The organism is Variovorax paradoxus, assembly GCF_000834655.1.
Taxonomy (GTDB): domain Bacteria; phylum Pseudomonadota; class Gammaproteobacteria; order Burkholderiales; family Burkholderiaceae_C; genus Variovorax; species Variovorax paradoxus_F.
In genome coordinates, this window is record NZ_JXQQ01000135.1 from 56,575 (window position 1) to 103,570 (window position 46,996).

The 46,996-nt window shown below is 66.9% G+C and carries 43 protein-coding genes (1 of these 43 cut by a window edge); 24 read left to right on the plus strand and 19 right to left on the minus strand.

The annotated features are described in order from the left end of the window. Nucleotides 1-257 carry the final stretch of a GspE/PulE family protein gene (locus RT97_RS31045; protein WP_042582712.1) on the plus strand. The gene continues 1,630 nt to the left of window position 1, outside the view, so only the last 257 of its 1,887 coding nucleotides appear in the window; its start codon lies off the left edge, out of view; the stop codon is at nucleotides 255-257. Between the two features lie 19 nt (nucleotides 258-276). Here RT97_RS31045 and RT97_RS31050 read toward each other — a convergent pair whose 3' ends face one another. Then, nucleotides 277-1,026 (minus strand): EAL domain-containing protein, encoded by a 750-nt coding sequence (locus tag RT97_RS31050; RefSeq protein ID WP_253278357.1) that lies wholly within the window; start codon nucleotides 1,024-1,026, stop codon nucleotides 277-279. Nucleotides 1,027-1,361: 335 nt separating this feature from the next. Between RT97_RS31050 and RT97_RS31055 the strand changes: the two genes are divergently transcribed. Continuing rightward, a complete protein-coding gene (locus RT97_RS31055) occupies nucleotides 1,362-3,734 on the plus strand; it encodes a phosphoketolase family protein (RefSeq protein ID WP_042582713.1) in 2,373 nt (790 codons plus the stop codon). A gap of 13 nt (nucleotides 3,735-3,747) precedes the next feature. On the opposite strand, the gene RT97_RS31060 is transcribed toward RT97_RS31055, so the two are convergent. Beyond that, on the minus strand, nucleotides 3,748-4,521 hold the full coding sequence (locus tag RT97_RS31060) for a YoaK family protein (RefSeq protein ID WP_042582714.1): 774 nt from the start codon (nucleotides 4,519-4,521) through the stop codon (nucleotides 3,748-3,750). A gap of 560 nt (nucleotides 4,522-5,081) precedes the next feature. On the opposite strand from RT97_RS31060, the gene RT97_RS31070 reads away from it, so the two are divergent. Together RT97_RS31070 and RT97_RS31075 are read left to right on the plus strand one after the other, a co-directional pair. Beyond that, complete coding sequence (locus tag RT97_RS31070) at nucleotides 5,082-5,822, plus strand: Crp/Fnr family transcriptional regulator (RefSeq protein WP_080898499.1); 741 nt, start codon at nucleotides 5,082-5,084, stop codon at nucleotides 5,820-5,822. 118 nt (nucleotides 5,823-5,940) lie between these two features. Further along, entirely contained in the window at nucleotides 5,941-6,648 is a 708-nt protein-coding gene (locus RT97_RS31075) for a Crp/Fnr family transcriptional regulator (protein ID WP_042582717.1), read from the plus strand. A 50-nt stretch (nucleotides 6,649-6,698) separates the two neighbouring features. On the opposite strand, the gene RT97_RS31080 is transcribed toward RT97_RS31075, so the two are convergent. The 10 genes from RT97_RS31080 to RT97_RS31125 form a co-directional block, all read right to left on the minus strand. Next, nucleotides 6,699-7,055, minus strand: coding sequence for a hypothetical protein (locus RT97_RS31080; protein ID WP_042582718.1), 357 nt, complete (start codon nucleotides 7,053-7,055; stop codon nucleotides 6,699-6,701). Next, a complete protein-coding gene (locus RT97_RS31085) occupies nucleotides 7,052-8,161 on the minus strand; it encodes an extracellular catalytic domain type 1 short-chain-length polyhydroxyalkanoate depolymerase (RefSeq protein WP_042582719.1) in 1,110 nt (369 codons plus the stop codon). The genes RT97_RS31080 and RT97_RS31085 overlap by 4 nt, the downstream gene beginning before the upstream one ends. A 29-nt stretch (nucleotides 8,162-8,190) precedes the next feature. After that, on the minus strand, nucleotides 8,191-8,619 hold the full coding sequence (locus tag RT97_RS31090) for a CopG family transcriptional regulator (protein WP_042582720.1): 429 nt from the start codon (nucleotides 8,617-8,619) through the stop codon (nucleotides 8,191-8,193). Nucleotides 8,620-8,735: 116 nt separating this feature from the next. After that, nucleotides 8,736-9,581 carry a tetratricopeptide repeat protein gene (locus tag RT97_RS31095; RefSeq protein WP_042582721.1) on the minus strand — a complete coding sequence of 282 codons (846 nt, stop codon included), beginning with the start codon at nucleotides 9,579-9,581 and terminating at the stop codon, nucleotides 8,736-8,738. 69 nt (nucleotides 9,582-9,650) lie between these two features. Next, a complete protein-coding gene (locus tag RT97_RS31100; protein WP_042582722.1) occupies nucleotides 9,651-10,571 on the minus strand; it encodes a Ku protein in 921 nt (306 codons plus the stop codon). 84 nt (nucleotides 10,572-10,655) lie between these two features. Beyond that, on the minus strand, nucleotides 10,656-11,030 hold the full coding sequence (locus RT97_RS32240; protein ID WP_052810799.1) for a hypothetical protein: 375 nt from the start codon (nucleotides 11,028-11,030) through the stop codon (nucleotides 10,656-10,658). Beyond that, nucleotides 11,027-11,290: a DUF3606 domain-containing protein gene (locus RT97_RS31110; protein WP_042582723.1), complete on the minus strand. Its 264-nt coding sequence runs from the start codon at nucleotides 11,288-11,290 to the stop codon at nucleotides 11,027-11,029. The genes RT97_RS32240 and RT97_RS31110 overlap by 4 nt, the downstream gene beginning before the upstream one ends. Beyond that, nucleotides 11,287-11,511: a hypothetical protein gene (locus RT97_RS31115; protein WP_042582724.1), complete on the minus strand. Its 225-nt coding sequence runs from the start codon at nucleotides 11,509-11,511 to the stop codon at nucleotides 11,287-11,289. The genes RT97_RS31110 and RT97_RS31115 overlap by 4 nt, the downstream gene beginning before the upstream one ends. A 140-nt stretch (nucleotides 11,512-11,651) precedes the next feature. Next, on the minus strand, nucleotides 11,652-12,059 hold the full coding sequence (locus RT97_RS32920; RefSeq protein WP_080898500.1) for a DUF2934 domain-containing protein: 408 nt from the start codon (nucleotides 12,057-12,059) through the stop codon (nucleotides 11,652-11,654). A gap of 151 nt (nucleotides 12,060-12,210) precedes the next feature. Further along, the gene (locus RT97_RS31125) at nucleotides 12,211-13,212 is read right to left on the minus strand and encodes a hypothetical protein (protein ID WP_042582725.1); all 1,002 of its coding nucleotides are present in this window, start codon (nucleotides 13,210-13,212) and stop codon (nucleotides 12,211-12,213) included. 251 nt (nucleotides 13,213-13,463) lie between these two features. Between RT97_RS31125 and RT97_RS32245 the strand changes: the two genes are divergently transcribed. Continuing rightward, nucleotides 13,464-13,904, plus strand: a complete 441-nt coding sequence (locus RT97_RS32245; RefSeq protein WP_052810800.1) for a hypothetical protein — start codon at nucleotides 13,464-13,466, stop codon at nucleotides 13,902-13,904. A gap of 64 nt (nucleotides 13,905-13,968) precedes the next feature. Here the strand turns inward: RT97_RS32245 and RT97_RS31135 are convergent, their stop codons facing one another. Further along, entirely contained in the window at nucleotides 13,969-14,487 is a 519-nt protein-coding gene (locus RT97_RS31135) for an Lrp/AsnC family transcriptional regulator (RefSeq protein WP_042582726.1), read from the minus strand. 92 nt (nucleotides 14,488-14,579) lie between these two features. Between RT97_RS31135 and RT97_RS31140 the strand changes: the two genes are divergently transcribed. Continuing rightward, on the plus strand, nucleotides 14,580-18,182 hold the full coding sequence (locus RT97_RS31140) for an indolepyruvate ferredoxin oxidoreductase family protein (RefSeq protein ID WP_042582727.1): 3,603 nt from the start codon (nucleotides 14,580-14,582) through the stop codon (nucleotides 18,180-18,182). 12 nt (nucleotides 18,183-18,194) lie between these two features. On the opposite strand, the gene RT97_RS31145 is transcribed toward RT97_RS31140, so the two are convergent. Beyond that, nucleotides 18,195-19,226, minus strand: coding sequence for a LacI family DNA-binding transcriptional regulator (locus tag RT97_RS31145; RefSeq protein ID WP_042582728.1), 1,032 nt, complete (start codon nucleotides 19,224-19,226; stop codon nucleotides 18,195-18,197). A 209-nt stretch (nucleotides 19,227-19,435) separates the two neighbouring features. Between RT97_RS31145 and RT97_RS31150 the strand changes: the two genes are divergently transcribed. From RT97_RS31150 to RT97_RS31215, 14 genes are all read left to right on the plus strand, one after another. Beyond that, nucleotides 19,436-20,788, plus strand: a complete 1,353-nt coding sequence (locus RT97_RS31150) for a GntP family permease (protein ID WP_042582755.1) — start codon at nucleotides 19,436-19,438, stop codon at nucleotides 20,786-20,788. A gap of 30 nt (nucleotides 20,789-20,818) precedes the next feature. Next, nucleotides 20,819-22,378 (plus strand): gluconokinase, encoded by a 1,560-nt coding sequence (gene gntK, locus RT97_RS31155; RefSeq protein WP_042582729.1) that lies wholly within the window; start codon nucleotides 20,819-20,821, stop codon nucleotides 22,376-22,378. 37 nt (nucleotides 22,379-22,415) lie between these two features. Next, nucleotides 22,416-23,270 (plus strand): AraC family transcriptional regulator, encoded by an 855-nt coding sequence (locus RT97_RS31160; protein WP_042582730.1) that lies wholly within the window; start codon nucleotides 22,416-22,418, stop codon nucleotides 23,268-23,270. A 191-nt stretch (nucleotides 23,271-23,461) separates the two neighbouring features. Next, nucleotides 23,462-23,665, plus strand: a complete 204-nt coding sequence (locus RT97_RS31165; RefSeq protein WP_042582731.1) for a hypothetical protein — start codon at nucleotides 23,462-23,464, stop codon at nucleotides 23,663-23,665. A gap of 907 nt (nucleotides 23,666-24,572) precedes the next feature. Then, on the plus strand, nucleotides 24,573-25,727 hold the full coding sequence (locus RT97_RS31170; RefSeq protein WP_042582732.1) for a polysaccharide biosynthesis/export family protein: 1,155 nt from the start codon (nucleotides 24,573-24,575) through the stop codon (nucleotides 25,725-25,727). Nucleotides 25,728-25,737: 10 nt separating this feature from the next. Then, the gene (locus RT97_RS31175; RefSeq protein WP_042582733.1) at nucleotides 25,738-26,193 is read left to right on the plus strand and encodes a low molecular weight protein-tyrosine-phosphatase; all 456 of its coding nucleotides are present in this window, start codon (nucleotides 25,738-25,740) and stop codon (nucleotides 26,191-26,193) included. Next, entirely contained in the window at nucleotides 26,190-28,451 is a 2,262-nt protein-coding gene (locus RT97_RS31180; protein ID WP_042582734.1) for a polysaccharide biosynthesis tyrosine autokinase, read from the plus strand. The genes RT97_RS31175 and RT97_RS31180 overlap by 4 nt, the downstream gene beginning before the upstream one ends. 236 nt (nucleotides 28,452-28,687) lie before the next feature. Then, complete coding sequence (locus RT97_RS31185) at nucleotides 28,688-29,509, plus strand: sugar transferase (protein ID WP_253278358.1); 822 nt, start codon at nucleotides 28,688-28,690, stop codon at nucleotides 29,507-29,509. A 142-nt stretch (nucleotides 29,510-29,651) separates the two neighbouring features. Further along, entirely contained in the window at nucleotides 29,652-30,743 is a 1,092-nt protein-coding gene (locus RT97_RS31190; RefSeq protein ID WP_253278359.1) for a hypothetical protein, read from the plus strand. Continuing rightward, nucleotides 30,740-31,888, plus strand: a complete 1,149-nt coding sequence (locus RT97_RS31195) for a polysaccharide pyruvyl transferase family protein (protein WP_042582735.1) — start codon at nucleotides 30,740-30,742, stop codon at nucleotides 31,886-31,888. The genes RT97_RS31190 and RT97_RS31195 overlap by 4 nt, the downstream gene beginning before the upstream one ends. 16 nt (nucleotides 31,889-31,904) lie before the next feature. Further along, the gene (locus RT97_RS31200; RefSeq protein WP_042582736.1) at nucleotides 31,905-32,975 is read left to right on the plus strand and encodes a glycosyltransferase; all 1,071 of its coding nucleotides are present in this window, start codon (nucleotides 31,905-31,907) and stop codon (nucleotides 32,973-32,975) included. Next, nucleotides 32,972-34,243, plus strand: coding sequence for a hypothetical protein (locus tag RT97_RS31205; RefSeq protein ID WP_042582737.1), 1,272 nt, complete (start codon nucleotides 32,972-32,974; stop codon nucleotides 34,241-34,243). Before RT97_RS31200 ends, RT97_RS31205 begins: the two co-directional genes overlap by 4 nt. A gap of 5 nt (nucleotides 34,244-34,248) precedes the next feature. Next, on the plus strand, nucleotides 34,249-35,493 hold the full coding sequence (locus RT97_RS31210; RefSeq protein WP_042582738.1) for a lipopolysaccharide biosynthesis protein: 1,245 nt from the start codon (nucleotides 34,249-34,251) through the stop codon (nucleotides 35,491-35,493). 14 nt (nucleotides 35,494-35,507) lie between these two features. After that, nucleotides 35,508-36,131 (plus strand): phytanoyl-CoA dioxygenase family protein, encoded by a 624-nt coding sequence (locus RT97_RS31215; RefSeq protein WP_042582758.1) that lies wholly within the window; start codon nucleotides 35,508-35,510, stop codon nucleotides 36,129-36,131. A gap of 1 nt (nucleotide 36,132) precedes the next feature. Here RT97_RS31215 and RT97_RS31220 read toward each other — a convergent pair whose 3' ends face one another. Next, nucleotides 36,133-36,537: an outer membrane protein assembly factor BamE gene (locus RT97_RS31220; RefSeq protein WP_042582739.1), complete on the minus strand. Its 405-nt coding sequence runs from the start codon at nucleotides 36,535-36,537 to the stop codon at nucleotides 36,133-36,135. A 50-nt stretch (nucleotides 36,538-36,587) separates the two neighbouring features. Then, the gene (locus RT97_RS32250) at nucleotides 36,588-37,967 is read right to left on the minus strand and encodes a YadA family autotransporter adhesin (RefSeq protein ID WP_155403950.1); all 1,380 of its coding nucleotides are present in this window, start codon (nucleotides 37,965-37,967) and stop codon (nucleotides 36,588-36,590) included. 205 nt (nucleotides 37,968-38,172) lie between these two features. On the opposite strand from RT97_RS32250, the gene RT97_RS31230 reads away from it, so the two are divergent. Continuing rightward, complete coding sequence (locus RT97_RS31230) at nucleotides 38,173-38,565, plus strand: carboxymuconolactone decarboxylase family protein (RefSeq protein ID WP_042582740.1); 393 nt, start codon at nucleotides 38,173-38,175, stop codon at nucleotides 38,563-38,565. A gap of 280 nt (nucleotides 38,566-38,845) precedes the next feature. On the opposite strand, the gene putA is transcribed toward RT97_RS31230, so the two are convergent. After that, nucleotides 38,846-42,607 carry a trifunctional transcriptional regulator/proline dehydrogenase/L-glutamate gamma-semialdehyde dehydrogenase gene (gene putA, locus RT97_RS31235; protein WP_042582741.1) on the minus strand — a complete coding sequence of 1,254 codons (3,762 nt, stop codon included), beginning with the start codon at nucleotides 42,605-42,607 and terminating at the stop codon, nucleotides 38,846-38,848. A gap of 130 nt (nucleotides 42,608-42,737) precedes the next feature. On the opposite strand from putA, the gene RT97_RS31240 reads away from it, so the two are divergent. From RT97_RS31240 to RT97_RS31250, 3 genes are all read left to right on the plus strand, one after another. Continuing rightward, nucleotides 42,738-43,337: a helix-turn-helix domain-containing protein gene (locus RT97_RS31240; RefSeq protein WP_042582742.1), complete on the plus strand. Its 600-nt coding sequence runs from the start codon at nucleotides 42,738-42,740 to the stop codon at nucleotides 43,335-43,337. After that, the gene (locus tag RT97_RS31245; RefSeq protein ID WP_042582743.1) at nucleotides 43,334-43,882 is read left to right on the plus strand and encodes a GNAT family N-acetyltransferase; all 549 of its coding nucleotides are present in this window, start codon (nucleotides 43,334-43,336) and stop codon (nucleotides 43,880-43,882) included. The genes RT97_RS31240 and RT97_RS31245 overlap by 4 nt, the downstream gene beginning before the upstream one ends. Before the next feature lie 162 nt (nucleotides 43,883-44,044). Beyond that, complete coding sequence (locus tag RT97_RS31250) at nucleotides 44,045-44,530, plus strand: DUF2147 domain-containing protein (protein WP_080898501.1); 486 nt, start codon at nucleotides 44,045-44,047, stop codon at nucleotides 44,528-44,530. 63 nt (nucleotides 44,531-44,593) lie between these two features. Here the strand turns inward: RT97_RS31250 and RT97_RS32255 are convergent, their stop codons facing one another. Both RT97_RS32255 and RT97_RS32925 read right to left on the minus strand, forming a co-directional pair. Next, complete coding sequence (locus RT97_RS32255; protein ID WP_080898502.1) at nucleotides 44,594-46,759, minus strand: T6SS phospholipase effector Tle1-like catalytic domain-containing protein; 2,166 nt, start codon at nucleotides 46,757-46,759, stop codon at nucleotides 44,594-44,596. 30 nt (nucleotides 46,760-46,789) lie between these two features. Continuing rightward, nucleotides 46,790-46,996 (minus strand): DUF3304 domain-containing protein (locus RT97_RS32925; RefSeq protein WP_155403951.1); only part of this gene is annotated, 207 nt, incomplete at its 5' end.

Here is a 46,996-nt window from a genome sequence, read left to right on the forward strand (position 1 = left end):
ACGGACACCTGCACACCTTCGCCAGCATCGGGTGCCCGCATTGCGGCGACACCGGCTTCAAGGGCCGCGTCGGCATCCATGAGCTGATGGTGGTGTCCAAGCCGCTTCGCCGCCTGGTGCAGGGCGGCGCGCGTGCCGAGGAGCTGCAGGCGACGGCGCTGCGCGAAGGCATGCGCACGCTGCGTCAGGACGGTATCGAGAAGGTGCTGGCCGGGCAGACGACCATCGAGGAAGTCCGCGCAACCAGCAACGTGTGAGCCTGGGCCGCCCGAGGCGTCAGGCGGTGCCCCACGCCACCGCCGGCAACGCGGCCACGGCGGGCTTGGCGAAGAGGTAGCCCTGGAACAGGTCGACCCCCAGCGACCGAAGCGCGCCGACTTCCTCGGGGACCTCGACGCCTTCGGCGACCAACCTGATCTTCAGGTCGCCGCACGTGGCGACGAAACCCTTCACGATGGCCAGGCGCACCGGGTCGGCGTGGATGTTGCGGACCAGGCTCATGTCGATCTTCACCACATCGGGCTGGAACGCCGCGAGCAGCTCGAAGCTCGCATAGGCGGCCCCGAAGTCGTCGATGGCCGAGGTGAAGCCATGGTGCCTGTAGGCCTGGAAGACCGCGGCCAGGCCGGGCATGTCGTCCACGCGCTCGCCCTCGGTCACTTCGAACATCAGGCGGTCGACCGGGAAATTGCAACGCTCCGCTGCGGCCATGGCGGTGCGAAAGCACTGGGGCTGCCCGGCAACGTCGTTGGGCAACACGTTGAGGCTGAGCCTGGACACCATGCCCAGCGCCGCAGCCATTTCGATCGCCTTCACCCGGCAGGCCTCGTGAAACGCAAAGCGGTCCGATGCGGCCACGCCGGCGAGCACCTCGGCAGCGCCTTGCCCCGAGAGGCCGCGCACCAGCGCCTCATGCGCAAAAACCTCGCGGCGCCCGGCATCCACGATCGGCTGGAACGCCATGGTGAACGACGAACCGAAGCCGGGAAAGCAGGCGTCGGCCATGGTCTCGGTTGTCACGAACATTGACCTCTCGTATTGGAGGGACGGGTTTTCGGGCGAAAGGGACGCGCGACAGATGCGAGCGCGTCGGGGCAGGGGGCAAATCTACACCGTGCCTTGCGCTTTACCTAGACACCGGGGCGCGTGCGGCAAAAAACAAGCTCCGCAACGGCTGCAGGCGGATGGTGAAGCGCAAACCCGTGCCCGGCGCATTCGGCCGTGGTCATCCCGTGTTCCTCGATCTGTACGACGTCGCACAGACCGGCGGGCACCGTGCGCGCACATTCGATCCAGGAGGACGCCTGCCTCCGCAAGCGCCCGCATGCCTCATTGCCTCATCGCTTCATCGGAACCCCCACATGACACCCACCGCCCACTCGCCCCCCGAAAGCTTCGTCCTGCTGGATGCCTGGTGGCGTGCCGCCAACTACCTGTCTGCGGGGCAGATCTACCTCATGGGCAACCCGCTGCTGCGCGAGCCGCTCGTGCTCGCGCACATCAAGCCGCGCCTGCTGGGCCATTGGGGCACCACGCCGGGCCTGAACTTCATCTATGCGCACATGAACCGCGCGATCAACGCGCGCGACCTCGACGCGATCTTCGTCGCCGGCCCGGGCCACGGCGGGCCGGGCGTGGTGGCCAGCACCTACCTGGAGGGCACCTACACCGAGGTCTATCCGCACATCTCGCGCGACACGCTGGGCCTGGAGCGGCTGTTCACGCAGTTCTCGTTCCCGGGCGGCATCCCGAGCCATGTGTCGCCCGAAACGCCGGGCTCGATCCACGAGGGCGGCGAGCTGGGTTACTCGCTGCTGCATGCGTTCGGCGCGGTGTTCGACAACCCGGACCTCCTGGCCTGCTGCGTCATCGGCGACGGCGAGGCGGAGACCGGCGCGCTCGCGGCGAGCTGGCACTCGAACAAGTTCCTGAACCCGGCGCGCGACGGCGCCGTGCTGCCCATCCTGCACCTGAACGGCTACAAGATCGCCGGCCCGACCGTGCTGGCGCGCATCGGCGACGAACAGCTCACGCAGCTCATGCGCGGCTGCGGCTACGAGCCGCACTTCGTCTCGGGCCACGAGCCGGAGGCCATGCACCGCCTCATGGCGACGGCCATGGACGCATCGCTCGACGCGATCCGGGCGATCCAGGTGCAGGCCCGCTCCGACGGCTTCGGCACGCGGCACCGCTGGCCCATGATCGTGCTGCGTTCACCCAAGGGCTGGACCGGCCCGAAGACGGTGGACGGCGTGGCGATCGAGGGCACGCAGCGCGCCCACCAGGTGCCGCTCACGGGCTTTGCCGACAAGCCGGCTCACATCGCGCTGCTGCAGGAATGGATGCAAAGCTACAGGCCCGAAGAGCTGTTCGATGCCGACGGCGCGTTGCGCGCGGACATCGCCGCGCTCGCACCCCGGGCCGAGCGCCGCATGAGCGCCAACCCGCACGCCAACGGCGGCCTGCTGCTCAAGAACCTCAAGCTGCCGGACTTCCGCGACTACGCGGTGGCCGTGCCCAGGCCCGGCGCCGTCGATGCCGAGGCCACGCGCGTCATGGGCGAATTCCTGCGCGACGTGATGCGGCTGAACGAAGGCGACCGCAACTTCCGGCTGATGGGCCCCGACGAGACCGCCTCGAACCGCCTGGGCGCCGTCTTCGAGGTGAGCAACCGCACGTCGACCGCCGACATCCTGCCGGGCGACGACCACGTGGCGCCCGACGGCCGCGTGATGGAAGTGCTCAGCGAGCATCTCTGCCAGGGCTGGCTCGAAGGCTACCTGCTCACCGGCCGGCACGGGTTCTTCTCGTGCTACGAGGCCTTCATCCACATCGTCGATTCGATGGTCAACCAGCATGCCAAGTGGCTGAAGGTGACGCGAGGCATCCCCTGGCGGCGGCCCATCGCGTCGCTGAACTACCTGCTCACCAGCCACGTCTGGCGGCAGGACCACAACGGCTTCAGCCACCAGGACCCGGGCTTCATCGACCACGTGGTCAACAAGAAGGCCGAGGTGGTGCGCGTGTACCTGCCGCCCGACGCCAACACGCTGCTGTCGGTGGCGGACCATTGCCTGCGCAGCCGCAACTACGTCAACGTGATCGTGGCCGGCAAGCAGCCCGAGGCGCAGTGGCTCGACATCGCGGCCGCCGAGCGGCACTGCAGCGTGGGCCTGGGCATCTGGGACTGGGCCAGCAACGACGCCGGCGTCTCGCCCGACGTGGTGATGGCCTGCGCCGGCGACGTGCCGACGCTGGAGACGATGGCGGCGGTGGAACTGCTGCGCACGCTGCTGCCGGACCTGAAGGTGCGCGTGGTGAACGTGGTCGACCTGATGGCGCTGGAATCGCCTTCGGGCCATCCCCACGGACTGCCGGACGCGGTCTTCGATTCGATCTTCAGCACCGAGGCGCCCGTCATCTTCGCGTTCCACGGGTATCCGGCGTTGATCCACCGGCTCACCTACAAGCGGCGCAACCATGCCAACTTCCATGTCCACGGCTACCTGGAAGAAGGCACCACCACCACGCCCTTCGACATGACGGTGCTCAACCGGCTCGACCGCTTTCACCTGGCGGCCGATGCCATCGACCGCGTGCCGCGCCTGCGCGACACCGCGGGCCATGTGCAGCAGCACCTGCGCGACCGGTTGCTGGACCACCGGGCCTACATCACCCGGCACGGGGAAGACATGCCCGAGATCCGCAACTGGCGATGGGCCGGCCCGGCCTGACGATCCCGTTCGACTATCCGCGCCCCTGGCCCTTCGCAAAGCGCAGCAGGGCCCTGCTGCGCGGCAGGTCGCGCATGAAGGGCGGAATCGACAGCGCCAGCAGCAGCGCGGCCAGCGGCACCACGCACACGAAGCCGACGTACTTGAAGCCCAGCGCACCCACGACGCCGCCGAGCACGAACATGCCGATCAGTCCGGCAGCCCTGTGCATGCGGCCGCGGTCGTGGTGGACCGCGGCCGCGTGCTCGGTCTTTCCGTTCCAGTAGAGCAGCTTGCCGATCTCCATTCCGAGGTCGGTGATGTTGCCCGTCATGTGCGTGGTCCGGATGCTGCCTCCGGAGGTCTTCGAGGCGACCGCATTCTGCAATCCCATGATGAAGGACAGCAGCAGCACGGTGAGCGGCACCGCGAACGGCGTGGCCCAGGTGAGCGTCACGGCGCCCATGAGGCCGAAGGGAAACATCAGCGCGGCTTCGAGCAGGAGCGGCAGCGCGTACACGCTGTGCATGCGATGCTGCCGGCCCCAGTTCACCAGCACCGCGCACACCGCCGCGCCCGAAAGAAACGCCAGCACGGCCCCCATCGCATTGAGCAATAGCCGCGTGTTGCCCCGCACGAGGCCGTCGGCCAGTTGCGACGCGAACCCGGTCATGTGCGAGGTGTACATGTGCAACACCAGGAACCCACCCGCGTTCACCGCGCCGGCATTGAAGGCCAGCAGGAGGCCCAGCGCCCTGTTCGTCGAGGGGGCGCGGTGTCGGCTGGTCAGGAATCGCAGTCTGCGCATGGGTGGGCGGCTCCTTGGGGTGGCGCCCATTCTTGCGCGCACCGGGCTGCGGCCGCAATCCTATTGGCGCTGCCTGGCAGCGGACAGTCCCTTGGCCGTGACGCGCATGACCGTCGCCTGTCCCGAATAAACGGGTCGTCCTCGCTCGTGCCGCACGGGCGGAAGGTCTGCCTCGATCAGCTGCGCGGTGCGGAGCACGTCGCACTTTTCTATGTCGCTCGGGTCGTCGATCGTCAAGGGGAGCTGCGCGCAGCAAAGACGACTGAGCAATGTCATCGGCATCTGGATTCCCTTCGATCGTTCGCGAATCGTCCCTCCCGCCTCACCTCCTGTCGCATCGCCGCACCAGGTCGGGGTGATGGGCTGAACCTGCTCTTCAGGGCTGCCATGGCGTTCTCCAATCGAGGGAGGCGTGCGGCCCACACTACCTCCACAGCACCGGTTGCACTGTTCGCCAGCGCACACTGGCATGCGGAAAGACCTCGCGCCTGTGTGCGGCACCGCACAGACGGCAAGGCATCGGCCCCAAAATGATGTGCACTTTGGAATCCGCTCCTGCCATGGCATCGTCCCCGCCCTCGTCTTCAACGCATCCAGCCGCGGCGCGCAACGGTCTCCTGCAGGTCATGCCCGCGGACGTGCTCCAGGGCCTGACGCCGCTTCTCGAACTGGTGTCGCTGAAGCTGGGCGAGGTGCTCTACGAGTCGGGCGTCGTGCAGCAGTACGTCTATTTCCCGACCGACTGCATCGTCTCGCTGCTGTACGTGCTGGAGAACGGGCAATCGGCCGAGATCGCCGTGGTCGGGTTCGAAGGGATGGTGGGCGTTTCGCTGTTGATGGGCGGGGGCAGCACGCCCAACCGCGCGGTGGTGCAGAGCGCAGGCCATGCCTATCGCCTGAGTGCCGGCCACGTCAAGCAGCTGACCGACAACGGCGGCCCCCTGCTGCACCTGCTGCTGCGCTACACGCAGTCTCTCATCACGCAGATGTCCCAGACGGCGGTCTGCAACCGGCATCACTCGCTGGAGCAGCAGCTGTGCCGCTGGCTGCTGCTGAGCCTGGACCGGCTGCACGGCAACGAACTGGTGATGACGCAGGAGCTGATCGCCAACATGCTCGGTGTGCGGCGCGAAGGCGTGACGGAGGCGGCCGGAAAGCTGCAGCGCATGAACCTCATCAAGTATTCGCGAGGCCACATCACCGTGCTGGACCGCCTCGGCCTGGAAAAGCAGGTGTGCGAATGCTATGAAGTCGTGAAGCGCGAAACGGATAGGCTGCTGCCCCGCGAGCCGGCAACCTGATCCGGCGGCGGCCGCAGCCATTCGGTTGGTACGCCTGCGCACAGACGCGGGTAGGGGCGGCAGCAACAATGCGCCGCTTGCGCATTTCCGCGCTGCCGTTCTCCAACAGGCGGTTTCCGTGACATCAGCCCCGATCCGCCCCGTCCTCAATCGATTGCTCGAAGCGCTTCCGCTCGCCGACAGGGCCCACCTGCTCGAGAGATGCGACAGCGTGCACCTGGCCACCGCCCAGATCCTCTACGAGCCGGGCGATGTCATTCATCACATCCACTTTCCCACCAGCGCCTTTGTCTCGCTGGTGTCCACTGCGGACGGCCACGACGGCCTGCAGACCGGGATGGTGGGCAACGAGGGCGCCCTGGGCTACGAGCTGTCGCTGGATGTGCAGAGCGCGCCGCTGCGGGCGCTGGTGCAGGGGGCCGGCAAGGCGTGGCGCCTGACGGCGCAGTCGTTCGCCCAGGAACTGGAGCAGAACACGATGCTCAAGCGCATCCTCAACCGCTACGTGTGCGTGCTCCTGATGGAGTTCGGCCGTTCGGGCCTGTGCAACCGCTTCCACCAGATCGAGGAGCGCCTGGCGCGATGGCTGCTGACGACGCAGGATTGCGCGCATTCCACGCACCTTGCGCTGACCCATGAAGTGCTGGGCCGCATGCTGGGCGTGCGCCGGGTCGGCATCACCAATGCCGCGACGGCGCTGCATACGCGCCGGCTCATCGATTACCGCCGAGGGGTGATCACCATCACGGACCGCCAAGGGCTGGAGAACGCGGCGTGCGACTGCTACCGGGCCAACCGGCGCAGCTACGCGCACCTGATCACTTAGTTGGAGCCGGCTTCCACGGGCGGCCAGCGAGGGCGTAACGCGGGGCCTTGTTATCCCAGGCGGGATTTTTCGCGCGCTTCGGCCATGTGCTGCAGTGCCGCTTCGAGCATGGGCCAGTTGGCGAAGGCGTACACCCGCTCCGTCGGGTCCCACTTTCCGCCGAACTCCTCGAGGATGCTCGCGGATGCCGAGACACTCCCCAGCAGGGCGGGCTTGTTGCGGCTCCCGGATTCCTCCAGCTCGCCGACAGCACAGCCGAGCCTGGCTGCAAGGCTCTGGGCCCGATCGGTGCCATGAGGTGGAGGAAGAAACATGGCGCCGATTTTCGCCGAGATCGTCGCGAGCGCCGTAAGGCAAGCGCTGAAATGGCCCGCAAGGATGACGCGATCCCGCGGACCCCGGGTCACTCCTTGGCAGCGTCGTCCAGTCGATGGGCCAGGAAGAACCGCAGCATCTCGCGGCTGGCATCGACGCCATCGGGCTGCGTGTAGCTGCCTTCCGCGCTGCCACCCGACCACGCATGGCCCGCGGCATGAAGACGCCAGTGCTCGGAATCGCCGCGGCCGGCGAATGCGGGGTAGAGCGTTCGCGTGAACCGCCGGCCCGAGGGTGACCGGCCTTCGGTCGCCGGCCCGGGCGGCGAGCCGGCCAGCACGGCCATTCCGTTGTTCGCATGGACCGTCGTGTCGGCATCCCCGTGGAAAACGATGGTCGGGCGTGCGGTGGCGGCTTCATCGCGCCGAACGGCCGGCGCGCCGGTCCGCATCGCGTTCAGCGCCGACATCATGTCGTGCGCGGCGCCATGCGGCAGCCCCGAATGCACCCCGACCGCCGCGTACACATCGGGGTAGCAATGGCCCAGCACGTCCGCCATCGCGCCGCCGGCCGACAGGCCCGCCACGTAGACCCGGTGGCGGTCTGCATGCTCCTGCTGCGTGACGTGCTGGGTGAGCGCAGCCAGCAAGGCCGGCTCGCCCCGGCCGCGCTGCTGGTGCTGCGACTTGAACCAGTTCCAGCATTTCTGGCCGTTGGCCCGCTGCGCCTGTTCGGGGTAGAGCACGATGGCCCCGGCTTCGCGTGCGAGGGCGTTCATGCGCGTGCCCGCCGCGAAGTCCGCCGCACCCTGGGTACACCCGTGGAGCATCACGACCAACGGTCGCGCGGCGGCGGGCTGCCCGGGCATGTCCGCCGGCACGAAGAGCATGTAGTCGACCGTGCGGCCCTGGTGCGCGAAGCTGCCCCGGGTCCATCGGTCGGCGGCGTTCGATTCGCGCGGCGAGGGCGCCTTCGTTTCGGGCGCGGTCTCGACCACGCGTGTCTCGACGTCGATCACATCCGCCTCGGCCGGCGGCGCGTCGGGTGCGACCGTCGAGGCCGTTGAGGCCGGTGAGGCCGGCCTCGGTTCGGCTGCACCGCGCAATGCGCGCTGGATCGCTTCGGTGGCCTCGGACAGCCGGCCGCTGCGTGTGAGATGGGCGGCCTCGTTCATCAGGCCCGCGAAAAGTGGATTCATTGGATGGGCCCAGGTTAGGTGATGGGTGGTTAGCGGATGCGTCCTGCCAGCGCGGCCTTGACGGCCGGTGACGCGTGAAGGGCGCCGAGCACGGTGAGCGAATCGATGGTCGCCTTGGCGAGCGCGGCGCTGACGTCGGGTGCGATGACGGCAAGGCCCAGCACGCGGATCTGGAGCGTCTCGCCCGCGGCGCGAACGGCTTCCAGGTCTGCCGCCGAGAAGCTTTGCAGCCCCAGCACCAGCATCTTTCGCGATGCCGCCTGGCGCAGCACGTCGGCATGGGTTGCCAGGTGGGTGCGGATCGCCGTGCGGATGAAGTCCGTGCGATTCGAATAGAAACCTTCGGCCACCAGCAGGTCGACATGCCCGAGGTCGACGAAGCCCATGTTGATGGTGATCTTCTCGGACTCGGGCGTCTTGATGGCAACCGGCAGCGGGGCAGTGGTCTTGGATGGCATTAGGCATCCTAACACCATCCATATGGATGGTGGATGGATGTTTATTGGATGGTGTACATCGAGCCAGGGCCTCTTTGGCTCGCGATCGCGTCTTTGGTTGGGACTGCCTGGGAGCGCTACTCCGGCTTGGGCTCCGCCGTGAGTCGCTTGAACGCGCTGAAGTGCCGTATCGCCATCTGCTTCCTCCCGGTCTCGGCATAGAGCAGGGCCGCATTGCGGTGCGCATCGAGGAGGCCCGGCTGCAGCTGCAGCGCCTCTTCGTAGCCCGCAAGGGCTCCGTCGACGTCGCCCATTCCTTCGAGCGCCACGGCCTGGTTGAAATGCATCAGCGGATCGTCGGCACAGAAGCGCAACCCGTCTTCGTAGAGCGCTGCGGCCACCTCGCACCGGCCGGATTCGCACAGCATGAAGCCGAGGTTCAGGTATGCATGGGCGTACGTGGGGTCGTCTTCCAGGATGCGCCGGTACAGCGCCTCCGCAGCTTCGGGGCTGGTCTCCTCCAGCGCCTCGGCCTCGGCGAAGCGTGCATCGAGCGCTGCGGCATCGACGACCTGCTGCGGCCGGGGAAAGAAGCGCAATGCGCTCTCGTCGCCTGAAGCGATCTGCAGATCGAGCACGAATTGCCCGGTCTGCGGCTCCCATTTCGCGTCGCCGAACCTGACGGTCACGCGGTCGCCCTCGGCGGTGATCCGCATGCCCTGCAGCGGCTGCGCCTCGGGCACCGTGGCCCTCAGCTGGCGCAGCGCCTTGAGAATCTGCCGCGTCGGAATGCGCGCCGCGCGCAACTCATGCGCGGACCGAAGGACGACGAGATCCTGGAAGGAGAACTTCCAGACCTTGCCCTGCGCTTTCACCGGCGCCACGAAGCCGAGCTCGATGAGCTTGCCGATCGCATGGCGCGACAGTCCGATCGACTGCGACACCCCGCGCAACGACTGCGAAAGATCGGCGGGTGTTTTCACTTCCTGGTTCCCGGGCGCGATGCCGGCGACCGCGCAGGAGGGCTGGTCGCCATCGGGTGATGCGGGCCTTTATGCCGCCTTCCTGGCGACGGTCTTCTTCGAGGCCGCCTTGCGCGCGGTTGCCCCTGACTTGGCCGTGGAGCCGGTGCCGCGCTTCTTGCTCGCCGGGGCACTCGCCTTGGCGGCCTTCCCGCCTTTCAGGCTGCGCTTGAGCAACTCGGTGAGATCGATCACGTTGGAGCTTTCTTCCGGCGCTTCTTCCTCCGGCTGGATCACGGTTTCGGTGTCGCCGGCCTTCACCTTCTTCTGCACGATCTTCATCACCGCGTGCTTGAACTCGTCGGTGAAGTCTTCGGGCTCCCATTTGCCCGACATGTCGCCGACCAGTTGCTCGGCCATCTTCATTTCCGCGGCGGTGATCTTCGCGCCCTTGACCCCGGCGGCGGGCAGGTCCAGGCCCTCCAGCGGCTTGACCTCGTCGCCCCATCGCAGCAGGTTCAGCACCAAGGCCTTGCCCGAAGGCACCAGCACCGCGAGGTGCTGCTTGGTGGAGATCACCACCTTGGCCAGCCCGACCTTGCCGGTCTTGACGAGCACTTCGCGAAGCAGCGCGTAGACCTTCTGCCCCTTGTTGACCGGCGCCACGTAGTAGGGCCGCTCCAGGTACACGAAGGGAATCTCGTTGGCGTCGATGAAACGCTGGATCTCGATGGTCTGCGTGGTGCGCGGATACACCGCCTCGATCTCGTCGGGCGAGATCACCACGTATTTGCCGTCCTCGTACTGGAAGCCCTTGACGATGTTGTCCTTGTCGATCTCCTTGCCCGTCTTCTTGTTGATGCGCTTGTAGCCCACCGGGTCCATGCTGCGCTTGTCGAGCCAGTCGAAATCGATGCCCTGCTCGGAGCTCGCCGTGTGCAAGCCCACCGGGATGTGAACCAGCCCGAAGGTGATCGCGCCTTTCCAGAGGGTTCTGCTGCCTGTGGCCATGGTGGTTCTTTCCTCAACAAAAAAAGTGAACGGGCCCGGCAAGGGCCAGCACCCGGGGAGCCTCTCCTGCGCGATACCTGCGCGCTACTTCATCAAGCCGAATCCGAACGCGCTGCCCGTCCGTGCCTTCGCGCGGGAGGTTTCGCCCTCGGCTTTCGATGCCTTGCGGGCAGGCTGCCTGCCGGCTCGCACGGGTTTCGATTCGGGTTCGACATCGGCCGATCGCCGCGGTCCGGTGTCCAGGTCGTCGATGAGCGATTGAAGCGCGAGGAGGCCGTCCGCCATCGACGCCTGGTAGGTCTCGACCGCCTTGCGGGCGCGCTTCAGGGACCGCCACGGCCCTTCGTTCTCGTCGTCCTCGTCGTCGTCGGCTTCGCTTAGCACCCACTCGAATCCGGACCGTGTTTCCTCCACGTGGACCGCGATCCGGCGCAGGACGCCGTGCCCGTCTGCGCTCATGGCGCTGCGGCGTGGCCGTTCGACGGCTGGCCGAGGCTGCCAGCAGAGGCAGCGGCGGGGGTGTGATCGTCCGGCGCGGCGCTGTCTCTTCTCTTGAGTGCCTCGAGGTAGGCCTGCACGCGTTCCACCGAGTTCCCGACGGCACGCACTGCAATCCTGAGCTCGGCGACCGAGCACCCGAGGTGATCGGCCCACGCCTTCGCCGCGGCCGGCGTGGGCGTGGAGATGCTCTTGGCGTCGGGGCGGATCGATCGCGTCATCTGAATTCGCGCGGCTCGCGCATCGCCTCGATGTGGCTGCCCGCCGGCGACCCGGAGAGAAGCTGGAAGTCGAGGGCGCCGGAGCCGGCGGCGCGCTCGCGTTGTACGGCCAGGTGCAACAGCGCAATGGTGGCGATCAGGACCGCCACGGCGACCAGGAGCCAGAACTCCCCGCGCGGCGGTTGTGGTTGCTGATGACCTCGTTGATCACGGCTGCTCATCTCTCTGTCCTCCGGTGGGTGCGATTTGTTGAAGGCAGGAGTCTTGGGGATTCGGGCGAGGGCCGGCGTCGGACAAAGCTGAACTGTCTTGTATTCCGGCGCCTGATAACGGCATGTCCCGGTGCCTGGGCGCCCGGCGGTCAGGGCTTGCCGCCGGCCTGGCGGTCGACTTCCGCCTCGGCCTCGAGCCAGTCCTCGGTCTCGTGTCCCGCTTCGCCGCCGCGGCGCAGGTAAGCGTCGTAGGCGGCGCGGCGGATGGCTTCCTCGCGGGAGTCGGGGCGGGGAGGCGGTGCGGCTTCGGATGGCTCGCGGTTGCTTTCGGGCGTCAGGCCTTCGTTGAGCCCGAAGGCGGCGGAGTCGTCCTCCTTCGTGGCCTCGACGTCCTTTCGCTTGTCCTGCATCCGCTCGGTGGGCGCGGGACCGGAAACGTCCTCGCCTGCCGCGGTCTTCCTGCCGGAGAAGCTTTCGCCGCCGCCCATGTTGTCCACGCCGCCGCTGGTGGCCGGACGGGTTCCGTCGCCGGAGCCGGTTGCTGGTCTGTTGCTCATCTCAATTTCCTGGTTGCTGTGAAGGAGGTGCCGGGTGCCGGCTCAATGAAAGAACAACGCGATCAGGATGATCACCGGGATAGGTACGCCAAGAAAAAGCAGCAGAAGTGATCGCATGGAAATCTCCTTGGATGAAGTGGTTGGATGACGTTCAGAGATCGCGCCGGCGGCCGCCGTAGGTGGCTGCGAAGCTCGCGACGAAGGCGCCGATCAGCATCGAGATCACCAGCCACAGCGAGCCATAGGCCGAGGCCTTGCGCGCCGCATCGGCGGCCTCCTTCGCCTTCGCTTGTGCGTCCTTGAGGGCGGCCTGGGCCTTCGCGTAGGTGTCGTTCACCCGCTTTTCAGCGTCCTGCTGGCTGAGGCCCGTGCGCTGTGCGACGACCTGGCCCACGTACCGCGCGTCTTCAGGCGGCAGTGCGCCGATGCGGATGCTGTTGAGGAAGATGCGGCTGACTTCCGCATTGGTCGCGGCGGCCGGGCGATCGGGCGCCGTCGCGGGTGTAGCGGGCGCAGCGGGCGTGGCGGGCGTGGCGGGCGCACCAGGCGCGGCGGTGGCATCGCCCGGGACGGCGGGCGCGGCGGCTGCATCGCGGCGGAACAGCGAGTCGATGAAGTAGCTCGTCGGACCCGCGCCGGCATCCGATGACGATCCGGTCGCGGCAGCGCCGGCCCCTGCGGCACCCGCAGCGGTCGCCGCCGTCGCCGCACCGCCGGCCACCGTGGCGCCCGCTTGCGCCCCGGCGCCGATGATCGAGCCCACGACCGAACTGAGCAGCGCCGCCGTCAGCAGCGTCGCCACCGACCAGGCCAGGAAGCCGTGTGCCGTGTCGCGGAAGTAGACCTCGTCGGTGTGCACGCCGGCCCACTTGGTGCGCAGCCGGCCGGCCAGGTAGCCGCCCATGCCCGAGGCGGCGATCTGCGTGAAGGTGAGCCACAGGATGGTCGCGACGCCGATGGCGGTGGCGCTCGCGCCCTGGCTGGCCCAGGGGCTGATCGACGACATGCCCAGGCCCGTGCCGAGCAGGAGAAGAATGAGCGACAGCGATGCCGCGCCTGCGGCGCCGGCAAATATCGCCCCCCAGGAAACACCGCTCTGGCTGGTCGATCCTTCGATCACGCCGACGGGTGAATTGACGCCGTACTGGGCCATGGCTGCTCCTTGTTGTGGTGCTGGAAATCTTTCGCCGGCGCACATGGGCTTGAGTCGGTGCCTTGCGCGAGCCGGGGTAGGCAGTGATGCCGTCAGGCCGGCGTACGCCCGTGCGTGGCAGCGCGAGCCGGCATTGCCCGGGGCTTGCTTTTGCCTACAAGAGATGCCCGTTCCCCCCGACACCCCGGCGCCGGGCGCGTCCCCCAAATAGCTGCTCCGCAAACCCGAGTTGCTCCTTTTGAAAGACCGCCATGGCAGACGACGCGAAGACCCCCTCCCAACTTGCAGATGAAGCACGCCAGGCCGGCCGAGACGCATCGGCGGCAGCCAGCGGACTCGCCGACGAGGCGAAGACGATTGCCGGCGACACCGCCCGCGCCTTGCGCTCGAGCGCCGCGGATGCGAAGGCGACGGCCGGCGAGGCGCTGGACACCGCGCGCGGCATCGCCGCCGATGCGAAGGACGTCGCCTCGGACGCGGCCGCGACCGGCAAGGCCTACGCCCGCGGCGCGCTGGACGAAGCCGGCAAGAAGATCGCGGGACTCAGGGAGCGCGCCGCCGGCTGGGAGGCCTCCTGCGTGAAGCAGATCGAGGCCGAGCCGGTGAAGGCGGTGCTGATCGCCGCAGCGGGCGGCGCACTGCTCGCCGGCTTGCTCCTGGCGTTCGACCGTTCCCGCCGGTACGACTACTGAGCCGGGGAGCGCCCGGCCTGCCGTGACGGCTGCCCGGGCAGCGCGCGATTGGCCGGACCGCGCCTCAGCGCCGCGAAGGCGTCGTCCCCGACTTGGCGCCCATCAGGTGGCCGAGCGGCAGCGCACCTTCCGACTTGATCTCTCGCAGCACGATGCTCGAGCGCACGTGCGTCACGCCCGGCAGGCTGAAGAGCACCTCGTGCAGGAAGCGCTCGTAGTGCTTCATGTCCGGCACCGTCACGTTGAGGATGTAGTCCGCCGGACCGGTGGCTGAAACGCAGCGGATGATCTGAGGGCTCGCCGCCACCACCTCCTCGAAGCGCTGCACCATCGCCTCGCTGTGGCGATCGAGGTTCACCTCTGCCACGGCCGAGACGTGCAGGCCCACCAGTTCGGGGTCGACGCGCGTGGTGTAGCCGCGGATCACGCCGGCCGCCTCCATGTCCTTGATGCGCTTCCAGCACGGCGTGGGCGAGAGCCCCACGGCTTCCGAGATCTGCTGCACCGTCTGCCGCCCGTCGTGCTGCAGCGCAGAAAGGATCTTGAGGCAATGCTCGTCAAGAGAAACAGAATCAACGTTCATCGCGATTTCCGAGAGGATTCTTCTTCAAATAAGGGTCTGCGCCAGTGTATTGAAGAAACACTTACTCGGGGTGCGGCAGAACAATTCCGGGCATGAATGCCCCCTATGAGACGACCGCGCTGCGACGGCACGGCTACCAGCTTTCCGACAACCTCTGGGCCGATGCCGGCTCGGTCTTCATCACCGGCACGCAGGCGCTGATCCGCATCCTGGCGATGCAGAAACAGCGCGACGCGGCACGCGGCCTTCGCACGCAGGGCTTCGTGAGCGGCTACCGCGGCTCGCCGCTGGGCATGGTCGACCAGGCCATCTGGAAGGCGGGCGAGCGTTTCAGGCAGACCGGCATCCGCTTCGTGCCCGCCGTGAACGAGGAGCTCGCGGCCACGCAGGTGCTGGGCACGCAGCGGGTGGAGTCCGACCCCGAGCGCACCGTCGAGGGCGTCTTTGCCATGTGGTACGGCAAGGGGCCGGGCGTGGACCGCGCGGGCGATGCGCTCAAGCACGGCAATGCCTACGGTTCGTCGCCGCACGGCGGCGTGCTGGTGGTGGCGGGCGACGACCACGGCTGCGTGTCGTCGTCGATGCCGCACCAGAGCGACCACGCCTTCATGGCCTGGCGCATGCCGGTGATGCAGCCTGCGAGCGTGGCCGAGTACCTGGAGTTCGGCCTGTACGGCTACGAACTCTCGCGCTATTCGGGCGCGTGGGTCGGCATGGCGGCGCTGTCCGAGATCGTCGAGAGCGCCGGCACCGTGGACCTCGATGCGGTGCATGCGCGCGTGGCCGCCTGGGAAGACGCCGATGCCGTGCGCGCCGCCACCGGCCACGCCGCGCCGCCCGACGGGCTGCACTACCGCTGGCCCGACCTGCCGTCGCTGCGCATCGAATCGCGGCTGGAAGACAAGCTCGCCGCGGTGGCCGCTTTCACGAAACGCAACAGCATCGACCGCCACGTCATCGTGAGCCCGCACGCCAAGGTGGGCATCGTGACCTGCGGCAAGGCGCACCACGACCTGATGGAGGTGCTGCGGCGTCTCGAACTCTCGCCCGAACAGCTCGCGCGCGCCGGCGTGCGGCTCTACAAGGTGGGCCTGAGCTTTCCGCTCGAGCAGACGCGCCTGAAGGAATTCGCGCAGGGGCTCGACGAGATCCTGGTGGTGGAAGAGAAGGGCGCGGTGGTCGAGACGCAGCTGCGCGACATCTTCTACAACGCGCCCCCCGATGCGCGCCCCGTGCTCGTGGGCAAGCACGACCGCGAGGGCCAGCCGCTGGTGTCCGCGCTCGGCGAGCTGCGGCCTTCGCGCCTCATCGAACTGGTCGCGCACTGGCTGGCCGTGCACTTTCCGGAGAACCACGACCTGGGCGACCACCTGCAGCATGTGCGCGACTTCACGCCGCCCGAGCTGCTGGGCAACGCGAGCGACGCCGTCAAGCGCCTGCCGTACTTCTGCGCCGGCTGCCCGCACAACACCAGCACCAAGGTGCCCGAGGGATCGACGGCGCGCGCGGGCATCGGCTGCCACTTCATGGCCAACTGGATGGACCGCAGCACCGCGGGCCTGATCCAGATGGGCGGCGAGGGCGTCGACTGGATTTCGCACGCCATGTTCACCAAGACGCCGCACGTGTTCCAGAACCTGGGCGACGGCACCTATTACCACTCGGGCTACCTCGCGATCCGCCAGGCGGTCGCGGCCAAGGCCACGCTCACCTACAAGATCCTCTTCAACGATGCGGTCGCCATGACCGGCGGGCAGCCGGTGGACGGCGTCATCAGCGTGGACGCGATCGCGCGGCAGGTGGAGTCCGAGGGCGTGACGCAGGTGGTGGTCGTGAGCGATGCCATCGACAAATACGACGCCATCAGGAATCGCTTTCCGCACGGCACCGAGTTCCACGACCGCGCCGCGCTCGACGAGGTGCAGCGGCGCCTGCGCGAGATGCCCGGCGTGACCGTGCTCATCTACGAGCAGACCTGCGCCGCCGAGAAGCGCCGCCGCCGCAAGAAGGGCGAGCTGGCCGACCCGCCCAAGCGCCTCTACATCAACGAGGCGGTGTGCGAAGGCTGCGGCGACTGCACCGTGCAGAGCAACTGCGTGGCCGTGCTGCCGCACGAGACGCCGATGGGCCGCAAGCGAAAGATCGACCAGACCAGCTGCAACAAGGACTATTCCTGCGCCAAGGGCTTCTGCCCGAGCTTCGTGGGCGTCACCGGCGGCAAGCTGCGCCGCAAGAGCGGGGCGCTGGCCGCGGGGCGCGATGCCTTCCTGCACCGCGTGGCCGCGCTCGCGCATCCCGCGCCGCATGCGTGGACCGGCCCCTACGACCTGCTCGTGACCGGCGTGGGCGGCACCGGCGTGGTGACGGTGGGCGCGGTCATCGCGATGGCTGCGCACCTGGAAGGCAAGTCGGCCAGCGTGCTCGACTTCATGGGCTTCGCGCAGAAGGGCGGCTCGGTGCTCAGCTTCGTGCGGCTGGCCGACACGCCCGAGCGGCTGAACCAGGTGCGCATCGACACGCAGCAGGCCGACGCCATCCTGGCGTGCGACGTGGTGGTGGGCGCCTCGCCCGACGCGCTGCAGACGGTGCGGCACGGGCGCACCCGCGTGCTCGCGAACATCCACGAGATCCCGGTGGCCGAGTCGCTGCGCAACCCCGATGCCGACCTGCATGTCGACCTGCTGCTCGCGAAGATGCGCTTCGTCGCCGGCGAGGAGCAGGTCGAGACCTTCGACGCGCAAAGCCTGGCCGAGGAGTTCCTGGGCGACACGCTGGCCGCGAACATCGTCGCGACCGGCTATGCGTGGCAGCGCGGCCTGGTGCCGCTGAGCCTGGAGGCGCTGATGCATGCGATCGAGCTCAACGGCGTGGCCGTGGCGGCCAACCAGTCGGCGTTCTCGCTCGGCCGGCTGGCCGCGGGGAACGCCGCGGCGCTCGACCAGTTGCGCGCCGCGCCCCTGGAAGCGCAGGCGCAGCAGGCCGACGAACGCCCGCTGGACGCGCTGCTCGCCGATGCGCGCCGCCATCTCACCGGTTACCAGAACGCCGCGTGGGCCGCGCGTTTCGAGAAGCGCATTCGCGCGGTGCAGGCGGCCGAGTCCGCGGTGCCGGGCGGGGATGCGCGGCTGCCTTTCACGCGCAACGCGGCGCGCAGCCTCCTGAAGCTCATGAGCTACAAGGATGAGTACGAGGTGGCGCGGCTCTACACCGACGGCGCCTTCCTGCAGAAGCTCAAGGACCAGTTCGAGGGCGACCTGAAGCTCGAATTCCACATGGCCCCGCCGCTGCTCGCGCGCCCCGCGCACGGCCAGGCACCGAAGAAGATCCGCCTGGGCTCATGGATGCTGCCGGCGATGAAGTGGCTCGCGCACGGCAAGCGGCTGCGCGGCACGGGCTTGGACCTGTTCGGCTACACGCAGGAGCGCCGGATGGAGCGCGCGCTCATTGCCCAGTTCGACAAGAGGCTCGACGATTTGGCTGCCGGTCTTTCATCGGCCAACCAGCAGCTCGCTGCGCAGATCGCGGCGCTGCCGCTCTCGATCCGCGGCTTCGGGCATGTGAAGCTGGCCAACCTCGCGCTCGCCACCGACCGGGAGGCGGAGCTGCTGCACCGCTTCTCGCCGCAGCGCTACCCACGGCCCGAGAAGGATGCGAAAGCCGGGCAGTTCAAGGGAATCGCCGTCGTCTCGCACTGACCGCCGACCGGCTCAGCTGCTCTGCCGCACCATCAGCTCGAAGCCCAGGTCCACCGTGCGCTCGGCCACGGTCTCCTTGCGCATCAGCGCGAGCAGCATGGAGGCCGCGCGCTCGCCGATTTCCTGGCGCGGGGTGCGCACGGTGGTGAGCGGCGGCAGCATCTGGTCGCTGCCGCCCAGGTCGTTGAAGCCGGCGATCGCCACGCGGCCGGGCACCGGCACGCCGGTGCGCAGCGCGGCGAGCAGCGCGCCCTGGGCGAGGTCGTCGTTGCAATAGAAGATCGCGTCCACATCGGGGTGGCGCGCGAGCAGGTCCTCGAACTGGCGGCCGCCCAGCGCCATGGAGGTCGGGCCGGGCACGAGCAGCTCGAGTTCCGGGTCGTGGCAGCCGGCTGCGCGCAGCGCCTCGCGGTAGCCCTCCAGGCGCAGCATGACCCGCGGGTCGAGCTGGCCGGCGGCATAGGCGATGCGGCGGCGGCCGCGCGCGAGCAGGTGCTGCACGATGGCGCGGCCCGCGTCCTGCTGCGAGAAGCCCACGCTGTGGATGCCGGGCTCGGCCGAGGTTTCCATCAAGTGAACGCAGGGGGCGTGGCTGCGCTCGAGCATGCGCAAGGACGCGGCGCTGCGGTCGAAGCCGGTCAGCAGCACGCCGGCCGGCCGCTGCGAGAGGTAGCTGCGCAGCAGCGCCTCTTCCTGCGCGGGGTCGTAATGGGTCACGCCGATGAGCGACTGGAAGCCGTGCGGCGCCAGCGCGTTCTGCACCGCCTCGAGCAGTTCCACGAAGAGCTGGTTGGTCAGCGACGGAACCAGCACCGCGACGTGGGAGCTGCGCGCCGAGGCGAGGGCGCGCGCCGCCACGTTGGGCACGTAGCCCAGCTCGTCGACCGCCGCCTGCACCCGGGCCTGCAGGTCGGGCGCCACGTTGCGCGCGCCGCGCAGCGCGCGCGAGACGGTGATGGCGCTCACGCCCGACACGCGGGCTACGTCGTCGAGGGTCACCTGACTGGATGAGCGGGAGCGCGGGCGCTCGGGAACGTCGGCCATGGGGCGATTTCTCAGGGTTAATACCAAGATTGGATTGGACAGCGCTGTCCTAGGATAGCGCTGTCCCAGCCCTTTGCCGATTCGGAAAAACCCGAGCGCACCGAAGCTGGATTTTTTTCGATTGTGCGGGATAGCGCTATCCCTGCTGCCGTTCTACCCACCGGGCACCCTCGCAGCGTCCGGATTCAGGAGACAAAGACATGTTCGGAATGTTCGGAATGAGCAAGGATGTTTTCCTGCTCGTCGACGCCCTGGTGGCGATCCTCGGGCTCATCCTCTTGATCACGCGCTGGCGCGTCCACCCCTTCATCGCTCTCACGCTGGCCGCGGGCTTCCTCGGCCTCACCTCGGGCATGCCGGTGGACCTGGTGATGAAGTCCTTCCAGGACGGCTTCGGCGGCGTGCTCGGCTTCGTGGGCATCGTGCTCGGCCTGGGCACCATGCTCGGCAAGATGATGGCCGAGTCGGGCGGTGCCGACCGCATCGCGCGCACGCTGATCGACGCCTTCGGCAAGGAGCGCGTGCACTGGGCCATGATGTTCGCCGCCTTCCTGGTGGGCATTCCGCTCTTCTTCGAGATCGGCTTCGTGCTGCTCATTCCGCTGGTGTTCATCGTGGCGCGGCGCACCGGCGTGTCGCTGATCCGCATCGGCATTCCGCTCCTGGCGGGCCTGTCGGTGGTGCACGGGCTCGTGCCGCCGCACCCGGGGCCGCTGCTGGCCATCGGCGTGTTCGGCGCCGACATCGGCAAGACCATCTTCTACGGCCTCATCGTCGGCCTGCCCACCGCGATGATCGCGGGCCCGATCTTCGGCAAGTTCATCTCGAAGTACGTGCCGGGCGAGGCCTCGCCCGAGCTGCTGGCGCAACTGGCGCGCGAGCCCGAGGCGCGCGAGCTACCGGGCTTCGGCATCACGCTGGTGACGGTGCTGCTGCCGGTGGCGCTGATGCTCCTGAAGACCTTCGCCGACGTGGCGCTCGACGAGAAGAACATCGTGCGCCAGTGGCTGGACTTCATCGGCCACCCGATCACCGCGCTGCTGGCGGCGCTCTTGTTGTCGCTCTACACCTTCGGCTATGCGCGCGGTTTCACCAGCAAGCAGATCATGAAGTTCGTGGACGACAGCCTGGCGCCCACCGCGGCCATCGTGCTGATCATCGGCGCGGGCGGCGGCTTCAAGCAGATGCTGGTGGCCAGCGGCGTGGGCAACGCGATCGGGCAGATGGCGCTGCAGGCGCAGGTCTCGCCGATCCTGCTGGCCTGGCTGGTGGCGGGGGTGATCCGCATCGCCACGGGCTCGGCCACCGTGGCCACCATCACCGGCGCGGGCATCGTCGCGCCGCTCGCCACCATGGTGCCGGGCGTGAACCGCGAGCTGCTGGTGCTGGCCACGGGCGCGGGCTCGCTGATCCTTTCGCACGTCAACGACGCGGGCTTCTGGCTGGTCAAGCAATACTTCAACATGACGGTGGCCGAGACCTTCAAGACCTGGACGGTGATGGAAACGCTGATCTCGGTCGTGGCCATCGTCTTCATCATGCTGCTGAGCATGGTCGTCTGATCGTGATCGCATAAGGCAAGGAGACACGCCATGGGCCGCATCGTCATCGGGGTCGACATCGGAACCACCAGCACCAAGGCGGTGGCTTTCACGCCGGCCGGGCGCGTGGTGGCGCACGACGCGGCCGAATACCCGCTGCTGCAGCCCGAGGCCGCAGCCGCCGAGCAGGACCCCGAGCAGATCTTCCAGGCCGTGCTGCAGACCATCGCCGGCTGCGTGAAGGCCTGCAAGGCCGCGCTGGGCGACGTGCTCGCCGTGTCCTTCAGCGCGGCGATGCACAGCCTGATCCTGGTCGATGCCCAGGGCACGCCGCTCACGCGCAGCATCACCTGGGCCGACCACCGCGCCTCGGCCTGGGCCGGGCGCATCCGCGACGAGTGGGACGGCGACGCGATCTACCGCCGCACCGGCACGCCGATCCATCCGATGTCGCCGCTGGTCAAGCTGGTGTGGCTGCGCCACGAGCGCGCCGAGCTCTTCGCCAGCGCGGCGCGCTTCGTCGGCATCAAGGAGTACGTGTTCTTCCGGCTCTTCGGCCAGTGGCAGGTCGACCATTCGATCGCCTCGGCCACGGGGCTCTTCAACCTGGAGCGGCTGGACTGGGACGAAGGCGCGCTCGCGCTCGCCGGCGTGCGCGCCGACCAGCTCCCGCGTCCGGTGCCGACCACCTGGCACATCGAGGGCCTTGCGGCCGACGTCGCGGCGCAGCTGGGCCTGGCGGCCGACACGCCGTTCGTCATCGGCGCCAACGACGGCGTGCTCTCCAACCTGGGGGTGAACGCGGTCGCGCCCGGCGAGGTGGCCGTGACCATCGGCACCAGCGGCGCGATGCGCACCGTGGTCGACCATCCGATGACCGACCCCGAGGGCCGCACCTTCTGCTACGCGCTCGCCGATCGGCGCTGGGTGGTGGGCGGTCCGGTGAACAACGGCGGCATCATCCTGCGCTGGGTGCGCGACGAGTTCGCCTCGGCCGAGGCGGAGACCGCCAAGCGCCTGGGCATCGACACCTACGAGGTGCTCACGCGCATCGCCGAGCGCGTGTCGGCCGGCTCCGAAGGGCTGGTGTTCCACCCCTTCCTCACCGGCGAGCGCGCGCCGTACTGGAATGCGGACCTGCGCGGCTCCTTCTTCGGCCTGGGCATCCACCACCGCAAGGAGCACATGATCCGCGCGGTGCTGGAGGGCGTGATCTTCAACCTCTACAGCATCCTGCCGGCGGTGGAATCGATCGCGGGGCGCAGCGCCCACATCAAGGCCACCGGCGGCTTCGCGCGCTCGGGCATGTGGCGCCAGATGATGGCCGACGTGTTCGACCGCGAGGTGGTGGTGCCCGAGAGCTTCGAGAGCTCGTGCCTGGGCGCCGCGGTGCTCGGGCTCTATGCGCTGGGCCACGTCGATTCGCTGGACGTGGTCGCGGGCATGGTCGGCGCCACGCACCGCCACACGCCCAACGCCAAGAACGCCGCGCTCTACCGGCAGCTCCTGCCGGTGTACCTGTCGCTGCCGCGCAAGCTCGGCGAGGAATACCGGCTGCTCGCCGCGTTCCAGCAGCAGATGGCCGCGCCGCCGCCGGCGCGCCAGGGCTGATGCCCCGCGGCACGTCGCTTCGGTCGGAGATGCGGCCTTGTTGAACACGGTCCACTGCGAGTCCGCCATCGCGTTCCCGGTCCAGGCGGGCCGGGCGCACGAGGCGCGCTGCCTGCACGACCACGAGCTGCACCTCGTCGGCGCCATGCCCGCGAGCCTGCGCATCGGCAGCGGCGCCCGCCAGGAGACGCACCGCTTCGCGCCCGGCACCGTGGTGCTGCTCGGGCCTCACCTGCCGCACAGCATGGCGCTCGCGCATCGGGCCATGTCCGGCGGCGCTGCAGACGATGGCCTGGTGCTGCGCTTCGGCGACGAGCCGCTGCGCCGCGGCATCGCGCTCTTTCCCGAGCTCGGCGATGCGGGGCCTCTGCTGGCGCGCGCGCGGCAGGGCGTGCAGTTCGTGGGGCTGGGCGAGGGCACGCTCGCGCGGCTGCGCCGCATCGCGTCGCTGCACGGGCTCGCGCGGTTCTCCGAATTCACCGCGCTGCTGGGCGAGCTCGCGCAGTGGACCGACTACCGGCTGCTCGCCGGCGCCACGCCCGTCGGCGAAGGCGATGAAGAACACGGCCACGCGTTGCGCATCCACAAGGCGCTGGACCACATTCGCGACAACTACGCCGAGGCGCTGTCGCTGGGCGAGGTCGGCGCGATCGTGGGCATGCGGGAGAACGCGTTTTCGCGCAGCTTTCGCCGTGCCACCGGCCAGACCTTCACCGATTTCGTGATCGGCCTGCGCGTGGCCACGGCCTGCCGCCTGCTGGCATCGACGCGCCAGCAGGTCAGCAGCATCTGCTACGAGGTGGGGTTCAACAACATCTCGAACTTCAACCGGCACTTCCGGCGCATCCAGGGCATGACGCCTGGGGAATTCCGCGCATCGGCACGGGCCTGAGCCGCAAGGCCTCGCGCCGCGGTCCGCACGGTCAGGCGGCACGCAGGTTGGCACCAAATACTGCGTGTGCAGCGTTCCGTAACCTGCATTCGCTCCACTTTTCTTAAGCTATCCTCTCGCACCCGACACGCGTAGCGATTTTTTACACATCCTTGGGGCTGACGCGTGCCCGAGCGAAGGGGGAGAGACAGATGCGCTTGATCTTCATCGAATTGCTGTTGGCCTTGGTGCTGCTGCCACTGAGCGGCCTGTTCTGGTGGTGGGCATTCGGCATGGGCGGCTGGGCGCTGGCCGTGTTCCTGGCGCTGGTCGGCATCACGTTGTACCTTGTGCTGCGGGGCGTTCGCGCCACCAAGGACAAGCTCGCCCAGGGCGGCAACGACGAAGAGCAGTAAGCCGCGCCGCCGTTCCGCCTCGCTGGGCGGAACATCCACCAAAGGCCTCCTTGTGAGGCCTTTTGCATTTATTGGCCGCGGACAGGCCCGCCGAATTCCCCGGAATTTCGCGATTCCATTGCGGTGCGTTCGCATTGAATTCTTTTTCATGCCTCCTCCGGTCGTTGCCTCGATTAGATCGGTTTTGCATGACGGAATTACGAAAATCCCGTGGCATGCAAATTACCAGAATTGAAATAACACTACGAAAGTTTCAATTCAAAATGAATCTGAAATCATTCATTTTATTTCGTGTGCAATCGTTGCACGATCTTGGTGCCGCTCCTGTGCACGGCTGCATCAATTCGAAGTAGCCCAAAAAACCTACAGCAATTCAAAACCGGGCGGAAACGGCCAGCGAGGTGCCCCTTGTGGTGCCACCGCACCCGGTCCGCGAACAGGGTACCCCATCTTCGAAGGGCTCTCTTCATTCGAGGGGTTGCACGAAAATACAAAATCTTACAAAAACGGGGCGCAAGGTCAAAAACCCTTGAATCCGGGATTTCGTGGTCTGGATGCGACGATCGCCCCACGCACAGGGGTAATTAATTAGTCGCCATTTCAATGGCCTGAATTGGATTCCGGAATGCTGTTCCAGCGCCCGTTTTCCCAATGAAAACAGCCTTCCAAAGAGTGCGATAAGGGATAACCCTGCATGGCGCAGGGTTGCGCCACGAATGGACACGATTTTTGCGCGTCTGCGACGAAAAAGGAGGTCTTCGACCGCAGCGACAATTGGGTTTTCGACCGCGTACCGGTAAAGCGCAAGCCCGCTTTGACGTGCGCCGCGATCAAAAGGCGACCCCCCGCATCAATCGGGCTCGACCTTTGCATATGAGCCGCAGCGGTTGAAAAAACCAGTTTTGCAATGGAGATCAATTTGACACGCTACGTGTACCTGATGGGGTGGAGCGTCGCCCTGGCCGGCGCGATGTTGCTCCAGGGCTGCGCACCGGGTTTCGGCTCCGTGGTGGCCTACGAGCCCGACCAGTCCCCGGCGCCCGCCCTGTCCACCGACGGCTCGCCCGAAGGCGCGCTCACGCCCATCTCGCCCTCGCTCATCCGCGCGATGGCCGATGCGCAGCCGACCGCGGTGCCGGCCGACGTGAAGGCGCTGTTCGGCGAGGCCGCCCCGTACACCATCGGACCGGGCGACGTCGTGGGCGTCATCGTCTACGACCACCCCGAGCTCCTGCCCAACGCCGGCGCCGTCATCACCCAGCAGGTCGACCCGACCGGCATCAGCGTGGCGCCGGGCTTCATCGTGGGCGCCAACGGGGAGATCAGCTTTCCGTATATCGGCCGCGTGAAGATGCAGGGGCTGACCGAGATCGAGGCGTCCGACCTCATCGCCAAGCGCATCGCCCGCTACATCAGGGAGCCGCAGGTCACGGTGCGCATCCAGTCGTTCCGCAGCCGCCGCGCCTTCGTCGAGGGCGAGGTGCGCACGCCGGGGCTGCAGATCTTCACCGACGTGCCCATGACGCTGGCCGAGGCGCTCAACCGCGCCGGCGGCATCACCGCCAACGGCGACCGCTCGTTCGTCACGCTCACGCGCGGCGACCGCACCACACTGGTGGACCTCACGCGCCTGCAGGACCTGGGCAACGGCGCGGGCGACATCCCGCTGCAGAACGGCGACGTGGTGCAGGTGCGCAACCGCGACGAAAGCAAGGTCGTGGTGATGGGCGAAGTGCTGCGCCCCTCGGCGCTGCTCATGCACAACGGGCGCCTGAGCCTGAACGAGGCGCTCGGCGAGGCCGGCAGCGCGAGCCTGGGCACCGCCAACACCGGCCAGATCTATGTCGTGCGCAACACCGCCAAGGGCACGCCGGCCGTGTTCCACCTGAACGCGAAGAACCCCGCCGCACTCGCGCTGGCCGACCGCTTTCCGCTGCAGCCGCGCGACGTCGTCTACATCGACTCGGTGCCGCTGGTGAGCTGGAACCGCGTGGCCAGCCTCATCCTGCCCGCCGCCCAGGTCATGGACATCGGCGACCGCATCTACACGAACCACCGATGAGCCGCCGACGATGAAAACCGTGCTCACAGTCTGCATCGGCAATATCTGCCGAAGCCCGATGGCCGAGGGCCTCCTCGCGGCGGGCCTGCCGCACCTTCGCGTCGTGTCCGCGGGCACCGGCGCGCTCGTGGGCAAGCCCGCCGATCCCACCGCGCAGGCGCTCATGCGCGCGCGCGGCATCGACATCTCGGGCCACGTGGCCCAGCAGGTGAGCCAGATGCTGTGCCGGCAGGCCGACCTCATCCTGGTGATGGACCTGGCGCAGCGCCGCCACCTCGAGTCGGCCTACCCGTTCGTGCGCGGCAAGGTGTTCCGCATCGCCGACACCACCGCGCAGGACGTGCCCGACCCGTACCGGCAGGGCGACGCGGCGTTCGAGCGGGCGCTGGCCCTCATCGACGCGGGCGCACGGACGTGGATCGACCGCGTCCTGAAGATCACAAAACCTGAGCAGCAAACCACATGAATGCATCCCAGCAAGCCGCCCCAGCGATGCAGTCGCTGGACGACGACGGCGAGGGCATCAATCTCACGGAGTACTGGGACATCCTGGTCGACAACCGCTGGCTCGTCGCGGCCGTGGTCGCCGTCTTCCTGTTCCTGGGCACCGCGTATGCGCTGCTCGGCAAGCCCGTCTACGAAGGCAACCTCGCGGTGCAGGTCGAGGACTCGGGCAACTCCGCGGGCAGCTTCCTCGGCGATGCGGCCTCTTCGCTCTTGAGCGTGAAGACGCCGGCCGCGGGCGAGATCGAAATCCTCCGCTCGCGCGCCATCCTGGGCAAGGCGGTGGAAAACACCAAGCTCTACATCAGCGCGCGGCCGCGCTATGCGCCCTTCGTGGGGAGCTATCTCTCCCGCCGCGCGACCGAACTCTCGGAGCCGGGCTTCATGGGCCTCTCGGGCTACGTCACGGGCACCGAGCAGATCCTGGTGCCGCGCTTGGACGTGCCGCCCGACTTCGAGGAAAAGCCGTTCACGCTCACCTTGGGCACCAACGGCCAGTACGAGCTGAGCAATCCCGACATCGAGGTGCCGCTCAAGGGCACCGTCGGCACGCTGCTCTCGGCGAACATTCCGAACGTGGCGAACGGCAGCCTGGGCCTCATGGTCACCAGCATCAGCGGCAAGCCGGGCGCGCAGTTCCAGCTCGTGCGCTCGTCCACGCAGAAGACGCTGCTCGCGCTGCAGGACAGCTTGAAGGTCGTCGAGAAGGGCAAGCAGTCGGGCGTGCTCGACGTGAGCTGGAAGAACGCCGACCCCAAGAAGCTCACGCAGCTGCTCAACGAGATCGGCACGCTCTACGTGCGCCAGAACATGGAGCGCAAGGCCGCCGAGGCCGAGAAGACGCTGGGCTTCCTCGACACGGCGCTGCCGCAGTTCAAGACGCAGCTGGAGCAGTCCGAGGACACCTACAACCGCTACCGCAACCAGAACGGCACGGTGAGCCTGGACGACGAGGCCAAGAACGCGCTCACGCAGACCGTCGACCTGCAATCCAAGCTGCTCGAAGCCGAACAGAAGCGCCGCGAACTCGCCGCCCGCTTCACCGACGAGCACCCGGCCATCCAGACGCTCGACACGCAGGTGAAGGCCTGGAAGAGCGCCATCGCCGGCATCGACGCGCGCATCCGCAAGATGCCCGAGCTGCAGCAGAACACCGTGCGCATGCAGCGCGACATCAAGGTGAACACCGACCTGTATGTGTCGCTGCTCAACAGCTCGCTGCAGATGCGCCTGGCCAAGGAGGGCAAGGTGGGCAACGTGCGCCTGCTCGACGAGGCCATCGTTCCCGAAGAACCGGTGTGGCCGAAGCGGCCGCTGGTCGTCGCGCTCGCGCTCGTCCTCGGCCTGGCCGCCGGCATCGGGGCCGCGGTGGCGCGCAGCTCGTTCTTCGGCGGCATCCGCAACCCGAGCGAGATCGAGACCCACACGGGGCTGAACGTCTACAGCAGCATTCCGCTGAGCGCCGCGCAGCGCACGCTCGACCGCAACATCGAGAACAAGGTCCCCGGCCTGCACGTGCTCTCGCACCTGCAACCCGAAGACCCGGCGGTGGAGAGCCTGCGCAGCCTGCGCACCGCGCTGCAGTTCGCCATGCTGGAGGCGACCAACAATCGCCTGCTTATTTCCGGCGCGACCCCCGGTGTAGGCAAAACGTTTATTTCGGTCAATTTCGCGGCCATCAGCGCTGCAACCGGCAAAAGAGTTCTTTTGATTGACGCCGATTTGCGAAAAGGCCGGGTCAATCAATTCCTCTCTATTTCACGAGCCGGCGGTTTGTCGGAATTGATAGCAGGAACCCTCGATTTCGAGAAGGCCGTGCGCCCATCGGTCCTGCCGAACCTGGACGTCATCACCACCGGTGTGCTGCCGCCCAATCCGGCGGAGTTGCTGATGAGTGAATCTTTTGTCCACGTTCTGGACAGGTTATCGCCCAGCTACGATCTTGTCATCGTCGATACGGCGCCCGTACTGGTGGCCGCAGATACCGCTTCGGTGGCGCCGCTCGCCAGCACCTTGCTGCTGGTCGCGCGCGCCGAAAAAACCCAGCTCGGCGAATTGAATGAAACGGTCCGGCGGCTTGCGCATGCAGGCCGATCGGTAAATGGCGTAATTCTGAATGCTATTGACCTATCGCGCCGCCATGCTGGCAGTGGGGGATATAAATATGGCACTTACAAGCACTTACAATACAGCTATAAATCCAACAGGGATTCCACCTAGACCGTGAAAAATTGGAGTTAAATTCAATTCGATGCGCTTGACTTTCTGGCATGTGCATCGAGCCCCTACTCAAATTGTATTCACTCAAAAGAAATGTAGTGCCAATGAATATTCATTCATTTTTCCTACATTTTTCGTAGTCCGTTGGCCGCGCAATCGTTTCTGCAAATGCAGAAGCAACGAGGCAGTTGTGCGGGTCGTGTCGGCCACAAAAAATCAAGGCCATAACCGAAGAGGTGCAGGCATTTCGCCTGCATGAGGAAAGGTGCGTCGCCAATGAAATACCTTCCGGAAGAAATTCTTTCGCATTCCATATCTGGATGGAGAAAACCATGAGAAACCTCCGCCCCGAAGAATCGATGGTCCCGCAAGGCTGGGACAATTCGGAAAACCGTCACCATGAATCGCCCTACGACATGGGGCAGAACCGCGTCAATCACCCGGTATTGCTCCGCGTCGGAAAAAGATCGGTGGACATTGCCGCCGCGCTTTTCTTCTTCATCGCGTTCGGCTGGGTGTTCGTATTGATCGGCCTGTGCGTCGCGGTCAGTTCCGGCGCGCCCGTGTTCTATTCGCAGCCGCGCTATGGAAAAGACGGCCGGGTGTTCCGGTTCTGGAAATTCCGCTCCATGACGGCCAATTCGGCACAGGTGCTCGAAGAGCACCTGAAAAACAATCCGGAGGCGCGCCGGCAATGGGACGAATACCAGAAGCTGGAAAACGATCCGCGCATCACGCCTTTCGGCAAATTCATCCGCAAGACCAGCCTGGACGAATTGCCGCAATTCTGGAACGTGCTGATCGGCGAGATGAGCCTCATCGGCCCGCGCCCCTGCATGCTCGAGCAGAAGTCGCTCTACGGGCACGACTGGAGCCACTACTGCGCCGTGCGGCCCGGCATCACCGGCCTCTGGCAAGTGAGTGGCCGCAACCAGCTGACCTACAACGCCCGCGTCGCTCTGGACGTGCGGTACGTGGAGACGCTGTCCGTGGTGAAGGATGTGGACATCTTCATCAAGACCATCTGGGTGGTCGCCTTGGGGCATGGGTCGCGATGACCGAATTCGCCGGCCCGCACTGACCCACTGACGATTTGCGGCCGCAGCGGCGGCCGACGACTGAGAAGAATAAAAAAACCAGCGCTGGAAAGCGGCCGGTGCAGGGGAATTTTTGTCTTCGAATGTTCGGAATGGAATCCATATGCTGACGAGTCCTGCCATTGCGGGAAGACCGCCGGGGAAATTCGCGCCCCAGGGAAATGCGCCCAGGAACAGGCGGCGGTTCAATCAATATTCGATCGCGGGCATTGCGCTCGTCGTCGTGTACGTGCTGATCTACGCTTTTTTCAGGGAATCGCTTCCCGAGAAATGGAGCGTCGATTCGGCAAAGATCATCGAGATCCTGAATTACGGCGGCGCGGGCGGCGACCTGGACAATTCGTTCGCGGTGACCGCGGCATTGTTCGGCCTCATCGGCGTGGACAACCTGGACATCTTCACCTGCCTGGTGAGCGCGCTGTTCCTTTTTTTTGCGACGCACGATATTCGCCGTGCCGGCGATTTCTTTTCCCGGCTGCTGCTGATTGCGCCGTGCATCATGCTCAACATGTTTGCACCGTCGAAGGAAACCGTGGTGCTCATCATGACGATGTTCATCACCGTGTCTGCGATCTATTTTCGGACCTCGAAGAAATTCACCTTCGTGTCGTTTCTCTTTCTTTACGTGGTCTATGGAATATTCGTCCGGCAATATTATCTGCTGATCGTCGGCGTGTTCTTCGGTGTCTATTGGCTCTGGCGGCGTCCGCTCAAATACCATTTGCTGGCGGCCGCTATTGCGGCAGGCGCCATTCTGGCGGCGCCGTCCAGCGTCTTGCAAACGCTGCAATCGCCGCGCGATACGTCCAACGCCTATGCGGAGCAGATCGGCAGCGACAACCGGACGGCTTTCACCAATGTCGCATCCCCAGCCACCGGCCCGGGGTTCCTGGTCAATTACGTCTATGCTGGCACGGTATTGATCACGCCGGTGCTCTATTTCCAGACGGCGAGCGATTTCTTCATGCAATTGATGATCGGCGCCATGCTGATCATTCTTTATCGCGCACGTAAAAAAGCCCGGCGCGGGCATGACCGATTCGAAGTCCGCTTCTTCGCCAGCCTGTTCATTGCGCACATCCTGGTGCAATTGATATTCGAGCCCGATCTCGGAAGCTTCACCCGGCATTTGACTTCGGTATTGCTCTATCTCATCGCCATCAAGGTCGCAGAGAGAAAACCATTCCTCCCATGAAAAAAATCCTGATTTGCGCTGTGCCATTCAGCGACAACCTGGGCGACGGGGTCATTGCCGCGTCGCTGGCGCACATTGCCGGCCTCAAATACCCGGACGCCAAGGTCGAATTCCTCGACATTGCCGGGCGGCACGGATTCGACGAAGACAACCTGCGCGGCGGCGGCGCGTTCGGCGTTTTCCAGAAGCTGCCGGCGCTCGTGCGCTCGGCCATCGTGTTCGCGTACTGCCTGAAGAACTACTTCCAGCGCTGGCGCCCGCACTGGAAGGCGGCCGTGAGCGATGCGGATCTGGTCATCGTCGGCGGCGGGCAGCTTTTTTGCGACGTGGCGCTGAACTTCCCGGCCAAGCTCTTCCTCCTGAGCCGCCTCTTGCGCGGCAAGCGGGTGGCGGTGGTGTCGGTGGGCGTCACGGCCAAGTGGTCTTACTGGGGCAAGGTGCTGGTCAACAAGTTCTTCAAAAACGCAGCGCCCGTTTTCTTCGCCACCCGCGATGCGGAGTCGGCCAAGAACCTGCACGACATCTTCCGCATTCCCCGGCCGGACATCCGCGTGGTGCCCGACCCGGCGCTGGTCTGCGAGAGCGCGTTCTCCGAGGAGCTTTCGCCCGAGAAGAAGTGGGACGTGGGCATCTGCGTGAGCAGCCTCGATGCGCTGGTCATGAACTCGGAATACGGCGACGCCAACGCCATCGGCTCGGCCGATTTCTTCGCGAACCTGGCTGAGGCGCTGCAGAAGGAGGGCGCGCGCGTTCTCTACTTCACCAACGGCGCGGCGGAAGACAACCGCGTCATGGCCGAGATCTCGGCGCGGCCCGCCGCGGCGGAAACCGCGTTCCTCGTGCCCAAGCGCCCCGACGACCTGGTGTCGCTCATCAGCGCGTGCTCGTGCATCGCGGCGCACCGGCTGCACGCGAACATCGTGGCCTACAGCCTGAACATCCCCTCGGTGGGCATGAACTGGGACAAGAAGGTCGAGTCGTTCTTCCGCCTCACAGGGCGCACGCAGTACCTGTTCGACCTGTCGCCGCGCCCCGACCAGCTCAAGGCCTCGGTGCTGCAGCTGCTGCGGGACCGCAATGCGAACCGCGACCGGCTCGATGCGCTGAAGGGCGAAGTCATCGCCGGCACGCACGCGCTCATCTGATGCGAGGCGCGCCATCATGAAAGTACTGCACGTTGCCGAGACGCTCAAGGGCGGGCTGGAGACGTACCTGCGCATCGTCTCGCGCTACCAGAAGACCTCGCCGGAGATCAGCCAGGTGAAGTTCGTCCTGCCGGGGCAGGTGGACTGGCTGGGCGCGGAGAACACGCACGTGGTGCCCACGGCGCGCAAGGCCTCGGCGCTCCTCGCGTACGCCAGGGAAGTGCGACGGATCATCGCGGCCGAACGCCCGGCCGTGCTGCACCTGCACAGCTCGATCGCCGGCGGCGTGGTGCGCGCGATGGCCCTCGTCGGGCAGGTGCCGCGCGGCGTGAAGATCGTCTATTGCTCGCACGGCTGGGCCTTCGACCAGACCGGCCCCGCCTACAAGACGCTCGCCTACCGCTGGATCGAGCGCCTGCTCTCGTGGCGCAGCGACGCGATCATCTGCATCAGCGACCACGAGACGCGGGTCGCCGAGAAGTTCGGCATCCAGCACCTGCGCTGCATTCCGAACGGCATCGACCGCATCGAGCCGGCATCGGGCGAGACGCCCGCCGGGGCGGTGCGCACCGAACCGCGCAAGGTGCTGTTCGTCGGCCGGCTCGACAAGCAGAAAGGCATCGACGCGCTGCTCGACGCCTACGTGCGGGTGAAGCCGAGTTTCAAGTTGATCGTCGTGGGCGATTCCGTGCGCAAGGACCTCGCGCTCGCGCAATCCGACCAGGTCGAATTCAAGGGCTGGCTGGAGAAGGACGCGCTCGATGCCGTCTACCGCGAATGCGACGCCACCATCGTTCCGTCGCGCTGGGAAGGCTTCGGCCTCGTGGCCGTCGAGGCCATGGCGCGCGGCAAGCCGGTGTTCGCATCGGCGGTCGGCGGGCTGGTCGACATCGTGGCGCACGGCACCAGCGGCCGGCTCTTTTCGCTCGAACAGATGGACCAGACGCTGCGCGACATCGACGGCCTCTCCGACGCCGCCTTGCGCCAGATGGGCCAGGCCGGCCGGCGGATCTTCGAAGAGAAGTTCACCTCGCAGCGCATGAACACGGCCATCGTCAACCTCTACAAGGAGTCGGTTCTCCGATGAAGATCTTCACAAGCCGAGCCCGGCGCCTGCTGCAGGCGGCGCTGCTGTCGTGCGCGTGCGTGTCCGCCGCCGTCGTGGCGCCCGCGCAAGCGCGCGGCGTGAGCGGCATCGACACCGACTACCCGGTCGCGCTGAGCGTGCAGATCGACCCCGCCACCATCACCGATGCCGACCTCAACGAAATCCGCGCGGCGGGCTTCGAGTTCGTGCGCTTCGGCGTGCGGCCGCCGCTCAAGAGCGTGAACCCGAACCTCATCGACTACCCGCGCCTCATCAAGCGCGTGCGCAACGCGAAGCTCGATGCGATCGTGACGCTCTTCGGCGGCAGCGCGATCTGGGGGCTGGGCCCGAAGGACTGGCGCGAGGGCGCCCGCAAGGAAAGCCTGTTCTCCGATTTCGCGGTCGACTTCATGAAGGCGCACACCGGCGACGTGGCGGTGTGGGAGGTGTGGAACGAGCCCGACCACAAGACCTTCCTGAACCCCGCGCTGCTCGCTGACTTCGAGACCGCGTCGTCCGAGCTGTGCGCCAACATGGCCAGGCAGAAGGTGCAGCCGAACATCGTCGTGGGCTTCGGCTTCGCGAACCTGCCGTTCGTCGGCGGCAAGGTGCCCGCGCAACTGGAGAACGCATTCGTCTCGGCCGCGAAGTCCGATTGCCTGACCGACATTTCCATCCACCCTTACCGCCCGGTGCCCGAGACGGCCTTCGCCGACTACGAGAAGCTGCGCGCGCAGCTGGACAAGCGCGACCTCAAGAAAACCGGCATCGCCATCTCCGAATGGGGCTACGCCTCTTATCTGCCGGTGCGCAGCCAGAGCACGCAGGCCTCGCTGGTGTTCCGCGAGTACCTCATCAACGCCGCGGCCGGCATCAAGCTCCTGAATCTGTATGCATGGCGCGACCGTGGGCGCTCCTCGTTCTCCAAGGAAGACAACTTCGGGATCATGTCGAACGCCGGCGAGAAGAAGGAGGCGTTCTCCGCGCTCACCGAGTTCCTCAAGATCGCCAGGCATTCGAAGAAGGTCTCCTACGACGACGCGAAGGGCGTGAACCAGCTCGTACTCAAGCGCGACGACGCGCTGCTGCACGTGCTGTGGACGCAGGCGTCGGAAAAGGACGTGACCGTCCCCGTCGCCGAAGGCAAGAAGTGCACGCGCGTCGATTTCTTCCCGCAGGCGCGGCGCGGCAGTTGCGGTCCCCGCACGGGCGGCGGGTTCTCCGCGAAGGCCTCGGCCTATCCGGTGCTGCTGTCGATCTCGGACTAGAGGCGATGGCGCGTCTTTCCGGAATCCGCAAGCGTCTGGGCGGTCCCGTCTTCGCGATTGCGGACCAGTGCATCTACAGCGCGAGCCAGCTGCTCCTGAGCTTTGCGCTCGCGCGCGTGCTGTCGCCTTCGGATTTCGGCGTGGCCTCCGCGTTCCTGGCGGTCGTGAGCTTCCAGTACATCCTGCACACGGCGATGGTGCACGAGCCGTTGCTCATCCGGCGCTTCTACGCGAGCCGCTCGGCCGCGTGGACGAGCTGGGCGCTCGTGGCGCTCCTCTCGCTCGCGGGGTACCTCTGCTGGCAGCTCATCGTGTTCCCGGGGCAGTTGCGCTGGGTGGGCGTGGCGCTCATCGTGGGCTACGAGATCTTCTGGCTCTCGCGCAGCCTGCTGCTCACGGGGCGGCGCTACGCGATGCTGTGCGCGACCGGCGTGCTCGTCTGCGTGGGCTACGTCGCGGTGCTCGGGGTGGAGAAGCCCGCGACGTGGGGCGAGGCGCTGCTGCTGGTCTCGCTGCTTCAGCTGCCGTTCCTCGTGCTCGTGCTGCTGAACCTGCGCCACGTGATGCCCGCGCTGCCCGCGGCGAAAGATGCGCAGGGCCTCACGGTGCAGGAGTCGATGGCCTACGGCTGGAAGGCCAGCCTCTCGCAGTTCATGAGCTGGATCATGACGGGCGGCGCGATCCTGCTGCTGGGCTCGTCGGCCGATGCGGAGCAGGGCGGGCTGCTGAAGATCTACATCACCTTCCTCCTGCCGATGCAGTACGTGCTCGCGGCGCTGGGCTATTACCTGCTGCCGCAACTGGCGGCGCGCTGGCATGCCGAAGACCGCAGGAGCGTGCACCGGCTCTTCGTGATGTTCGTGCTGGCGGGCTTCCTGATCGCCGAGGCGGCCGGCGTGGTGCTGGGCCTGCTGGGCCCGCACCTCGTGGTGCTGGCCTTCGGCGAGAACTACCGGCACATGGACTTCTCGCCGTTCTATTACGCGCCCGCCATCTTCGGTCTCACCATGTGCCTGCGCACGGGGTTCCGCGCCTCGGCGCGGCCGGGCGCGCTGCTGTTCTGCTCGGTCGTGGGCGCGGTGGTGTTCGGCATCGCGATGCTCGCCTCCAAACCGCCGGTCTCGTACATCCAGACCATCCACGCGATGACGCTGGGCTTCGCCTGCATGGCCGCGCTGATGATCGGCTGGCTGTTCTTCTTCATGCGGGCGCCCAGGCAAGGCCTGCAAGCCTCGGGGGCAGGGCGGTGACTGTGGAGCACGCCATGAACAACCCTTTGCTGCGCGACGTGCGCATGGACGAGCGCCTCAGGTTCCTGCGGGACGGCGTGGTGTGCCTGCGCCAGATCATCTCGCCCGAGTGGGTGCGGCGCGCGCAGGACGGTGTCGAGCACGAGCAGGTGATGTTCGAGTCCGGCGCCGGCGAGGTCGCGCGGCAGCTCACGGTGACGCGGCGGCTGCGCTGGATCTACGACCAGCTCTTCGACAGCGACCCCGGCGACCCGATGGCCGCGACCTCCTGGCACCAGGACACCTCGTACGGCCTGGCCGACAGCCACCGCATCGTGCGCGTGTGGATGCCGGTGGACCACGTGCCGCGCGAGACGGGCATCGAGGTGGTGCGCGGCTCGCACCTGTGGAAGGCCGAGTACGGCCGGGCCGGCCGCTTCGAGGTGCGCGACATCGAGGCCAACCGCCGCGCCTTCGACATCGTGGGCTACGAGGCCGATGCGGGCGACGTGGTGGCCTTCAACTACCGCTCGCTGCACCACGCGGGCGCCGGCGTGAACTTCAGCGAGAAGCGCAAGGCCTTCGCGATCCTCTATGCGGACGACGCGATCAACCTCAGGCGGCCGCTGTCGTCGTCGCCCGTGTTCCGCGCGGCCTAGTTCAGGCCGACGCGCCCAGCCTGCCGCAGAACTCGGGCAGCCAGTGGAAGCTGCGGGCCTGGTAGTTGCGGTCGAAGATCACCTTGTACTGGCAGGTCGTCACGCCGTTGCCGGAGCGGAAATGAAAGATGTAGTCCCACTCGCGCACGGCCGCCATGCCCTCGGAGAAATGCGGGCGGCCGGTGAGTTCGTACAGCTGGTTCTTGGTCGCGCCGGGGCCGATGGCGCGCAGGCTGTCGCGGTTCGGAAAGCTGCCTTCCTTCTGCGTTGCGTCGTCCACCTTGGGCCAGACCACTTCGGTGGCCTTGCCGTCGTCGGTGATGCCGCGGCTCACGTAGGAGGTGCAGCCTTGCAGCGCCAAGAGCGCGGCGGCGGTGCCGATCACGGCGAGGGAGGTAGGGCGCATGCGTCGTTGTTTTGCGTGTGTCATGAAAGATCCCTTGAATTTGCTGTTGCTCACCACTGGTACCCGGCACCGGCGGTCACGCCGACGCTGCCGCGCGAATTGGCCGAGCCCGTGAGCTTCATCACCCAGCGGCCGTTGTCTGTGATGCTCGAATAGCCGATGGCGATCGCGTTCTGGCCTTCGTAGCCCGCCACGCTGGCCGCGACCATGTTCTTGCCCGGGATGTACGCCTGCGGCATGCCGCTCATCGCCATCGCGCCGGCGGTGCCTGCATTCGCGTCGCGCTGCGTCGCGCGGATCTCGTTGCGCAGCTGGTTGTTCTGCAGGTTGACCTGGCTGCCCTGTGCGTTCAGCTGGTTCACGTTGACCGCATCGGTGCCCGCCACGCCGGGCGCGACGTTCGAGACGGTGGTGCCGCCCGGCGCCTGCCCGTTGCCCAGCGTGACCTGGTTGTAGTTGACGCTGCCGTCCACGTTGGTGCCGTAGTTCACCGCGCGCGACTGCACCGCCTGCAACTGCCGCACGTTGACGGCATCGGTCGCCTGCGTGCCGCCCGCGACGTTGGCGATCTGCCGCTCGCCGCCCGCGCTGCCCACGGAGATGGCGCCCTGCGTCGAGCCCACCGCGGTGTTGGAGAAGAGCTCCGCCTTGCCGCCCATGCCCGCGCGGTCGGCGATGGCGCCCGCGCCGAGCGCCACGCCGCCGGTGCTGCTGGCGATGGTGCCGGTGCCCAGCGCCATCGCCGACGTGCCCGATGCCGCGCTCTGCAAACCCACGGCCACGCTGGAGACGGCGGTCGCCGTCGCGAAGTCGCCCACCGCCAGTGCGCTGTCGGCCAGCGCCTGGCTGTTGGCGCCGAGCGCCGCGGCATTGATGCCGTTTGCATTCGCGCGGTCGCCGGCCGCGAGGCTGCTCTTCTTCTGCGCCTGCGTGTTCGCGCCGAGCGCGGTGGCGTTGATGTCGCTGGCGGTGGCGCGGTCGCCCGCGGCCAGGCTGCTCGTGGCCACCGCGGTGGTGTTGGCGCCCAGGGCGGTCGCGTTGGTGCCGAAGGCCTGCGCCACGTTGCCGACGGCGGTGCTGCTCACGCCCGCCGCGGTGCTCGTGGAGCCGAGCGCAGTCGCGTAGGTTGCGGTCGCCCTGGCATCGATGCCCGTCGCCACGCTGCCGTAGCCGGTGGCCTTGGTGGTGGTGTCGCCGACCAGCACGGCGCTGCTGCCCAGGTTGCCGTTCACGATGGTCTGCAGCGCGGCCGCGTTCGGCCCGCCGTTGACGGGGTCGCCGGGCACGCCGGCGACGAGCGCGATGCCGCCGTTGCCGTTGGGCACCTGGCACGACCAAGTGGGCCCTGCCCCGGTCGAGCTGCACACCGCGCCCGAGCCGGCGACATAGGTGTTGCCGCCGATGGTGACGTCGGCCCATGCGCCCGACAAGAACAATCCCGTCGCCGTCCAGACGACAGCACTCCTGAATCCACGATCCATGCTGGTTTCCCCCTGACGCACCCTTGGGATGCGTTGATTTATGAAGGCCACCAATGTATGAACCGAGGCCTCGCCAACATAGGACCTAATTCACAATGACTGTGAACGAACGGCTACTAAATGTTTACGAACCATCACTGATTCAGGAGATTCGATGAAGCCCCAACCGATCGACTACGCGAACGCTTCCGCCGAGGTCAAGGCCGTGTTCGACGACATCAAGACCTCGCGCAACGTGCCCGATGTCAACAATTTCTGGAAGTACCTTGCCAACGATCCCGTGACGCTCAAGCGCACCTGGTCGAGCCTGAAAGAAGTGATGGCACCCGGCGCGCTCGACCCGGTGGTCAAGGAAATGATCTACCTCGCGGTGAGCGTCTCCAACGGCTGCGGCTACTGCATCGCGAGCCACCACGCGGGCGCGGAGAAGGCAGGCATGACGCCCGAGATGTTCGGCGAGCTCATGGGCGTGGTCGGGATGGCGAACGAGACGAATCGGCTGGTCAACGGGTATCGGGTGCCCATCGATCCGGCGTTCGACAAGTAGGGCGCGCTGTTCAGGGCGGCACTCGCGCCGACGGTGGGCTCTGTTTCGCGAATGTCCCCCGGCCTGCGGCCTCCTCCTTGATTTCGCGAAACAGAGCCCACCATCAGTGCGAGCGCTTTCAGGGCAGTGGTTGATCGGCGGTTCACCCAGAGCGTGCCCCGGTGCGCAGGGCATCGGGTGCTCCCCGCAGCGAAATCAAGGAGGAGGGCGAAGCCCGGGGGACATTCGCGGAGGGGAGTACCCGGTGGCCTGTGCACCCGCCCTGAATGACTCCTGCGCATCACCCGATCGTCATCAAGCTCGCATTGCCCCCCGCAGCAGCCGTGTTCACGCTGAGCGCTCGCTCGACCACAAGGCTTTCGAGCGGAATGCCCGCATCCCCAGTCGCGAATGCGCGCACCCCGACGATCGGCCCCGGCCGCGACGCGATGTGCCGCGCGACCTCCGCAAGGCCAGCCGCATCGCCGTGATGAAGCACCGCATCGAAGACCACGGTCTCCGAAGTCCAGTCGCTCGCGATGGCGACCGACTGCTGCACTTCGACGGGCAGCGATGCGAGCAGGCCTTGTGCGCCGGCATCCGCAGGCCAGATCGCGGTGCTGCCCACCGACAACACGGCGGCGAGCTGCGTCAACCGATCGGCCTCTGCATCGGCCAGGCACAGCACGGCCTCGCGCGGCTGCAGCGTGTAGACGTTGCGCTCGCCGGTCGGGCCGGCCAGCGTGCGCGAGCAGCCCGCCCGCGAGAGCTCACCGAAGCGCCGGCATTGCGTTGCCAATGCATCGCGCCTCGTTTCGCCCGCCCATCGCGCCAGCGCCGACAGCGCGGCATGCGATGCACCGTCCTGCGTCGGCGATGCGTTGCCCGGGTCCGCATCCGCGATCGCCCGCACCAGCACATCGTCCGGCCGCCTGGACAGCATGCGGTACATGTAGAGCGGCCCGCCCGCCTTCGGCCCCGTGCCCGACAGACCTTCGCCGCCGAACGGCTGCACGCCCACGACCGCGCCCACGATGTTCCGGTTCACATACACATTGCCCGCCTTGGCGTGCCCGACGATCTGCGCGATGGTCTCGTCGATGCGCGTGTGCACGCCCAGCGTGAGCCCGTACCCCGTCCCGTTGATCTGGCCCACGAGCGCGCCCAGGTCGCGGCGGCGAAAGCGCACCACATGCAGCACCGGCCCGAACACTTCGCGCTGCAGCTCGGCGATGTTGTCCAGCTCGATCAGCGTGGGCATCACGTAGGTGCCCTGGCGCGTGTCGTGCGCGTATTCGCGCCCTTGCCGGTAAACGCGGCGGCCGCGGCTGCGCATGGTGGCGATGTGACGCTCGATGTTGTCGCGCGCCTCGGCATCGATCACCGGCCCCACGTCGACGGCCAGCCGCGCCGGGTTGCCTATGCAGCTCTCGGCCATCGCGCCCTTGAGCATCTCGATGAGCCGGTCGGCCGCTTCTTCCTGCACGCACAGCACACGCAGCGCGGAGCAGCGCTGGCCGGCGCTGTCGAAGGCCGAGGCCATCGCGTCGGCGACCACCTGCTCGATGAGCGCGGAGGAGTCCACGATCATCGCGTTCTGCCCGCCGGTCTCGGCGATGAGCGGCACGGGCGTACCGTTGGCGCCGAGCCGCGCCGACAGCGTCTTCTGCAGGATGCGCGCGACCTCGGTCGAGCCCGTGAACATCACGCCCTGCACGCGCGCATCGCCGACCAGCGCGGCGCCCACGGTTTCGCCGCGCCCGGGCAGCAGCTGCACTGCGGCGTGCGGAACGCCCGCCTGCCACAGCATGCGGATCGCTTCGGCGGCGACGAGCGGCGTCTGCTCCGCGGGCTTGGCCAGGACCGGGTTGCCGGCCGCGAGCGCAGCGGCCACCTGGCCGGTGAAGATCGCGAGCGGGAAGTTCCACGGGCTGATGCACACCATCGGCCCGAGCGCGCGGTGCGTGTCGTTCGAGAAATCGGTGCGGGCCTGCGCGGCGTAGTAGCGCAGGAAGTCCACCGCCTCGCGCACTTCGGCGATGGCGTTGGCATAGGTCTTCCCGGCTTCGCGCGCGAGCAGGCCGAGCAGGCGTGGCTGCTGTGCTTCGAGCAGGTCGGCCGCGCGGTCGAGCAGGGCGGCGCGTTCGGCGGGCGGCGTGGCGGCCCACGTCGCTGCGACGCCCTGGGCCTGCGACACGGCCGATTCGACCTCGGCCAGCGTGGCTTCGCGCACCTGCCCCACCACGTCGCGATGATCCGCGGGGTTCAGCACGTCGGCCCACGGAAGAGCGGCCATGCCACGCGATCCGTCTTCGGCGAGCAGCGGTTCCGCACGCCATGGCTCGGTGGCCGAGGCCCGCAGCGTTTCGCCCAGCAGGCGGAGGCTGTCGTCGTTCGCAAGGTCGAGGCCTTGCGAGTTGATGCGCTGCTTGCCGTAGAGCGCGGCGGGCAGCGCAATGGCCGGGTGCGGCAAGCCGACGGCGCCTTCTTCCAGCGCCATGCGCTCGACCGTCGCAACGGGGTCTTCGACCAGCGCATCGAGCGGAATCGTCGGGTCCGCGATGCGGTTGACGAACGAGGTGTTGGCGCCGTTCTCCAGCAGCCGGCGCACCAGGTACGCGAGCAGCGTCTCGTGCGTCCCCACCGGCGCGTAGATGCGGCAAGGCCGCCCGAGCGGGCCGACCACCTGTTCATAGAGCGGCTCGCCCATGCCGTGCAGGCACTGGAATTCGTACTTCCCCGGCTGGTAGCGCGACGGATCCGCCATCGTGTAGATCGCGGCGAGCGTGTGGGCGTTGTGCGTGGCGAACTGCGGACAGATGGCGTCGGGTGCATCGAGCAGCTTGCGCGCGCAGGCCAGGTACGACACGTCGGTGTAGGCCTTGCGCGTGTAGACGGGGTAGCCCTCGAGTCCGTCGATCTGCGCGCGCTTGATCTCGCTGTCCCAGTACGCGCCTTTCACCAGCCGCACCATGAGGCGGTGGCGGCTGCGGCGCGCGAGATCGATCACGCAATCGATCACGAAGGGGCAGCGCTTCTGGTAGCCCTGGATCACGAAGCCGATGCCGTTCCACCCCGCGAGCGCCGGCTCGAAGCACAGGCACTCCAGCAGGTCGAGCGAGAGCTCCAGACGGTCGGCTTCCTCGGCGTCGATGTTGATGCCGATGTCGTACTGCTGCGCGAGCATCGTGAGCGAGCGCAGCACCGGGTACAGCTCGTCCATCACGCGGGCGTGTTGCGCGCGGCTGTAGCGCGGGTGCAGCGCCGAGAGCTTGATGGAGATGCCCGGGCCCTCGTACACGCCGCGGTGGTTCGAGGCCTTGCCGATCGCGTGGATCGCGTCTTCGTAGGCGATGCGGTAGCGCTTGGCATCGTCGGTCGTGAGCGCCGCTTCGCCCAGCATGTCGTACGAATAGCGAAAGCCCTCGGCCTCCAGTTCGCGCGCGTTGTCCAGCGCCTGCGCGATGGTCTCGCCGGTGACGAACTGCTCGCCCATCATGCGCATCGCCATGTCCACGCCCTTGCGGATCAGCGGCTCGCCGCCCTTGCCGATGAGGCGCGTGAGCACGGTGGAGAGGCCGGTCTCGCTGTGCGTGGCCACCAGCTTGCCGGTGAGCAAGAGGCCCCAGGTCGCGGCATTGACGAACACCGAGGGGCTGCGGCCCGCGTGCGACTGCCACTGGCCGTGCGCGATCTTGTCGCGGATGAGCGCGTTGCGCGTCTCGGCATCGGGGATGCGCAGCAGCGCTTCGGCCAGGCACATCAGCGCGACGCCTTCCTGCGAGGAGAGCGCGTATTCCTGAAGCAGCCCCTGCACGAGACCTGAGCGGCCCGCGGCGTTCTTGCGATTGCGCAGTTGCAGGGCGATCCGGTGGGCGAGGACATGGGCCGCTTCGGCCTGTGCGGCCGGCAGGCGCGCCTGTTCGAGCAAGGGCGGCAATGCCTCGGGTTCGGGGCGCCGGTAAGCGGCGGTGATCGGCGCGCGCAATGCCGAAGGCGGGGCGAGCCCGTCGGCGAAGTCGATGAAGGTGGAGGGCAGAGGGTCGGGGTCGTTGGCGCTCATGTCGAATGCGTGCTGGTGATAAGTGGAATGATCTCAATCTGTTCGCCGAATATTCGTTCGAAGAATTGCCGGTTGTCCGAGCAAATCACAGGTTGACCTGAATTCCCTTTTATTGGATATTTCATCCAATATGACGGAATCGACGCCGGCCCCGGCCACCACTCTCAACGATCGCATCGCCCAGCGCGTGCGCGACCTGCGCGCCTCCCGCGGGCTGTCGCTCGATGCGTTGGCCACGCACTGCGGCGTGAGCCGCTCGATGATCTCCCTGATCGAGCGTGGCGAGAGCAGCCCGACGGCCGTGCTGCTCGAAAAACTCGCCACGGGCCTGGGCGTTCCGCTCGCATCGCTCTTCGACGATGCCGGACCCGCCGCCAGTCCCGTGTCGCGCCTGGCCGACCAGCTGCAATGGCGCGATCCGCACTCCGGCTATGTGCGCCGGAACGTCTCGCCGGGCGGCGCCATCTCCCCGATCCAGATCGTCGAGGTCAACTTCCCGCCCGGCGCCCGCGTGGCCTACGAGACGGCCGCGCGCGAGCCGCGCATCCACCAGCAGGTGTGGGTGCTCGAAGGCCGCATCGAAGTCACCGTGGGCGACGACCTTCACCGCCTCGACGCGGGCGACTGCCTCGCGCTTACGCTCGACCATCCGATGAGCTATCACAACCCCACGCGCAAGAACGCACGCTATGCCGTCGTGATCACCACCGCGCCCACTTCCTGGAGATGAAAGAAATGACGACGACCGAAAAGCCCCGCATCCGTGCCCTTCACGCGGTGAGCGATGCCCAGGTGCAGGCGCTGGCCGACCTGCTGATCGATTGCGTCGAAGGCGGCGCGTCGGTCAGCTTCATGCTGCCGATCACCCGCGAGCGCGCCCTCGCGTTCTGGCGCAAGGTGGCCGACGGCGTGGCGCGCGGCGAGCGCGTGCTGCTGGTGGCCGAAGACGGCGAGGGCCTCCTGGGCACCGTGCAGCTCGTGCTCGACCAGCCCGAGAACCAGCCGCACCGCGCCGAGGTCTCCAAGATGCTCGTGTTCCGCCGTGCGAGGCGCCGGGGCATCGGCGCGCTGCTGATGCAGGCCGCCGAAGACGAGGCGCGCACGCACCGCAAGACGCTGCTGGTGCTCGACACCTCGAGCGCCGAAGCAGAGCGGCTGTATGCGCGCATGGGCTGGCAGCGCGTGGGCGCGATCCCCGGTTTCGCGCTGCTGCCCGGGGGCGAGCCGTGCGGCACCACCTTCTTCTATCTCGCGCTGGAGGCGTCGCACGCGTGAGCAGATGCGCGCTGCAAGCTGAGTGGCGCGGATTTTTGTATCGCACCGTGTCCGGCCCCGGGCCAGATACGCAGTGCGACGAATCGGCGGGTGAGTCGAAACACATGCGGGTGCGCGGCGCGATGCAATGGGCGCCTCATCCACTCGACACCAGGCCCCGTCATGACCACGCCATCGCTCCATCGTCCAGGCCGCGCATTCGGCGCCGCCATGTTGTTCGCCACGGCCTTCGCGGCGCAGGCGCAATCTTCATCGGCCTCCGATCCGCGTGGGCGCTGGATCACCGCGAACGGCAACCTCGAAGTGGAGGTCGCGCCCTGCGGCACCGCGCTGTGCGGCACCGTCACCAAGGTGTTGGGCAACCGCTCGATGGCGCCCGGCGGCGGCGACATGCAAGCCGCCGACAAACGCCCCGCGCTGGGCATGACGCTGCTCAAGGACTTCGCGCCCGTCGATGCCACCGACCCCGCACGCCCGCCCACCGAATGGACCGGGCAGATCTACAACCGCGAGAACGGCAAGCTCTACAGCTGCAACATGTCCGTGAGCACCGCCGGCAATGCGGCGGGCGAGCTGATGCTGCACGCGTATGTCGGCATCCCGCTCTTCGGCAAGACGCAGCGTTGGGTGCGGGTCGCGTCGAACTGAACACCGCACCGGCGCTCGTCAACTCGTCCCTCGTGTGGATGCCGGATTCGCGATGGCCGCTCGTCAGTGCGGCATCGCATTTCGGAATCCGGTAGCTTCCCCGTCCCACTTTGAGCGTTGCGCGCGGTCCTTGGCGCGCTTCGCATCGAGCGCCCGGGCACGCATCGTGTTGCCGTGCTCGGCCTCATCGCGCAGCATCCTGTCGCCGTTGTCGCCGAAAAATATACGGCGAAACTTCGCAATGCCGTAGCCATTCGTCTCGAACTCTGGCATGCCGAATCCGATGAAGCCAGCCATGCTGTCATGCACCAGGTCTTCGAAGAGTGTCGCCACCTCGACGGGCACCGGCCTGGATTGAATGGCTTCGAGCAGGCGCAATCCATCGCGCTCGACGACGATATCGCGCACTTCGGCTTGCGTCGCCCGGGCCAGGAATCTTCGCCACTCGGCCAGGTAATGCGGCGCCCGGTTCGCCTTGTCGATGGCTTTGCGCCAATCGTCTTCAAGAGGCCGGTTTTCCATCAAGCCTTTGCGGGCAGAGAAGCCGCCCATCGCCGAGCCGACCAAGGCGTGAATGGAACTGCCGGGCCACCACTGCGAGAGTCCTTCGACGGTACCGTCTTTCACCTGGGCGTAGGCGTCGTACCGTTGCCGCAGAACCTGATCTTCGGTGCCATCGGTTTGAATGCGGCGCTGGATTTCGTCGCAGAGGGAACAGATGACGAAGATCAATGCGAGCTGCGTTTTCCACATGGTGCGCGGTTCGTCCTTGTAGGTGCCGATCGAACCATTGGGTGACCCGAGCGCCCGCTTCATGGCTGGCGAGTTCCTCCAGTCCTGGTGACGCACGCGGTAGGTGAAATACAGGCTCAGGTGCTGGCTTGCCATGTCCTCCACTGGCCCGGCCTGTATGTTGGCTTTCAGGTAGTAGTCGTCAAATGCCTTGACTGTGGCGGGTGAGGGTTTGAGGGCTTTCGCAACCATCTGGTGCAGCGGCTCGAACGCACCAATTCTGAAGGGGGTTCCCTCGATTTTCTGAGTACCGAAAGCGGTTTGAAATGGCACGCCAGCGCCCAGCGCGGCGCAGTACATCTCGTAGCCAGGCACTCGTGCGAGTTGCAGGTCTTCGTCGTCACTTCCCCAGTCCTTGCGGCCCAGCGCCAATGGCTTGTAGCCGCCGCCTACGTCCGAGTGAGAGCCGGGATACACGTACTCGATCACGTTGGGCGGGTACTTTCTGTCGATGCGTGCCGAGTCCAGGGGAAAGCAGGCTCGCACCTCGGTGCTTGCGACCATGTGCACGCATTGTTCGACGCCTGGGTTGACCTGCATGCTGTCGTTGGCCCAGCCCGCGCGGCCTTCGATGAATGTGTAGAGCCCGGCCGCGCCGACCGAGGCTACTGTGTCGAAGATGCCCAGAAACTGAACGCGAAGCGGGATGCCTGCGAAAAGGTAGCCGCCGTCGTTTTGCTCGCACAGTTCGTACAGCCAGTTGACGAAGGTCCGAGCTTCGGCTGCCCCGCGAGAAAATCCGAATACGTTGACGGTGATCAGGTTCAGCTTGACAGCCCGATGGGCCAGCTTCGCTTTGAGTTCGCTTTGCCAGAATTCCTTGAGTGATTCACGGCGGCGGGCGTCGATGACGAGCTGCGGCAGCATCATGTCGAAGAAGGAAACCGCTAGATCCTTGGCCGTTGCGTCGTCGATCAGGTCTTTTTCGTAGATGTGCTGGGTGATGGCATTGAAGATGCGAGTCAGGCCCCACACGATGCGAGGGGCACCATTCATCGCTCCGATGGAGCCCAGTTGCTGCATGAGGGTGTGCCACTTCTGGGTCAAGCTGCCTTCCTCGTCGCGTTCGCCATCGACGTCTCGGATTTCGGGGAAGGGGGTGCCGAGGCCTGGGATGTAGTAGCTGTAGTAGCCATTGGTGGCAATCTTTATTCTGTCAGGGTGTGCGTGATACAGCCTCACCACATTACTGTGCCGCATCTCACGCGGCGCACCTTTTTGCTCAAGATAATCTTTTGTTTCGTTGTTGCCGGTGCCGTCAAAGAACATGCCGATGAACACACAGCCGCTGCATGCGGGCGTAGGGCCGGACGGATTGGCTGCGCAGCGCGCGGCCGCCCGCTGCAATTGCTCGCGATTGCTGAGCGGGCGTTCACCCACACGGGTGCGACCCAGCGAAGGATTCAGCGCGGAATCGACGGGCTTTGTCGTGTTCATTGAAAATTTTCTCCAGTGGATAGGCAGGCGTCATTCGTCAACGATGTCTGTGCGTGTGATCCAGGGTTTCTTGTCTTCTTCGCTCATGGGATAGCGCGGATGGCGCAGGCCGTAGGTACTGATCACGACCTTGATGCGATGGTCGGAATAAAAGTGCACTTGCACGGCGCCCGCGGTCTTGGGCGTGTATTCGGGGATTTCGACCACCGCTTCTTGCGGCGGAGGGGGTGTTCGAGG

Bases quoted from the DNA above. Each gene is read 5' to 3' on its own strand.
- RT97_RS31050 (WP_253278357.1), bottom strand. From the start codon at position 1,026: ATGTTCGTGACAACCGAGACCATGGCCGACGCCTGCTTTCCCGGCTTC.
- RT97_RS31055 (WP_042582713.1), top strand. From the start codon at position 1,362: ATGACACCCACCGCCCACTCGCCCCCCGAAAGCTTCGTCCTGCTGGAT.
- RT97_RS31060 (WP_042582714.1), bottom strand. From the start codon at position 4,521: ATGCGCAGACTGCGATTCCTGACCAGCCGACACCGCGCCCCCTCGACG.
- RT97_RS31070 (WP_080898499.1), top strand. From the start codon at position 5,082: ATGGCATCGTCCCCGCCCTCGTCTTCAACGCATCCAGCCGCGGCGCGC.
- RT97_RS31085 (WP_042582719.1), bottom strand. From the start codon at position 8,161: ATGAATCCACTTTTCGCGGGCCTGATGAACGAGGCCGCCCATCTCACA.
- RT97_RS31090 (WP_042582720.1), bottom strand. From the start codon at position 8,619: ATGCCATCCAAGACCACTGCCCCGCTGCCGGTTGCCATCAAGACGCCC.
- RT97_RS31100 (WP_042582722.1), bottom strand. From the start codon at position 10,571: ATGGCCACAGGCAGCAGAACCCTCTGGAAAGGCGCGATCACCTTCGGG.
- RT97_RS32240 (WP_052810799.1), bottom strand. From the start codon at position 11,030: ATGAGCGCAGACGGGCACGGCGTCCTGCGCCGGATCGCGGTCCACGTG.
- RT97_RS31110 (WP_042582723.1), bottom strand. From the start codon at position 11,290: ATGACGCGATCGATCCGCCCCGACGCCAAGAGCATCTCCACGCCCACG.
- RT97_RS31115 (WP_042582724.1), bottom strand. From the start codon at position 11,511: ATGAGCAGCCGTGATCAACGAGGTCATCAGCAACCACAACCGCCGCGC.
- RT97_RS32920 (WP_080898500.1), bottom strand. From the start codon at position 12,059: ATGAGCAACAGACCAGCAACCGGCTCCGGCGACGGAACCCGTCCGGCC.
- RT97_RS31125 (WP_042582725.1), bottom strand. From the start codon at position 13,212: ATGGCCCAGTACGGCGTCAATTCACCCGTCGGCGTGATCGAAGGATCG.
- RT97_RS32245 (WP_052810800.1), top strand. From the start codon at position 13,464: ATGGCAGACGACGCGAAGACCCCCTCCCAACTTGCAGATGAAGCACGC.
- RT97_RS31135 (WP_042582726.1), bottom strand. From the start codon at position 14,487: ATGAACGTTGATTCTGTTTCTCTTGACGAGCATTGCCTCAAGATCCTT.
- RT97_RS31140 (WP_042582727.1), top strand. From the start codon at position 14,580: ATGAATGCCCCCTATGAGACGACCGCGCTGCGACGGCACGGCTACCAG.
- RT97_RS31145 (WP_042582728.1), bottom strand. From the start codon at position 19,226: ATGGCCGACGTTCCCGAGCGCCCGCGCTCCCGCTCATCCAGTCAGGTG.
- RT97_RS31150 (WP_042582755.1), top strand. From the start codon at position 19,436: ATGTTCGGAATGAGCAAGGATGTTTTCCTGCTCGTCGACGCCCTGGTG.
- gntK (WP_042582729.1), top strand. From the start codon at position 20,819: ATGGGCCGCATCGTCATCGGGGTCGACATCGGAACCACCAGCACCAAG.
- RT97_RS31165 (WP_042582731.1), top strand. From the start codon at position 23,462: ATGCGCTTGATCTTCATCGAATTGCTGTTGGCCTTGGTGCTGCTGCCA.
- RT97_RS31170 (WP_042582732.1), top strand. From the start codon at position 24,573: ATGGAGATCAATTTGACACGCTACGTGTACCTGATGGGGTGGAGCGTC.
- RT97_RS31175 (WP_042582733.1), top strand. From the start codon at position 25,738: ATGAAAACCGTGCTCACAGTCTGCATCGGCAATATCTGCCGAAGCCCG.
- RT97_RS31180 (WP_042582734.1), top strand. From the start codon at position 26,190: ATGAATGCATCCCAGCAAGCCGCCCCAGCGATGCAGTCGCTGGACGAC.
- RT97_RS31190 (WP_253278359.1), top strand. From the start codon at position 29,652: ATGCTGACGAGTCCTGCCATTGCGGGAAGACCGCCGGGGAAATTCGCG.
- RT97_RS31195 (WP_042582735.1), top strand. From the start codon at position 30,740: ATGAAAAAAATCCTGATTTGCGCTGTGCCATTCAGCGACAACCTGGGC.
- RT97_RS31200 (WP_042582736.1), top strand. From the start codon at position 31,905: ATGAAAGTACTGCACGTTGCCGAGACGCTCAAGGGCGGGCTGGAGACG.
- RT97_RS31205 (WP_042582737.1), top strand. From the start codon at position 32,972: ATGAAGATCTTCACAAGCCGAGCCCGGCGCCTGCTGCAGGCGGCGCTG.
- RT97_RS31210 (WP_042582738.1), top strand. From the start codon at position 34,249: ATGGCGCGTCTTTCCGGAATCCGCAAGCGTCTGGGCGGTCCCGTCTTC.
- RT97_RS31215 (WP_042582758.1), top strand. From the start codon at position 35,508: ATGAACAACCCTTTGCTGCGCGACGTGCGCATGGACGAGCGCCTCAGG.
- RT97_RS31220 (WP_042582739.1), bottom strand. From the start codon at position 36,537: ATGCGCCCTACCTCCCTCGCCGTGATCGGCACCGCCGCCGCGCTCTTG.
- RT97_RS31230 (WP_042582740.1), top strand. From the start codon at position 38,173: ATGAAGCCCCAACCGATCGACTACGCGAACGCTTCCGCCGAGGTCAAG.
- putA (WP_042582741.1), bottom strand. From the start codon at position 42,607: ATGAGCGCCAACGACCCCGACCCTCTGCCCTCCACCTTCATCGACTTC.
- RT97_RS31240 (WP_042582742.1), top strand. From the start codon at position 42,738: ATGACGGAATCGACGCCGGCCCCGGCCACCACTCTCAACGATCGCATC.
- RT97_RS31245 (WP_042582743.1), top strand. From the start codon at position 43,334: ATGAAAGAAATGACGACGACCGAAAAGCCCCGCATCCGTGCCCTTCAC.
- RT97_RS31250 (WP_080898501.1), top strand. From the start codon at position 44,045: ATGACCACGCCATCGCTCCATCGTCCAGGCCGCGCATTCGGCGCCGCC.
- RT97_RS32255 (WP_080898502.1), bottom strand. From the start codon at position 46,759: ATGAACACGACAAAGCCCGTCGATTCCGCGCTGAATCCTTCGCTGGGT.